This window comes from Streptomyces sp. V3I7 (assembly GCF_030817495.1).
Classification (GTDB): domain Bacteria; phylum Actinomycetota; class Actinomycetes; order Streptomycetales; family Streptomycetaceae; genus Streptomyces.
The window spans coordinates 505650-561311 of sequence record NZ_JAUSZK010000001.1; the positions used below are offsets into that span (position 1 = coordinate 505650).

General features: G+C 71.9%; 51 protein-coding genes and 6 pseudogenes (1 of these 57 cut by a window edge). 28 read left to right on the forward strand and 29 right to left on the reverse strand.

All coding sequences use genetic code 11. From position 1 onward, the window contains the following. The first annotated feature begins 219 nt into the window (after positions 1-219). Positions 220-948: a 1-acyl-sn-glycerol-3-phosphate acyltransferase gene (locus QFZ74_RS02380; protein ID WP_307619112.1), complete on the forward strand. Its 729-nt coding sequence runs from the start codon at positions 220-222 to the stop codon at positions 946-948. Between the two features lie 25 nt (positions 949-973). Here QFZ74_RS02380 and QFZ74_RS02385 read toward each other — a convergent pair whose 3' ends face one another. The 5 genes from QFZ74_RS02385 to QFZ74_RS02405 all read right to left on the reverse strand — a co-directional run bounded on the left by QFZ74_RS02385 (position 974) and on the right by QFZ74_RS02405 (position 5695). Next, positions 974-1681, reverse strand: a complete 708-nt coding sequence (locus QFZ74_RS02385; RefSeq protein WP_307619113.1) for a B3/4 domain-containing protein — start codon at positions 1679-1681, stop codon at positions 974-976. Between the two features lie 11 nt (positions 1682-1692). Continuing rightward, positions 1693-2286 (reverse strand): transglutaminase family protein, encoded by a 594-nt coding sequence (locus QFZ74_RS02390; RefSeq protein ID WP_307619114.1) that lies wholly within the window; start codon positions 2284-2286, stop codon positions 1693-1695. A 96-nt stretch (positions 2287-2382) separates the two neighbouring features. Further along, complete coding sequence (locus QFZ74_RS02395) at positions 2383-3453, reverse strand: low specificity L-threonine aldolase (protein ID WP_307619115.1); 1071 nt, start codon at positions 3451-3453, stop codon at positions 2383-2385. Beyond that, positions 3450-4211 carry an SDR family NAD(P)-dependent oxidoreductase gene (locus QFZ74_RS02400; protein ID WP_307624023.1) on the reverse strand — a complete coding sequence of 254 codons (762 nt, stop codon included), beginning with the start codon at positions 4209-4211 and terminating at the stop codon, positions 3450-3452. Before QFZ74_RS02400 ends, QFZ74_RS02395 begins: the two co-directional genes overlap by 4 nt. 86 nt (positions 4212-4297) lie before the next feature. Further along, positions 4298-5695: a DUF6421 family protein gene (locus QFZ74_RS02405; protein WP_307619116.1), complete on the reverse strand. Its 1398-nt coding sequence runs from the start codon at positions 5693-5695 to the stop codon at positions 4298-4300. Positions 5696-6120: 425 nt separating this feature from the next. Here QFZ74_RS02405 and QFZ74_RS02410 point away from each other — a divergent pair, with 425 nt between their 5' ends. Then, positions 6121-6804, forward strand: a complete 684-nt coding sequence (locus QFZ74_RS02410) for a glycerophosphodiester phosphodiesterase family protein (RefSeq protein WP_307619117.1) — start codon at positions 6121-6123, stop codon at positions 6802-6804. 30 nt (positions 6805-6834) lie between these two features. Here QFZ74_RS02410 and QFZ74_RS02415 read toward each other — a convergent pair whose 3' ends face one another. Continuing rightward, complete coding sequence (locus QFZ74_RS02415; RefSeq protein WP_307619118.1) at positions 6835-7395, reverse strand: GNAT family N-acetyltransferase; 561 nt, start codon at positions 7393-7395, stop codon at positions 6835-6837. A gap of 295 nt (positions 7396-7690) precedes the next feature. On the opposite strand from QFZ74_RS02415, the gene QFZ74_RS02420 reads away from it, so the two are divergent. Then, on the forward strand, positions 7691-8083 hold the full coding sequence (locus tag QFZ74_RS02420; protein ID WP_307619119.1) for a VOC family protein: 393 nt from the start codon (positions 7691-7693) through the stop codon (positions 8081-8083). Positions 8084-8098: 15 nt separating this feature from the next. On the opposite strand, the gene helR is transcribed toward QFZ74_RS02420, so the two are convergent. The 4 genes from helR to QFZ74_RS02440 all read right to left on the reverse strand — a co-directional run bounded on the left by helR (position 8099) and on the right by QFZ74_RS02440 (position 12620). Next, a complete protein-coding gene (helR, locus tag QFZ74_RS02425) occupies positions 8099-10249 on the reverse strand; it encodes an RNA polymerase recycling motor ATPase HelR (protein WP_307619120.1) in 2151 nt (716 codons plus the stop codon). A 117-nt stretch (positions 10250-10366) separates the two neighbouring features. After that, positions 10367-11596, reverse strand: a complete 1230-nt coding sequence (locus tag QFZ74_RS02430; RefSeq protein WP_307624024.1) for a glycosyltransferase — start codon at positions 11594-11596, stop codon at positions 10367-10369. A gap of 186 nt (positions 11597-11782) precedes the next feature. Next, complete coding sequence (locus QFZ74_RS02435; RefSeq protein WP_307619121.1) at positions 11783-12211, reverse strand: VOC family protein; 429 nt, start codon at positions 12209-12211, stop codon at positions 11783-11785. 88 nt (positions 12212-12299) lie between these two features. Then, positions 12300-12620, reverse strand: a complete 321-nt coding sequence (locus tag QFZ74_RS02440) for a GYD domain-containing protein (protein WP_307619122.1) — start codon at positions 12618-12620, stop codon at positions 12300-12302. 242 nt (positions 12621-12862) lie between these two features. On the opposite strand from QFZ74_RS02440, the gene QFZ74_RS02445 reads away from it, so the two are divergent. Both QFZ74_RS02445 and QFZ74_RS02450 read left to right on the forward strand, forming a co-directional pair. Further along, on the forward strand, positions 12863-13168 hold the full coding sequence (locus tag QFZ74_RS02445; RefSeq protein WP_307619123.1) for a hypothetical protein: 306 nt from the start codon (positions 12863-12865) through the stop codon (positions 13166-13168). A gap of 194 nt (positions 13169-13362) precedes the next feature. After that, the gene (locus tag QFZ74_RS02450) at positions 13363-14331 is read left to right on the forward strand and encodes an alpha/beta hydrolase (protein ID WP_307619124.1); all 969 of its coding nucleotides are present in this window, start codon (positions 13363-13365) and stop codon (positions 14329-14331) included. 35 nt (positions 14332-14366) lie between these two features. Here the strand turns inward: QFZ74_RS02450 and QFZ74_RS02455 are convergent, their stop codons facing one another. Then, positions 14367-14921: a MarR family winged helix-turn-helix transcriptional regulator gene (locus tag QFZ74_RS02455; RefSeq protein WP_307619125.1), complete on the reverse strand. Its 555-nt coding sequence runs from the start codon at positions 14919-14921 to the stop codon at positions 14367-14369. 297 nt (positions 14922-15218) lie between these two features. On the opposite strand from QFZ74_RS02455, the gene QFZ74_RS02460 reads away from it, so the two are divergent. The 7 genes and pseudogenes from QFZ74_RS02460 to QFZ74_RS02490 all read left to right on the forward strand — a co-directional run bounded on the left by QFZ74_RS02460 (position 15219) and on the right by QFZ74_RS02490 (position 22319). After that, on the forward strand, positions 15219-15773 hold the full coding sequence (locus QFZ74_RS02460) for a DUF5134 domain-containing protein (protein ID WP_307619126.1): 555 nt from the start codon (positions 15219-15221) through the stop codon (positions 15771-15773). A gap of 98 nt (positions 15774-15871) precedes the next feature. Beyond that, entirely contained in the window at positions 15872-16807 is a 936-nt protein-coding gene (locus QFZ74_RS02465) for a M56 family metallopeptidase (RefSeq protein ID WP_307619127.1), read from the forward strand. A 64-nt stretch (positions 16808-16871) separates the two neighbouring features. Then, positions 16872-17597, forward strand: a complete 726-nt coding sequence (locus QFZ74_RS02470; RefSeq protein WP_307619128.1) for a phosphatase PAP2 family protein — start codon at positions 16872-16874, stop codon at positions 17595-17597. Between the two features lie 77 nt (positions 17598-17674). Further along, positions 17675-18364 (forward strand): HAD family hydrolase, encoded by a 690-nt coding sequence (locus tag QFZ74_RS02475; RefSeq protein ID WP_307619129.1) that lies wholly within the window; start codon positions 17675-17677, stop codon positions 18362-18364. A 136-nt stretch (positions 18365-18500) separates the two neighbouring features. Then, positions 18501-19172: a TetR/AcrR family transcriptional regulator gene (locus QFZ74_RS02480; RefSeq protein ID WP_307619130.1), complete on the forward strand. Its 672-nt coding sequence runs from the start codon at positions 18501-18503 to the stop codon at positions 19170-19172. Positions 19173-19379: 207 nt separating this feature from the next. Continuing rightward, positions 19380-20731: pseudogene (locus QFZ74_RS02485) on the forward strand (FAD-dependent oxidoreductase). Between the two features lie 151 nt (positions 20732-20882). Beyond that, the gene (locus QFZ74_RS02490) at positions 20883-22319 is read left to right on the forward strand and encodes a nucleobase:cation symporter-2 family protein (protein WP_307619131.1); all 1437 of its coding nucleotides are present in this window, start codon (positions 20883-20885) and stop codon (positions 22317-22319) included. Here the strand turns inward: QFZ74_RS02490 and QFZ74_RS02495 are convergent. Further along, the gene (locus QFZ74_RS02495; RefSeq protein WP_307619132.1) at positions 22236-22592 is read right to left on the reverse strand and encodes a helix-turn-helix transcriptional regulator; all 357 of its coding nucleotides are present in this window, start codon (positions 22590-22592) and stop codon (positions 22236-22238) included. The two genes, QFZ74_RS02490 and QFZ74_RS02495, sit on opposite strands and share 84 nt — an antisense overlap. Positions 22593-22788: 196 nt before the next feature. On the opposite strand from QFZ74_RS02495, the gene QFZ74_RS02500 reads away from it, so the two are divergent. Further along, positions 22789-23868 (forward strand): NADH:flavin oxidoreductase/NADH oxidase, encoded by a 1080-nt coding sequence (locus QFZ74_RS02500; RefSeq protein ID WP_307619133.1) that lies wholly within the window; start codon positions 22789-22791, stop codon positions 23866-23868. Between the two features lie 47 nt (positions 23869-23915). On the opposite strand, the gene QFZ74_RS02505 is transcribed toward QFZ74_RS02500, so the two are convergent. Next, positions 23916-24698 (reverse strand): PaaX family transcriptional regulator C-terminal domain-containing protein, encoded by a 783-nt coding sequence (locus QFZ74_RS02505; protein ID WP_307619134.1) that lies wholly within the window; start codon positions 24696-24698, stop codon positions 23916-23918. An 82-nt stretch (positions 24699-24780) separates the two neighbouring features. Here QFZ74_RS02505 and QFZ74_RS02510 point away from each other — a divergent pair, with 82 nt between their 5' ends. The 5 genes and pseudogenes from QFZ74_RS02510 (at position 24781) to QFZ74_RS30375 (ending at position 30408) form a co-directional block, all read left to right on the forward strand. Continuing rightward, the gene (locus QFZ74_RS02510; protein WP_307619135.1) at positions 24781-26466 is read left to right on the forward strand and encodes an acyl-CoA dehydrogenase family protein; all 1686 of its coding nucleotides are present in this window, start codon (positions 24781-24783) and stop codon (positions 26464-26466) included. A gap of 569 nt (positions 26467-27035) precedes the next feature. Next, complete coding sequence (locus QFZ74_RS02515; RefSeq protein WP_307624025.1) at positions 27036-28121, forward strand: exo-alpha-sialidase; 1086 nt, start codon at positions 27036-27038, stop codon at positions 28119-28121. Between the two features lie 563 nt (positions 28122-28684). Beyond that, positions 28685-28909: pseudogene (locus QFZ74_RS02520) on the forward strand (DsbA family protein); the annotation flags it as partial. Between the two features lie 87 nt (positions 28910-28996). Next, a complete protein-coding gene (locus tag QFZ74_RS02525) occupies positions 28997-30019 on the forward strand; it encodes an LLM class flavin-dependent oxidoreductase (protein WP_307619136.1) in 1023 nt (340 codons plus the stop codon). A 164-nt stretch (positions 30020-30183) separates the two neighbouring features. Further along, positions 30184-30408, forward strand: a complete 225-nt coding sequence (locus tag QFZ74_RS30375) for a DsbA family protein (protein WP_373462460.1) — start codon at positions 30184-30186, stop codon at positions 30406-30408. Between the two features lie 33 nt (positions 30409-30441). Here QFZ74_RS30375 and QFZ74_RS02530 read toward each other — a convergent pair whose 3' ends face one another. The 6 genes from QFZ74_RS02530 to QFZ74_RS02560 form a co-directional block, all read right to left on the reverse strand. Next, positions 30442-31395 carry a DUF5996 family protein gene (locus QFZ74_RS02530; RefSeq protein ID WP_307619137.1) on the reverse strand — a complete coding sequence of 318 codons (954 nt, stop codon included), beginning with the start codon at positions 31393-31395 and terminating at the stop codon, positions 30442-30444. A gap of 249 nt (positions 31396-31644) precedes the next feature. Next, positions 31645-31977, reverse strand: a complete 333-nt coding sequence (trxA, locus tag QFZ74_RS02535) for a thioredoxin (protein ID WP_307619138.1) — start codon at positions 31975-31977, stop codon at positions 31645-31647. Between the two features lie 37 nt (positions 31978-32014). Beyond that, positions 32015-32983 (reverse strand): thioredoxin-disulfide reductase, encoded by a 969-nt coding sequence (trxB, locus tag QFZ74_RS02540; protein WP_307619139.1) that lies wholly within the window; start codon positions 32981-32983, stop codon positions 32015-32017. Positions 32984-33507: 524 nt separating this feature from the next. Continuing rightward, positions 33508-34587 carry an NAD(+)/NADH kinase gene (locus tag QFZ74_RS02545; protein ID WP_307619140.1) on the reverse strand — a complete coding sequence of 360 codons (1080 nt, stop codon included), beginning with the start codon at positions 34585-34587 and terminating at the stop codon, positions 33508-33510. 33 nt (positions 34588-34620) lie between these two features. After that, positions 34621-35235: a thiolase family protein gene (locus tag QFZ74_RS30380; RefSeq protein ID WP_373462461.1), complete on the reverse strand. Its 615-nt coding sequence runs from the start codon at positions 35233-35235 to the stop codon at positions 34621-34623. 97 nt (positions 35236-35332) lie between these two features. Next, a complete protein-coding gene (locus tag QFZ74_RS02560; RefSeq protein ID WP_307619141.1) occupies positions 35333-36313 on the reverse strand; it encodes an NAD(P)H-quinone oxidoreductase in 981 nt (326 codons plus the stop codon). Between the two features lie 190 nt (positions 36314-36503). On the opposite strand from QFZ74_RS02560, the gene QFZ74_RS02565 reads away from it, so the two are divergent. Further along, positions 36504-38456 (forward strand): FUSC family protein, encoded by a 1953-nt coding sequence (locus QFZ74_RS02565; protein ID WP_307619142.1) that lies wholly within the window; start codon positions 36504-36506, stop codon positions 38454-38456. 117 nt (positions 38457-38573) lie between these two features. Here the strand turns inward: QFZ74_RS02565 and QFZ74_RS02570 are convergent. The 3 genes and pseudogenes from QFZ74_RS02570 to QFZ74_RS02580 all read right to left on the reverse strand — a co-directional run. After that, positions 38574-38894 (reverse strand): annotated as a pseudogene (locus tag QFZ74_RS02570) (flavin reductase family protein); the annotation flags it as partial. Continuing rightward, positions 38887-39009, reverse strand: a pseudogene (locus tag QFZ74_RS02575) (hypothetical protein); the annotation flags it as partial. The pseudogenes QFZ74_RS02575 and QFZ74_RS02570, both read right to left, overlap by 8 nt. Positions 39010-39060: 51 nt before the next feature. Continuing rightward, entirely contained in the window at positions 39061-39738 is a 678-nt protein-coding gene (locus QFZ74_RS02580; RefSeq protein WP_307619143.1) for a uracil-DNA glycosylase, read from the reverse strand. Positions 39739-39928: 190 nt separating this feature from the next. Between QFZ74_RS02580 and QFZ74_RS02585 the strand changes: the two are divergent. The 3 genes and pseudogenes from QFZ74_RS02585 to QFZ74_RS02595 form a co-directional block, all read left to right on the forward strand. Then, positions 39929-40247, forward strand: a pseudogene (locus QFZ74_RS02585) (uracil-DNA glycosylase); the annotation flags it as partial. Further along, on the forward strand, positions 40244-41236 hold the full coding sequence (locus tag QFZ74_RS02590) for an N-acetylglucosamine kinase (protein ID WP_307619144.1): 993 nt from the start codon (positions 40244-40246) through the stop codon (positions 41234-41236). The pseudogene QFZ74_RS02585 and the gene QFZ74_RS02590, both read left to right, overlap by 4 nt. 165 nt (positions 41237-41401) lie before the next feature. Next, positions 41402-42325, forward strand: a complete 924-nt coding sequence (locus QFZ74_RS02595; protein WP_307619145.1) for a sirohydrochlorin chelatase — start codon at positions 41402-41404, stop codon at positions 42323-42325. A gap of 85 nt (positions 42326-42410) precedes the next feature. On the opposite strand, the gene QFZ74_RS02600 is transcribed toward QFZ74_RS02595, so the two are convergent. Next, a complete protein-coding gene (locus QFZ74_RS02600; RefSeq protein ID WP_307619146.1) occupies positions 42411-43454 on the reverse strand; it encodes a lactonase family protein in 1044 nt (347 codons plus the stop codon). Positions 43455-43556: 102 nt separating this feature from the next. Then, positions 43557-45050, reverse strand: a complete 1494-nt coding sequence (locus QFZ74_RS02605; RefSeq protein ID WP_307619147.1) for an FUSC family protein — start codon at positions 45048-45050, stop codon at positions 43557-43559. A gap of 288 nt (positions 45051-45338) precedes the next feature. Here QFZ74_RS02605 and QFZ74_RS02610 point away from each other — a divergent pair, with 288 nt between their 5' ends. Both QFZ74_RS02610 and QFZ74_RS02615 read left to right on the forward strand, forming a co-directional pair. Continuing rightward, complete coding sequence (locus QFZ74_RS02610) at positions 45339-45815, forward strand: Lrp/AsnC family transcriptional regulator (RefSeq protein WP_307619148.1); 477 nt, start codon at positions 45339-45341, stop codon at positions 45813-45815. Positions 45816-46067: 252 nt separating this feature from the next. Then, positions 46068-47495 (forward strand): MFS transporter, encoded by a 1428-nt coding sequence (locus QFZ74_RS02615; RefSeq protein WP_307619149.1) that lies wholly within the window; start codon positions 46068-46070, stop codon positions 47493-47495. Positions 47496-47539: 44 nt separating this feature from the next. Here QFZ74_RS02615 and QFZ74_RS02620 read toward each other — a convergent pair whose 3' ends face one another. Beyond that, the gene (locus QFZ74_RS02620) at positions 47540-48316 is read right to left on the reverse strand and encodes a LysR family substrate-binding domain-containing protein (RefSeq protein WP_307619150.1); all 777 of its coding nucleotides are present in this window, start codon (positions 48314-48316) and stop codon (positions 47540-47542) included. A gap of 205 nt (positions 48317-48521) precedes the next feature. Here QFZ74_RS02620 and QFZ74_RS02625 point away from each other — a divergent pair, with 205 nt between their 5' ends. Further along, entirely contained in the window at positions 48522-48914 is a 393-nt protein-coding gene (locus QFZ74_RS02625) for a DUF5997 family protein (RefSeq protein ID WP_307619151.1), read from the forward strand. A gap of 24 nt (positions 48915-48938) precedes the next feature. Here QFZ74_RS02625 and QFZ74_RS02630 read toward each other — a convergent pair whose 3' ends face one another. From QFZ74_RS02630 to QFZ74_RS02640, 3 genes and pseudogenes are all read right to left on the reverse strand, one after another. Beyond that, positions 48939-49829 (reverse strand): peptidoglycan-binding protein, encoded by an 891-nt coding sequence (locus QFZ74_RS02630; protein ID WP_307619152.1) that lies wholly within the window; start codon positions 49827-49829, stop codon positions 48939-48941. Next, on the reverse strand, positions 49829-51391 hold the full coding sequence (locus tag QFZ74_RS02635; protein ID WP_307619153.1) for a DUF6519 domain-containing protein: 1563 nt from the start codon (positions 51389-51391) through the stop codon (positions 49829-49831). The genes QFZ74_RS02630 and QFZ74_RS02635 overlap by 1 nt, the downstream gene beginning before the upstream one ends. Positions 51392-51457: 66 nt before the next feature. Then, positions 51458-51790: pseudogene (locus QFZ74_RS02640) on the reverse strand (hypothetical protein); the annotation flags it as partial. Positions 51791-51990: 200 nt separating this feature from the next. On the opposite strand from QFZ74_RS02640, the gene QFZ74_RS02645 reads away from it, so the two are divergent. Continuing rightward, on the forward strand, positions 51991-53304 hold the full coding sequence (locus QFZ74_RS02645) for a YhgE/Pip domain-containing protein (RefSeq protein WP_307619154.1): 1314 nt from the start codon (positions 51991-51993) through the stop codon (positions 53302-53304). Positions 53305-53449: 145 nt separating this feature from the next. Here QFZ74_RS02645 and QFZ74_RS02650 read toward each other — a convergent pair whose 3' ends face one another. Then, positions 53450-54430, reverse strand: coding sequence for a cation diffusion facilitator family transporter (locus tag QFZ74_RS02650; protein ID WP_307619155.1), 981 nt, complete (start codon positions 54428-54430; stop codon positions 53450-53452). A 573-nt stretch (positions 54431-55003) separates the two neighbouring features. On the opposite strand from QFZ74_RS02650, the gene QFZ74_RS02655 reads away from it, so the two are divergent. Both QFZ74_RS02655 and QFZ74_RS02660 read left to right on the forward strand, forming a co-directional pair. Beyond that, complete coding sequence (locus QFZ74_RS02655; protein WP_307619156.1) at positions 55004-55426, forward strand: hypothetical protein; 423 nt, start codon at positions 55004-55006, stop codon at positions 55424-55426. Positions 55427-55443: 17 nt separating this feature from the next. Further along, a protein-coding gene (locus tag QFZ74_RS02660; RefSeq protein WP_307619157.1) for a cell wall protein crosses the window boundary here: on the forward strand, positions 55444-55662 show its start. The gene runs 414 nt beyond the window's last position; only the first 219 of its 633 coding nucleotides appear in the window; it begins with the start codon at positions 55444-55446; its stop codon lies off the right edge, out of view.

Consider the following 55662-nt stretch of genomic DNA (forward strand, 5'->3'; position numbering starts at 1 on the left):
GATTCCCGATTGATTTCCGTCTTACCGGGCCTCGGGCACGATAGGCGGGGCCGAGGCTCCGATAGGCCGACGTGACGAGGATCTCGCCGCCGTGCGGCGTCAGGACTGGCTACCGGCCTGTTAATCCGGCACGATCTGCGAGAGTCGTAAACCTACGGCTGCGTAACTTTCCGGCCGGGAGTCATCTCCGCGGCGGAGCAGGAAGGGTTCAACCCGCCCATGGCAGAGCTGGTCTATCGTCCCGTCGTCGGCCTCGCCCTGACGATGTTCAAGGCCTGGGACCTCAAGATCGACGTCAAGGGATCGGAGAACATCCCGCGATCCGGCGGGGCGGTGCTGGTGAGCAATCACATCAGCTACCTGGACTTCATCTTCAACGGCCTGGCGGCGCTGCCGCAGAAGCGCCTGGTGCGCTTCATGGCGAAGGAGTCCGTCTTCCGCCACAAGATCTCGGGCCCGCTGATGCGCGGCATGAAGCACATCCCGGTGGACCGCAAGAACGGCGAGGCGGCGTACGCGCACGCCCTGGACTCCCTCAGGTCCGGTGAGATCATCGGGGTGTTCCCGGAGGCCACGATCTCGCAGTCGTTCACGCTGAAGAGCTTCAAGTCGGGCGCCGTGCGCCTGGCCCAGGAGGCGGGTGTGCCGCTCGTCCCGATGGCGGTGTGGGGCACGCAGCGGCTGTGGACCAAGGGCCAGCCGCGCAACTTCAAGCGCAGCCACACCCCGATCACGGTCCGCGTCGGCGAGGCGCTGGAGGCTTCCCGCGACCAGTACGCCGGCGCCCTCACCCGCCGTCTGCGCGAGACCGTCCAGGAACTGCTGGACGCCGCCCAGCGCGCCTACCCCGGCCGCCCCAAGGACGCAGGCGACTCCTGGTGGCTCCCGGCCCACCTGGGCGGCACGGCCCCGACGCAGGAGCAGCTGCGGGCGGCGGAGGCGCGCTGACGCACAGGGCGGCGGCCGCCTCGCCTCACGCCTGAGAGACGGAGACGGCGGCGCCGGCCTCGATCCGCGCACCCGGGCTGAACTTCTCCAGCAGCTCGGCCAGTTCGGCCCCCGCGGCCTCGGCCTCGGCGACCGGCATCGGGGCGAGGGTCTCCAGCAGGAACAGGCCTGAGGTCGTCTCCTCGGTGAGCCGGGTGCGCGGACCCTGGCGCCAGTTCCAGCGGCGGCAGGTGACACCCGCCTCGTCGCACCATACGACCTCGCCCGCGTCCGGGTGCTCGACGGTCTCCTCGCCTCCGGCGACGGTCACGAAGTCCTCGTCCCCCGTGGCCCGCAGAAGCCGCATCCCGCCCTGGATGCGGTCGGTGTCCTCGCCGCCGACGGGGACGAGGTGGGCGACGCTGATGGCGTTGTAGAGGTCGACGAGCAGGTTGATCCGTGGCAGCCCGGCCTCGGACAGCGCCCTCTTGGCCAGCGCCTCCGCCGAGTTGCGGGTCCGTGACGGCTTCGATCCGAACCCCGCGTACACCTCGCGCCAGGCCGCCATGTGCGGGTCCTCGTGCGGCGCACGCCCCGCCAGCCGTACGGCGAGACGCCGGGCCGCGTCGTCGAGAAGCGCCGAACTGGCCTCGGTGCTCGGCCCGTTGACGAGGTCGTGCGCCTCGATGGCAACGTAGGTGAATCCGGGCGCGAGCACGCGCACGTCGTCGGACACGGTCAGCTTGAGATCCATCTGCCTTCGCCTCACAGCGCGGTGGGGAGCGTCTTCCACAGGTACGGCCGGTCGGGCGCAGCCCGAAGGGCGCGGAGGACGGCCGGATGGGGTTCAGCATACAGGACCGGGTAGTCCATCTCATTGGACTCGGGGTCGGCCACCCAGGCCAGCCGCTCACCGTCGAGGGAGAACCGCGCGTCGACACCGGGCTTGTTGCCGCGCGGGTCCTGCCGGTGCCACGCTCCGCGGAAACGGACGGCGACCAGTCCGTGCACGACATGTCCGGAACCGTCGTCGTGCGCCAGACGCTGGTAGCACAGCCCCGCCGGGATGCCCTCGGCCCGCAGCAGCGCGGCCAGCGCGTGGACCTTGGCGTGACAGATGCCGGTGCCCTGCTCCAGCACGTCGGAGGCGCGCCAGGTGACGCGCGGGTCACCGCTGTCCGCGGAGTGCGGGATCTCGTCGCGCACGAAAGCGAACGCGGCACGCGCATAGTCATACGAGTCCGCCGCACCCTCGGCCAGACGGGAGGCAGTCGCCCTGACCAGCGAATGACGGTGATCGATGGCATCACCGGCGGCCAGATAGGCGGACAGGCCAGGGGTGTCCTGGATCAGCTCCATACCCGCGGAGCATAAGAACGCGACCACCGGATCGTCAATGACTTTCCTTGTGGCCGCATACCTATGCTAGCAATCAACCTGCCGCGCACGTGGGCGCTAGCGCGCCATTTCCTCCTTCAGCGCCGCCACGAACGCGTCCACGTCCTCCTCCGTCGTGTCGAAGGCGCACATCCAGCGGACGTCGCCCGCGGCCTCGTCCCAGAAGTAGAAGCGGAACCGCTTCTGCAGGCGCTCGCTCACGTCGTGCGGGAGGCGGGCGAAGACGCCGTTGGCCTGGACCGGGTAGAGGATCTCCACGCCGTGCACCGCGCGGACGCCCTCCGCGAGGCGCTGGGCCATCTCGTTGGCGTGGCGGGCGTTGCGCAGCCAGAGGTCCTTGGCGAGCAGGGCCTCCAACTGCACCGAAACGAAGCGCATCTTGGAGGCGAGCTGCATGGACATCTTGCGTATGTGCTTCATGCGCCGGACGGCGTCCTGGTTGAGGACGACGACCGCCTCGCCGAACATGGCGCCGTTCTTCGTCCCGCCCAGCGAGAGGATGTCGACGCCGACGGCGTTGGTGAACGTCCGCATGGGGACGTCCAGGGACGCGGCGGCGTTGGCGATCCGGGAGCCGTCCAGGTGCACGGCCATGCCGCGCGCGTGGGCGTGCTCGCAGACCGCACGGATCTCGTCGGGCGTGTAGAGCGTGCCGAGCTCCGTGCTCTGGGTGATCGACACGACCTGCGGCATCGCGCGGTGCTCGTCCTCCCAGCCCCAGGCCTGCCGGTCGATCAGCTCGGGCGTGAGCTTGCCGTCCGGCGTGGGCACGGTGAGCAGCTTGAGTCCGGCCATGCGCTCGGGGGCGCCGCCCTCGTCCACGTTGATGTGTGCGGACTCGGCGCAGACCACCGCACCCCAGCGGTCGGTGACCGCCTGGAGTGCCACGACGTTCGCACCGGTGCCGTTGAAGACCGGGAAGGCCTCCGCCGTGGCGCCGAAGTGGCTGCGGACGATCCGCTGGAGGTTCTCGGTGTACGCGTCCTCGCCGTAGGCGACCTGGTGGCCGCCGTTGGCCAGGGCCACGGCGGCGAGCACCTCGGGGTGCACGCCGGCGTAGTTGTCACTGGCGAAACCGCGGACCTCGGGGTCGTGGTGGCGACGCGCGTCGGTCTTGGGACGGTTCACGGCTTCTCGGTCAGCCACAGACGTTGTCCGTTCACTTCCGGGGCGGGCATGCTCCAGACGCCCTCGATGGCCTCGGCCAGATCCTTGACGTCCGTGAAGCCCGCGAACTTCGCGTTGGGCCGCTCGGCACGCATCGCGTCGTGGACCAACGCCTTCACCACCAGGATCGCAGCCGCCGACGTCGGCCCCTCGGCGCCCTCGGCCTTCCCGGCCTTGCGGAAGTAGTCGGCGAGCGCCAGCGTCCACGCCTCGGCGGCGGCCTTGGCGGCGGAGTACGCGGCGTTGCCCGCGGTGGGCTTGCTCGCGCCGGCCGCGCTGATCAGGACGTACCGGCCGCGCTCACTGCGCTGGAGCGCCTCGTGGAAGGCGAGGGAGGTGTGCTGGACGGTCTTGACGAGCAGCATCTCCAGCAGGTCCCAGTCGTCGAGACTGGTCTTGGTGAAGGTCTCGCTGCCGCGCCAGCCGCCCACCAGGTGCACGAGCCCGTCGACGCGCCCGAAGTCCTTCTCGATGTGGTCGGCCCAGTCCCGGGTGGACTGCAGGTCGAGCAGGTCGACCGTGTCACCGACGACCGTGGCACCGCCGTGCGCGTAGCGCGCCGCGTCCACTGCCTCCGAGAGTCGCTCGGGGTCGTTGTCCGCCGCGACGACGGTCGCCCCCGCCTCGGCGAGCCGGAGCAGGGTCGCCCGCCCCGCGGGGCCGCCCGCACCGGCCACCGCGATCACCGCACCGCTCAGCGGCCCGTTGCCGTTCTGCATGTTCTCCTCCTGAGCCGTGTGCGCGGTGAGCGCGGTGCACGCCGTCTCCGGCGCGTCGTCCTCGGTTCTGTTGTCGGTGCCGTGGGTCACGCGGCGGCCCGCGTGGTGCCGTCGGCGGTGATGCCCTTGGTGGAGGCAATCACGTTCTTCAGCTTCTTGGCCAGCGCCTCATAGAACATGCTCAGCGGAAACTCGTCCGGAAGCACGTCGTCCACGAGCTTGCGGGGCGGCAGCGAGACGTCCAGGGCGCCGGGGCCCTTGGCCCACTTGGAGCCGGGGTGCGGCGCGAGGTAGGTGGCGACGAGCTCGTACCCGGCGAACCAGTGCACCAGCTTGGGGCGGTCGATGCCGTCGCGGTAGAGCTGCTCGATCTCGCCGCAGAGCTGGTTGGTGACCTGCGGGGCGCGCTCCCAGTCGATGGCGAGCTTGTTGTCGGTCCAGCGGACGACGTCGTGCTTGTGCAGGTAGGCGAAGAGCAACTGGCCGCCGAGGCCGTCGTAGTTACGCACCCGCTCACCGCTGACCGGGAAGCGGAACATGCGGTCGAAGAGCACCGCATACTGCACGTCGCGCGCCTGCGGGACGCCGTCGGCCTCGAGCTGGACGGCCTCCTTGAAGGCGGTCAGGTCGCAGCGCAGCTCCTCCAGGCCGTACATCCAGAACGGCTGGCGCTGCTTGATCATGAACGGGTCGAACGGCAGGTCGCCGTGGCTGTGGGTGCGGTCGTGGACCATGTCCCACAGGACGAAGGCCTCCTCGCAGCGCTTCTGGTCGTGGACCATGGCGGCGACGTCCTCGGGCAGCTTCAGGCCCAGGATGTCGACGGCGGCCTCGGTGACCCGGCGGAAGCGCGCGGCCTCGCGGTCGCAGAAGATGCCACCCCAGGAGAAACGTTCCGGCGCCTCACGTACAGAGATGGTCTCCGGGAAGAGGACGGCCGAGTTGGTGTCGTAGCCGGCCGTGAAGTCCTCGAAGGTGATGCCGCAGAACAGCGGGTTGTCGTACCGCGTGCGCTCCAGCTCGGCCAGCCAGTCGGGCCAGACCATGCGCAGCACGACCGCCTCGAGGTTGCGGTCCGGGTTGCCGTTCTGCGTGTACATCGGGAAGACGACCAGGTGCTGGAGGCCGTCGGCGCGGCCCGCCGCGGGCTGGAAGGCCAGCAGCGAGTCGAGGAAGTCGGGTACCTGGAATCCGCCCACGGACCAGCGGCGCAGATCCGTGACGAGGGCCTCGTGATAGGCGGCGTCGTGCGGCAGCAGCGGGGCCAGTCGTCCGACGGCGTCGATCACCTGGCGTACGGCCTCCTCGGCGTCGGCCCGGTCCGGTGCGCCCTCGGCGTCGAAGTCGATCGCCCCGTCCTTGGACTGCCAGGGCCGGATCCGCTCCACCGCGTCCTTGAGCACGGGCCATGCAGGATGCTCGATCACCCTGACTCCGGAAGGAGCCTTCCCCTCCGCACTCACCTGCACAAGCATTTCCGTCATGTCCCATCCTCCACGGGAGAACCTCGCGTAGGAACACCGTATGCAGATGGGGTTTCACCCAGCAAGGGGGCAAGCAGGAAATTATCCTGCCCCTCCACTGAAGAACCGCTGTTTTTCCTGCCGGATCCGGGGAAGGCGCATGGTTCGGCCGCATCGACCCCCTCCGGGCCGACGGCGGGTACGGGGACGGTACGGTCCAGTGCGGCGGGTCAATCCCCGGCGGACTCGCCCACGCCAGGGTGACGGCCGACGGGGGTACGGGCCAGGTGCGGGCCCGGTGCGTCCGTCCCCGTCACCGCAATCCCGGCGCAGGCGCGGGTCCATCGGCACACCGGGCGATTAGGCTGCGAATCTGCCGCGCGGGCAGCGACGTCCGTCAGGTCCGCGCGGGTACCGAGCCGCCGTCGACGGAAGCGAGTTGAACGTTGAACTTCCTTACCATCGGTCACCGCGGAGTCATGGGCATCGAGCCCGAGAACACCCTCCGTTCCTTCGTCGCCGCCCAGCAGGCCGGCCTCGACATCATCGAACTCGATCTGCATCTGAGCAAGGACGGCGCCCTCGTCGTCATGCACGACGCGGAGGTGGACCGTACGACCGACGGCAGCGGGCCGATCGCCGAGAAGACCCTCGCGGAGCTGCGCGCGCTGGACGCCGGGCGCGGCGAGCGCATCCCGGTCTTCGAGGAGGTCCTGGACGCCGTGAAGGCCCCGCTCCAGGCCGAGATCAAGGACGTTGCGGCCGCCCAGGCGCTGGCCGAGGTGATGCACCGTCGGGACCTGGTGTCGCGCGTGGAGGTGATCTCGTTCCACGACGAGGCGATCGCGGAGATCGCCCGCCTGGTGCCGGGCGTGCGCACGGCGCTGGTGGCCAGCCGCTACGGCACCGATGTCGTGGACCGGGCCACCGCGGTCGGCGCCTCGACCCTGGTGCTCAACATCCGGCGGCTCACCCTCGAGGTCGTCGAGCGCGCCCGCAAGGCGGACCTGCGGATCATCGGCTGGGTGGTGAACACCCAGGACCATCTGCGGCTCGTACGGGCCCTGCAGCTGGACGGCGCCACGACCGACTACCCGGAGATCAAGCGGACGGGCCGCTTCACGGCGTGAGTCGCGGTGCCGCGGCTCACCGCATGAACGTCACTCCGCCGACGCGCGCCCGCACGCCAGCGGCTTGACCAGCAGCTCGAACCGCAGGTCGTCGCGCTGCGGGATGCCGAACCGCTCGTCGCCGTACGGGAACGGCGTCATCCGTCCCGTACGGCGGTAGCCGCGCCGCTCGTACCAGGCGATGAGGTCGTCACGCACGGAGATCACGGTCATGTGCATCTCGGTGACGCCCCAGTGCTCGCGGACCTGCCGCTCGGCCTCCGCGAGGACCGCCTTGCCCAGGCCGCCGCCCTGCTGCTCGGGGCTGACCGCGAACATGCCGAAGTAGGCGTGCTCGCCGCGGTGTTCGAGCTGGCAGCAGGCGACCACCCGGCCGTCTCGCTCCACCGTCAGCAGCCGGCTGCCCGGCGCCCTGACGACCTCCAGCACACCCTCGGGATCGGTCCGCTGACCCTCCAGGATGTCCGCCTCGGTCGTCCACCCGGCCCGGCTGGAATCTCCGCGGTACGCCGACTCGACCAGCGCGACGAGCACGTCCACGTCGGCGTCGGTGGCGTCCCGGAAGCTCAGCCCGGTGCTGGTGGTGTCCATGGGGGCGGTGTCCACGGGCGTGGCTCTCCGATCTGTGGCGCGGCTCGACACGCACGAGGGTAACCGGCCATGAGGGCCCGTCCGGCGGATCAGGTCGCAGAAAAGCTACGGCACCTGATCAACACAGGTGAGCGGGGTCTGGTGCGTGCAGCTGCAAGGCGGAGGAGGGCGTCGACGCGATGGGGGTCCCCCGCGCGAGCGGAGCCGAGCGTGTGCGACGACAACGCCGCAGATGGGCGTGCCAGACCCCGCGGCTGCGGCATGATCCGCCGGACAGGCCCTAAGGTGCGGACGCATGGTGCACGTACTCAGCAGCCGAACCCTGCTCCGCCCCACCGACCCGGAGCGCTCCCGTGCCTTCTACGGCGACCAGCTGGGCCTCGCCGTCCACCGCGAGTTCGGCACGGGCCCGGAGCGGGGCACCGTCTACTTCCTCGGCGGCGGCTTCCTGGAGGTCTCCGGCCGCTCCGACACCCCGCCGTCCCCGGCCCTGCGGCTGTGGCTCCAGGTCGAGGACGCGGCCGCCGCGCACAAGGAACTCCTGGCGAAGGGCGTCGAGATCGTACGGCCGCCGGTGAAGGAGCCGTGGGGCCTGATCGAGATGTGGATCGCGGACCCGGACGGAACGCAGATCGTTCTCGTGGAGGTCCCGGCCGACCACCCGCTGCGGTACCGGCCGGGAATCTAGGATCTTCCGTCTGGATCAGGCGGGGCTCGTGAGGACGACGAGCTGCCGGGTCGCGCGGGTCATCGCGACGTACCGGTCGACCGCTCCCTGGACTCCGTCGCCGAACTCCTGCGGGTCGACGAGGACGACCAGATCGAACTCCAGTCCCTTCGACAGCTCGGGTGTCAGCGAGCGGACGCGCGGCCTCGCCGCGAAGGAGGGGTCGCCGATGACACAGGCGGTCCCCTCGGCGTGGGCGGCGAGCCACGCGTCGAGGACCGGCTCCAGGTCCGACACCGAGCCGTGTGCGACGGGGACGCCGCTGCTGCGGATGGACGTCGGCACGTTGGCGTCCGGGAGCGCGGCCCGGACGACCGGCTCGGCCTCCGCCATGATCTCCTCCGGCGTCCGGTAGTTGATGCTCAGGGAGGCGAGGGTGATCCGGTCGAGGCCGACCCGCTCCAGCCGCTCCCGCCACGACTCCGTGAACCCGTGCCGGGCCTGGGCCCGGTCCCCGACGATGGTGAAGCTCCGGGACGGGCACCGCAGCAGCAGCATCTGCCACTCCGCGTCGGTCAGTTCCTGCGCCTCGTCCACGACGACGTGCGCGAACGGACCGGCGAGCAGGTCGGGTTCGACTCCTGGCAGCGCGGTGTCGTCGACCAGACTGTCCTGGAGATCCCGCCCGCGCAGCATCGTCACCGCGCCCTCCCCGTCGTCGTCGGCGGCGAGGATGGTGTCGATGACCCGGGCCATCCGCGCGCGTTCGGCCTCGGCGGACGCCGCGCGCCGACGCTCGCGCCGAGCCGCCTCGGGGTCGCCGAGCCGCTGCCGCGCCGCGTCCAGGAGCGGCAGGTCGGACACCGTCCAGGCCTGGGCGTCCGCGCGCTGGAGCCTGCGTACCTCGTCGGGGGCGAGCCAGGGGGCGCACATCCGCAGATAGGCGGGTACGCTCCACAGGTCGCCGACGAGATCGGCGGCTTCGAGCAGCGGCCACGCGCGGTCGAGGGCTCCGGCCAGCTCCCTGTCGCCGCGGAGCGCCCTGCGGAACGCCTCGGGCGAGGCGTCGCCGTCGTACTTGTCCCGCAGGATCGTGAACAGCGCCTCCCGGATCTGCTCGCGCGCCTCGTTGTGCGGTGTGCCCGGCTCGGCCGCTTCGAACGCCTCGGCCCAGTCGGCGGCGCTGAGGTGGAGGTCGGTCCAGCCGAGCGTGACCGTCATCGGCTCGGTGGGCGGTTCCTCGTAGAACCGGACGGCCGTCTCGATCGCCTTCACCATGTCCGCGGACGACTTGAGGCGGGCCACGGCCGGATCGGGCTCTTCCTTCGCCTCGGCCCCCTCGGCGACGAGGTCGCGCAGGATGCAGGTCTGTACGCCCTCCTCGCCGAGGCTGGGCAGGACGTCGGAGACGTAGCTCAGGTAGGGCCGGTGCGGGCCGACGAAGAGCACGCCGCCCCGGCGGTGTCCGAGGCGCGGGTCGGAGTAGAGGAGGTAGGCGGAACGGTGCAGGGCGACGACCGTCTTGCCGGTGCCCGGACCGCCGTCCACGACGAGGGCGCCGCGCGAACCGGCGCGGATGACGGCGTCCTGGTCGGCCTGGATGGTGCCGAGCACGTCACGCATCCGAGGCGACCGGTCGCCGCCGAGGCTGGCGATGAAGGCGGACTGGTCGTCGAGCGCGGCGTGGCCTTCGAGCCCGTCGCCGGTGAACACCTCGTCCCAGTAGTCGCTGATGCGGCCGCCGGTCCAGCGGTACCTGCGGCGGCTCGCCAGCCCCATCGGGTTGCCGTGGGTGGCCCCGAAGAACGGCTCGGCCGCGGGCGAGCGCCAGTCGACCAGCAGCCGGCGCCCGGTGCTGTCCGTCAGGCCGAGCCGTCCGACGTACACGGGCTCGGAGCCGTCGGCGCCGGCCATGTGCCCGAGGCACAGATCCAGACCGAAGCGGCGCAGGGCGCGCAGGCGGGAGGTCAGCCGGTGGATCTCCACGTCCCGGTCCATCGCCTGCCGGCCGAGGCCACCGGGCGCCCTGCGCTCGGCGTCGAGACGGTCGTTCAGTTCGGCGATCGACTGCTCCAGGCACTCGGCTATGGCCGCGAAGTGCTCCTCGTCACGGGCGATCAGCGCCGGGTCTGCCTTGGCCGCGAGCCGGTCGGGCAGGTCGAAGGCGCTGGTGGTGAGGGAGTTCATGTCATCAACTTTCTGAGTCCGCTCGCGATCGGGGCGCGGGAGGAGGGAGGGGGGAAGGGGGCCGGGGCTGCCCGCCCGGCGGTCGGTCGGTCGCGGAGGGCTACGGACCCTGGTTGTTCACGCGGACACAGGTGCCCGGTCCCGGCTGACCACGTCGAGCAGCAGCCGCGCGGCCACCGCCGCCCCGTCGGTGCCGACCGTGCCGGCCACGACGGCCGCCCGCGCGCGGGTCTCGGGCGCCAGGGCCGTGGCGAGCGCGGCCGACAGGGAGGAGTACGTCGGCGTCGGCCCGTCGTGTGCCACGCCGATGCCCAGGTCGGCCACCCGGCGGGCCCAGTACGGCTGGTCGGTCGCCTGGGGGACGACCACCTGCGGCACCCCGGCCCGGGCCGCGGTCGTCGTCGTACCCGCGCCGCCGTGGTGGACGACGGCGGCCACGCGGCGGAACAGCGCCTGATGGCTGACGTCGCCGACGACGAAGCAGTCCTCCCCGTCGTCGACCAGGACCAAGTCCGCCCAGCCGCGGGAGACGACCACGCGACGCCCCTGCGCGCGGACCGCCTCGACGGCCACCCGTGCGACGTCCCTCGCCGCGAGCATGGGCATGCTGCCGAAGCCGACGTACACCGGCGGTGTGCCGGCGTCCAGGAACGCCACGAGCTCGTCCGGGAGAGGGGTTCGGTCCGGCAGGATCCAGGCGCCGGTCTGGACGACGCCGAGGTCCGGCGTCTCGCGCCACGGGTCGAGGACGGGGTCCGTCGCCAGCCACGGCCGGTCGCCGACGACGTAGTCCCGGACGTGGGTGACGGGCGGCAGGCCGAGCGAGGCGCGGTTCGTGTTGAGCGCCGCCCCGAACAGCGCGTCGATGCTCCGCGCGTCCAGGTCCCACAGCGTCCGGTTGCCGGTCACCTCCGGCGGGAACGGACGGCCCGGGTACGCCAGCGGCGGATGGTGCGGCGACGGCAGGGTGAGCTGCTGGAAGGTCACGGACACGGAGGGGATGCCCAGTTTCTCGGCGACCGACCGTGCACCGGCCGCGGCCGGCATGACGCCGGTCGCCACCAGCACATCGCAGCCCTCGGCCGCCGCGACGAGCGTGGCGAACTGGTCGGCGATCAGCTCCGCCGCGCGCTCGGGCAGGGAGGACGGCGGCGGCGCGGCGGTCGTCAGCGCCCGTGCCGAACGGCCGACCGGAACCAGCGGTACGCCGACACCGGCCAGCCGCCGCGCGAAGTCCTCGTCCGGCGGTGCACAGACGCGTACCTCCGCGCCGAGTTCCCTCAACCGCACCGCGAGCCTGGCCAGCGGCTCGACGTCCCCGCGCGACCCATACGTAGACAACAGCACACGCACTTCGCGACTCCCCCCATGTCCACCGGTTTCTGGCTGCGACCGTCGATTGTGCACGACGACCGGGCCCTTGCCGCAAGGCCCCCCATGCGCTATACCTTGAGAGTGGCAAGGAGCGGCTGAGCTCCTTGCCTTCGTTGTTTTTGAGGGCTGTTGGTTTTGAGGGCTCGCAGGAGGCTCAGCTCAGTCGAGACAGAATTCGTTGCCCTCGACGTCCTGCATCACGATGCACGAATCGTTGCCGTCGTACAGGAGTCGCACGCGTACCGCGCCGAGCGGGATCAGCCGTGCGCACTCGGCTTCGAGCGCCGCGAGGCGCTCTTCACCCACGAGCCCGGTGCCGACCCGCACGTCGAGATGCACCCGGTTCTTGACGACCTTGCCTTCGGGAACGCGCTGAAAGAACAGTCGCGGGCCCACACCTGAGGGATCACTGCATGCGAACCATGAGCCCTGTTCCTCAGGAGACCGGGAGCGGTCGAAATCGTCCCACGTGGCGAACCCCTTCGGTGGCGGCGATACGACGTACCCGAGCACCTCGCACCAAAAGCGAGCGACGCGCTCGGGTTCCGCGCAGTCGAAGGTGACTTGGAACTGCTTGATCGATGACATCGGCGCACCATAACAGGGGGCTCCGCCGGTCATCTCCCGGTAGGAACCCGCCTGTTGACGACCACCGGTGGGCGCTGTGTCCGCCTCACTACGCGCCGGGAGCGCGGAAAGTGACGTCCCGGCGCGCGGCCTCGTCGATCTCCTCGACGGTGAGGAGCGGGGTGGCGCGGGTGTGGAGGGCGCCGCTGGCCTTGACCTTGAGGCTGACGGCCGCCATCGAGAGCGTGTCGGGGAAGTCGACGATGAGCACGACGTCGTCGGCCCCGAAGGCGAAGTACATGGTCTCGACCGTCCCGCCGAGCCCGCTGACGAGCTGCTCGACCGCGGCCCGGCGCCCGCTGCCGCCCTCCCCCAGCAGCCCCCTCGTGCCCTCGGTCGTGTAGGTGGCCTGGATCAGGAACTTCGGCATAGGGCTGCTCCCTGCCCGTCGTTTTCCGGTGTTCTGAGTGCCCTTCCCGGCCCGGGTGACCTGCCTCGCGCCGCACCGTCGGATTCACTCGTTGGAACCCGGGCCCCTCCTGATCGGGCGGGGGTTATTTGTGGGCTGGGTGAGTGAACTGGGTTGCCCTGCCCGAGAGTTGGGGGTTCACGCACGGTAGCCCTGGGGCGAGCCCGCAGCGAAGCGGGAGACGTATGCGTAGGAGGTCGAAGGTGCGAGGAATTCTGGTGTCCCTGGTCGCGGCGGGAGCGGTGCTGAGTTCCGCCGGAGCGGCTCCGGCGGCCGAGCGGGCGGCGGACGGAGACGTGGTGATCTTCTCCACGGAGGTGCAGCCGCTGGACGTGATCCACGATCCGGCGGGGTGCAAGACGCTGCCCCTCGCCGCACACGTCCTGGCGAACCGGACGGACGGGCCGGTGAAGGTGTACGGCAACCCGTTCTGCGTCGGACCCGCGTTGACGGTACAGCCGGGGTACGGAACGCACGTGCCGGGCGGCGCGGGGTCGTTCTCGTCGTAGCACCGGCGCCCTCCGGGCTCGGGCGCGGGCCCGGGCCGGCACTCCGCTCTCGCTCATCGGCACGTATCAGCCACGCCACGCGAACGGGCGGCGCCGGGTGGCCGGCGCCCGGGGGCGGTGGGTGAATGGTCGCGGAGTCCGGGTGCGGGCCCTCCTTCCGCGGTTTCCGCAGTGCAGACGGGGAGTGAATCGAGATGGCTGCCGACATGCCCGTCACGCCGGTGCTGGAGCAGGCCGCGGCGGACTTCGCCGCCGCTACCGCGAACCCGCCCTACCTGTTCGATCTGGGGCCCGTCGAGGGGCGCGACACGGTCAACGAGGTGCAGGCCGGTGAGGTCCACAAGCCCGCGGTGGACGAGGAGTGGGTCACCGTTCAGGGCGGCCCAATCGGGACGGTCCAGGCCCGTGTCGTCCGGCCGCCCGGCGCCGTCGGTCCGCTGCCGGTGATCATCTACATCCACGGCGCGGGCTGGGTGTTCGGCAACGCCCACACGCACGACCGCCTGGTGCGCGAGCTGGCCGTCGGCACGGGCGCGGCGGTCGTGTTCCCGGAGTACGACCTCTCCCCCGAGGCGCGCTACCCGGTCGCGATCGAGCAGAACTACGCCGTGGCCCGCTGGGTCGTGAGCGACGGTGCCGCGGGCGATCTGGACCCCACCCGTATCGCGGTCGCCGGCGACTCCGTCGGCGGCAACATGAGCATCGCGCTGACCCTCATGGCCAAGGAACGCGGCGACGTCCCGATCATCCAGCAGGTGCTCTTCTACCCGGTCACGGACGCGAACTTCGACACCGGCTCCTACGAGCAGTTCGCCACGGGCTACTTCCTGCGCCGCGACGCCATGCGGTGGTTCTGGGACCAGTACACCGACGACCCCGCGCAGCGTGCCGAGATCACCGCCTCGCCGCTGCGGGCCACGCCCGAGCAGCTGGCCGGCCTGCCTCCGGCGCTCGTCATCACCGCCGAGGCCGACGTCCTGCGGGACGAGGGCGAGGCCTACGCGAGCAAGCTCCGCGAGGCGGGCGTACCCGTCACGGCGGTCCGCTACGAGGGCATCATCCACGACTTCGTCATGCTCAACGCGCTGCGCGGCACGCACGCCGCCGAAGGCGCCATCAACCAGGCGATCGAGGTCCTGCGCACGGCGCTCGGTACCGCGTGAGGTTCGGGGTCGGCCTGTCGGGGCGGAACAGCACCTCAGGCATGCAGCACCGCGTCCGCCCGCCGTTCCAGGTGACTCAGCAACTCACCTAGCAGGGCGGCGAGTTCGGCTTGGCTCTTCGGGGTGAGGGCGGAGAGGACGGCTCTTTCGAAGGCGAGCTGCTCGGGCATCAGGGTGTCGACGAGTCCGCGGCCCGCGTCGGTCAGGCGGACGTGGGCCACGCGCCGGTCGCGTGCGTCGCCGTGGCGTTCGACCAGGCCGCGCTCGGTCAGGTGCTTCACGCGCTTGGTGACGGCGGCTCCGGAGGAGAAGGTCTCCCGTGCCAGCTCGCTCGGGGTCAGTTCGCGGCCGGTGCGGCGCAGCGCGCCGAGGAGGTCGAACTCGGGACGGCTGAGATCGGCACGGTGCAGCGGGGCGTCCTCGGCCTGCTGGAGGAGGGCGGCGCAACGGTTGATCCGGCCGACGATCTCCAGGGGGACGGTGTCCAGCTCGGGGTGCACGGTGTGCCACTGGCGCACGACCGCGGCGACGGTGTCCTCGCTCGCCCCGTCCCCCTCACCGGCCGCCCCCCGGTGGTTCCTCGCCGTCATGGCCGTACGCCCTCCGTTGTGCGGCCCGTGCCTTGGTCCACCAGCGCGAGCCGCTGACCTCGTACCTTTGCGGCGAGCGTACGTCGTCCGGGCCGTTCGGCGGGTGCGACCCGCTCCCGGGGCCGGGGTGCTGCCCCCACCTTGGTGACACCTCGCCCAGCCGCTTTCCGAGCCGCGCCGTCCACCACCGTGCTCCGCGGACGCTCCCCGCGTACACCCTTGCGCTCGCGTGCGCGCCGGATGTCCTGGGCATCGCACCCTCGACGGACGTCGAGCGGGGAAGGGGGAGGTGCGCGCGTGCACGGACCGGCGTCGCCCGGCTGGCTGCTCGTCGCGCTCTGCGCGGCCACCGGCGCCTACTGTCTGCTGCGGATGCGCAGCAGCGTCGAGGAACAGCGGAGCGCCGCCGGCGGCGATGCGCTCATGGGCTTCGGCATGGCCGCGATGGCCGTGCCCGCCGCGGCGTTCACGCCGCCGTCGTGGGCGTGGCCTGCGTACGCGGCCGTGTTCGGGGCGGCCGCGTTGCGCGCCCTGTGGGCGGTGCGCGGCAGCCGTCACCACCTGCACCACCTGATCGGAACCGCGGCGATGGTCTACATGGCGGTCGTCATGGCCGCCTCTCCCGGCTCCGGCCACCAGGGGCACGGGGGTGCGGGAGTCCCCTCGGTGACCGGGGCGCTGCTTCTCTACTTCACCGGCTACGTGCTGCTGACCGGGGTGCGCCTCGTGCCCGGTTCGGTCGCCGTCGCCGCCTCCGGGGGACAGCCGGGGTGGCGGGATCGGCCGGAGCTGGCGCGGGCGTGTCGGCTGTCCATGGGGATCGGGATGGTGGCGATGCTCCTCGGGCTCTGACACACCGAGCCGGAAGGCAGTACGCGCCGCGTTGCCTGCGTCACTTTGCCGAGGCCCCCCGTACCCCTGAACCGCCTCCCGCTCGTAGGGTGTTGGCCATGATGGTCCCCGCAGCACTGCTGCTGCTCGGCGCCCTGGCCGCCGTCGTCGCTCCCCGGCTGCTCGCGCGGGCCGACTGGCCGGACCGCGAACCCGTGGTCGCGCTGTGGGTGTGGCAGTGCGTCGTGGCCGCCGTACTTCTGTGCTGCGTGCTGTCGATGACCCTCAGTGCGGCCGCGGCCTGGCAGTCGGTGCGCGGGAACGTCTTCGCTCCGGCCCCGCCCGCGGTCGTGGACGCGTATGCCCTGGGGGCAACCAGTCCTTGGGCGGCGGCGACCGCGGTGGCTCTGGCGTGCGGCGGGCTGTGGAGTGGGGCGATGCTCGTCCGGGAGGTCGTACGCGCCCGCAGGCGGCGTCGGCTGCGACGGGCCGAACTCCTCGTGCGCGCGCCGAAGTTGCCGGGCGAGGAGTCGGGCAGTGACCGACTCGTCGTGCTGGAGGGCGAGCGGCCGGACGCCTGGTGGCTGGCCGGTGCCGCGCCGCGACTCGTCATCACCACGGCGGCGTTGCGGCGCCTTCAGGAGCGGCAGCTGGACGCGCTGCTCGCCCATGAGCAGGGGCACGCGCGGGCCCGGCACGACTGGTTGCTGCACTGTTCGGCCGCGCTGGCGGACGGCTTCCCGCAGGTTCCGGTGTTCGCGGCGTTCCGCGACGAGATGCACCGGCTGGTCGAACTGGCCGCCGACGACATGGCCTCGCGCCGCTTCGGCCGGCTGACCACGGCGCTGGCGCTCGTCGAACTCAACGAGGGCCGGGGCGTGTTCGGCCCGGGTCCCACCCCGCAGGCCCACGTCCCGCAGCGTGTGCACCGCCTGCTCACTCCCCCGGACCGCCTTCCGGCGATCCACCGCCTGCGTCTGACCGCGGCGGCCGCGCTCGTCCCCGCGATCCCGGTACTGGTGGCCTTCGTACCGGGGCTCCAGGCGCTCCACTAGCCGTTCTCACGAATCGCCGGGGCGGACCCGGACTGTGCGCCCGCACATCGGCGAGGATCACAGGATGGCTCAACCGCCCCACGACACACCGCCCGTTGCCACCTCGCCCCACCATCCGGTGCACCGCGCCGCCGTCAGCGTCGCCGCCGTTCTCACCGCGTGTTCCGCACTGCTCCTGACGCTGGTGGCGATCAGATGGCGCCCCCTGATGTCCGTCGACGGCGATGTCGCCGGCACCACCCACCGCTGGGCGGTCGACGACCGCGGCCTCACGCACGCCTTCCGCATCCTGACGGACTGGGTGTGGGACCCGCTGACGATGCGACTGGTGTGCGCGGCGGCCGTCGTGTGGCTGGTGTGGCGCCGGTCGGCCTGGTGGACGGCCCTGTGGCTGGCGGTGGTCTGTGCGCTGGCCGCACTGTTCCAGCAGTTGCTGAAGGCCGCCGTCGACCGCCCCCGCCCGGTCTGGCCGAACCCCGTCGACTCCGCCCACTACTCGGCCTTCCCCTCGGGGCACGCCATGACCGCCACGGTGGTCTGCGGACTGCTCCTGTGGCTCCTGCACCACCTGGGCGCCGGGCGCGCGCTGTGGCGTACGGCGCTGGTCGCGTCCGTGGTGTCCGTGGCCGGGGTCGGCCTGACCCGGGTGTGGCTGGGCGTCCACTGGCTCTCGGACGTGATCGGCGGCTGGCTGCTCGGCGCGCTGGTGGTGGCGCTGGCCGTGGTGGCGTACGAGTGGGGGCGGGGCCGCGCCGCGGCGCACCCGGACCGCCGGACTCTTCGTCACTGATGGCGAAGTGCCCTACGCCCGGCTCCCACCGCACCGGCGGCGACCATGCGGGGGCCCCGCGCCGCTACAGTCCCCGCATGACTGCCGTACTGCTCGACTTCTCCGGAACCCTCTTCCGCGCCGAGTCCGCCGAGTCCTGGCTGCGCGCCGTGCTGACCGAGGCCGGCATCGCTCTTCCCGAATCCGAACTGGTCCAGACAGCACGGACGTTGGAGAGCGTCGGGGCCCTGCCGGGCGGCGCGTACCCGGACGAGATACCGGAGGATCTCGCCGAGGTGTGGGCGGACCGCGACCGGAACTCCGAGGCGCACCGGGCCGCGTACACCGGCCTGGCCCGTCGCGTGCCGCTGCCCGATGCCGCGCTGTACGACGCGCTGTACGACCGGCACAAAACCCCGGCCGCCTGGTCCCCGTACCCCGACGCGGCGAAGGTGCTGAGCGTCCTCGGCCAGCGGGGTGTCCGTGTCGGTGTGGTCAGCAACATCGGGTGGGATCTGCGCCCGGTGTTCCGTGAGCACGGGCTCGACGCGTACGTGGACGCGTACGTGCTGTCGTACGAACACGGCGTCGAGAAGCCGCATCCGCGACTGTTCTCGCTGGCCTGCGAGGCGCTCGGCGCCGATCCGCGGGACGTGTTGATGGTCGGCGACAGCCGACCGGCGGACGGCGGGGCGGCCGCGCTCGGCTGCCGGGTGCACTTCGTGGACCCGCTGCCGGTGGCCGAGCGGCCGGACGCGCTGCTGCCGGTCCTGGACCTGGCGGGCTGACCGGACATGCCGTTCGTCTGAGGCGCTCCCCCGTGCCGCCCCAGACGAACGGCAGCCCTGAACAGGCCCGCACGAAGGCGTGACCTGACGCCCTGAGTATAGTTGGCTGACAGCCAGTCAACGCAGGAGTTCCAGCATGTCCCCGCGCAGCGCCTCGGTCAATGAAGAATTGCGGCGGCGCTCCCGCGAGCGGCTTCTGCAGGCGGCGGTCGAGGTGGTCGGCGAGCGCGGGTTCGAGGCCACGACGCTGAGCGCCATCGCCGACCGGGCGGGTTCGGCCCGCGGACTGGTCTCGTACTACTTCCCCGGCAAGCGCCAGCTGGTCCAGTCCGCCGTGCACCGGCTGATGCACCGCACGCTGGAAGAGGCGCTGGAGCGCGAGCCGCGCACCGAGGACGGCCGGGAGCGGCTGGCGCGGGCCATCGACGCGATCCTCGGTCTCGCCCGGGACCGGCCCGTGCTCATGCGCCAGCACATGGCCGGACTCCTCCAGGCCGAGGGGTTCGTGCAGTGCCCCGAGCAGCGGCGCCTGTCCGAGCTGCTGAGCGACACCGTCGCCCGGTACGGCTCGCAGGACGTCTCCGCCGACTACCTGATGCTGCGCTCCCTGCTCATGGGCGCGGCGTACTCGGCCCTCGTTCCGGGGGTGCCCATGCAGGTTCCGGTGCTGCGGGCCGAGCTGTTCCAGCGCTACCGGCTGGACTGGGACATGGGCGTGCCGCCGGAATCCGAGCCGGTCGGCGGGGCGTGCGAGCAGGACCTGTCGCGGTTCTTCGCCACGGACGAGCAGCGGGATCCGCAGGAGTAGGGCGCCGAGAGGAATAGGGCGCCGAGAAGGGCCGTGAGACAGGCGTCCTGCCGTCGGCCGCTCGTCGCGCACGGAACGTAACCCCATCATCACATTTACGACGACACGGACACGCCTCCGCGATACTCCGCCGGACCCTGTCAGCGGGGCCGTCGCGGTGCGATGCTGGAGCTACCAGCGCTCCCCCGCAGGGTTAGGAGCACCGCCGTGCTGCGTGTCGCTGTCGTCGGCTCCGGGCCGAGCGGGTGCTACACCGCCCAGAACCTGGTCCAGCAGGACCCCGACGTACGGGTCGATGTCCTGGACCGGCTGCCGTGCCCGTACGGTCTGGTGCGCTACGGCGTGGCGCCGGACCACGAGAAGATCAAGTCGCTCCAGGGGAATCTGCGGTCGGTGCTGGAGCACGACCGGGTGCGGTTCCTCGGCGGCGTCGAGGTGGGCGGCGGCAGTCCGCTGAGCGTGGAGGCGCTGCGGGACATGTACCACGCGGTCGTGTACTGCGTGGGGGCGGCGACCGACCGGCATCTCGGCATCCCGGGCGAGGATCTGCCGGGCAGCTGGTCGGCGACCGAGTTCGTGTCCTGGTACAGCGCGCACCCCGATGCCATCGACGAGGACTTCCTGAGCGGCGTCCGGTCCGCGGTGGTGATCGGCATGGGCAACGTCGCGGTGGACGTGACGCGCATGCTGGTGCGCGCGGTCCGACGGAGCTGAGCCCGACCGACATGCCGCAGGCGCCGCTGGACGCGCTGGCCGCGAGCGGCGTCGCCGAGGTCCACATGGTCGGCCGGCGCGGCCCCTCCCAGGCCCGCTTCACCACGAAGGAACTGCGCGAGCTGGGCAGCCTGCCCGACACCGAAGTCACCGTGGATCCGGCCGAGTTGGCGCTGGATCCAGCGTACGAGGACCCCTCCGCGCTGCCCGCGCCCCAGCGGCGGAACGTGGAGGTGCTGCGCGAGTGGGCGTCGCGCACGCCCGGGCAGGCGCCTCGGCAGATCCGGCTGGACTTCTACCTCCGGCCGGTCGAGATCCTCGCGGACGACGACAGGCGGGTGGGGGCGGTGCGGTTCGAGCGGACGGTGCCGGACGGGCGCGGCGGGGTGACGGGCACGGGTGAACACGTGGACATCGAGGCGCAGTTGGTGCTGCGGTCGGTGGGCTATCGCGGAGTGCCGCTGGACGGGCTGCCCTTCGACGCGGTGAACGGCACGGTGCCGAACTCCGCGGGCCGGGTCCTGCGGGACGGCTCGGCGTCGCCGGGCGAGTACGTGGCCGGGTGGATCAAACGCGGCCCGACGGGCGTCATCGGGAGCAACCGTCCCTGCGCCAAGGAGACGGTGACGTCCCTGCTCGAAGACGCTCCCGCGCTCGCGGGGAAGGACGTACCCGAGGATCCCGTCGCGGCGCTTCGGGCGGCGGGTGCCGAGCCGGTCGAGTGGGGTGGCTGGGTGGCGATCGAGCAGGCAGAGGCGGACCTCGGGGCCCGGCTCGGGCGCGGTGTGGTCAAACTCGCCGACTGGGACTCGCTGCTGGGCGCGGCGCGGTCGGCGGACGCGTAGCCGGGTCGGTCGGACGCGGACGGAACGACCGCGACACACAGCCGCAACATCGCGGAAATCAACGGACAGTTCAGGGCCCTTACGGTCTCGTGGCGTTCACCCTTACGGTCTCGTGCTGTTCGCATGACGCCCTGCTCGCTCTGGAGTTCCCATGGCCTCGTCCGCCCCGGACCGGATAGCCGGTCCCGCCGGTCCCCCCGGCTCCACCGATCCCGTCCATCCCGTCGACCAGGTGCCGCCCGTACGGCAGTTGGCCGCCTTCGGGCTCCAGCATGTGCTCGCGATGTACGCGGGCGCGGTCGCGGTTCCGCTGATCGTGGGCAGCGCGATGAAGCTGCCGCCGGCGGATCTGGCGTATCTCATCACCGCCGATCTGCTGGTGTGCGGCATCGCGACGCTCATCCAGTGCGTGGGCTTCTGGCGGTTCGGCGTACGGCTGCCGATCATGCAGGGCTGTACGTTCGCCGCGGTGTCGCCGATGGTGCTCATCGGCACGACGGGCGGCGGACTGCCCGCGATCTACGGCTCGGTGATCGTCGCGGGGCTGGCGATCGTGCTGCTCGCGCCGGTCTTCGGGCGGCTGCTGCGCTTCTTCCCGCCCCTCGTCACCGGCACCGTGATCCTGATCATCGGCATCTCGCTGCTCCCCGTCGCGGCCAACTGGGCCGCGGGCGGCGTCGGTTCGCCGGACTTCGGGGAGCCGAGGAACCTGGCGCTCGCGGCGTTCGTGCTCGCGGTGGTCGTCGGGGTGCAGCGGTTCGCACCCGCGTTCCTGAGCCGCGTCGCGGTGCTCGCCGGCATCGCCGTCGGGCTCGCGGTGGCCGTTCCTTTCGGGTTCACGGACTTCGGCCCGGTCGGCGAAGCGGACTGGGTCGGGATCAGCACGCCGTTCCACTTCGGCGCGCCTGAATTCCGCGCCTCGGCGATCGCGTCGATGCTGGTCGTGGCGCTGGTGACGATGACCGAGACGACCGGTGACCTGATCGCGGTCGGTGAGCTGACCGGGCGGAAGGTCGAGCCGCGCCCCCTGGCAGACGGGCTGCGCGCCGACGGGCTGTCGACCGTCCTCGGCGGGGTGTTCAACACCTTCCCATACACGGCGTACGCGCAGAACGTGGGCCTGGTCGGGATGACGCGGGTACGCAGCCGCTGGGTGGTCGCCGCCGCCGGCGGCATCCTCGTGCTGCTCGGTCTGCTGCCCAAGCTGGGCGCGGTGGTGGCGGCGGTTCCCGCCCCCGTCCTGGGCGGTGCGGGTCTGGTGATGTTCGGGACGGTCGCGGCGAGCGGGCTGCGGACGCTGGCCCAGGTCGACTTCAAGGGCAACAACAACCTGACGGTGGTGGCCGTTTCGGTGGCCGTCGGCATGCTGCCGGTCGGGGTGCCGACGGTGTACGAGAAGTTCCCGGACTGGTTCCAGACGGTGATGAACAGCGGCATCAGCGCGGGCTGTCTGACGGCGGTCGTACTGAACCTGCTGTTCAACCCGCCGGAATCGAAGGCCCGTTCAGCCGCCGTCACCGAGGCCGACGGCCTGCCGCTCGGCGGCGGCGAGGACGCTGTCGAGCAGCCCGGGAAAGAGGTCCTCTAGGTCGTCCCTGCGCAGGCCGTTCAGCTTGGCCGTGCCCCGGTAGACCTGCCGGATCACTCCGCTCTCGCGCAGCACCCGGAAGTGGTGCGTGGTGGTCGACTTGGTGACCGGGAGATCGAAGGCGGAGCAGGAGAGCTCGTCACCGTCGGTGGCGAGCTCTCGCACGATCTGCAGTCGCAGCGGGTCGGACAGCGCGTGCAGCACGCCTTCGAGGCGGATCTCGTCGCGCTCGGGGTGCGGGAGCTCGCGGCTGGTCGCGGCGGTACTGGTCACGGCGGCTCACCTTCGTCGTCGGCACCCCATTGTACGAGATCCTTCGTAGTTCGGCATGTCTCGTAGTTTGACATCTCCCATAGTTCGACAGCCCTCGTAGTTTGACATCTCCCGTACTACGATGCCTATCGTACGAGGGACCACCGACCCCGCGTGCCGCCGGTCGGCGAATGGCGAACGACGAATGGAGTCAGCCGTGAGCGCGCTCTTCGAGCCGTACACCCTGCGTGACGTGACCATCCCCAACCGGGTCTGGATGCCACCGATGTGCCAGTACTCGGCGGCCCCCGAGGGTCCGCTGGCCGGCGCTCCGAACGACTGGCACTTCGCCCACTACGCGGCGCGCGCCACCGGCGGCACCGGCCTGATCATCGTCGAGGCCACCGCTGTCTCGCCCGAGGGCCGGATCTCGCCGTACGACCTGGGCATCTGGAACGACACCCAGGTGGAGGCGTTCCGGCGGATCACGCGCTTCCTGTCCGAGCAGGGCACGGTGCCCGGCATCCAGATCGCGCACAGCGGCCGCAAGGCCTCGACGGACCAGCCCTGGAAGGGCGGCGAGCCGGTGGGCCCCGAGGCGCACGGCTGGCAGCCGCTGGGCCCGAGCCCGGTGGCATTCGCCGACGGCCACCCCGTCCCGGACGAACTGACCGTGGAGCAGATCAAGGAGATCGTCGGCCAGTTCGTGGCCGCGGCCCGCCGCGCGCTCGACGCCGGTTTCGAGGTCGCCGAGCTGCACGGCGCCCACGGCTACCTGATCCACTCGTTCCTCTCTCCGCACTCCAACCACCGCACCGACGCCTACGGCGGCTCGTACGAGAACCGCACGCGCTTTGCGCTCGAGGTCGTCGACGCCGTACGGGAAGTGTGGCCAAAGGACAAGCCGCTGTTCTTCCGTATCTCCGCGACCGACTGGCTGGAGGAGAACGGCTGGACCCCGGACGACACCGTGCGCTTCGCGAGCGAGCTGCACGCGCATGGCGTCGACCTCCTGGACGTCTCCACCGGCGGAAACGCCTCCGGCGTCCGCATCCCGACCGGCCCGGGCTATCAGGTCCCGTTCGCCGCGCGGGTGAAGGCCGGGACGCCGATGCCGGTCGCCGCGGTCGGCCTGATCACGGAGGTCGAGCAGGCGGAGAAGATCGTGGCCAACGGCGAGGCCGACGCGGTACTGCTGGGCCGTGAGCTGCTGCGCAGCCCGTCCTGGGCGCGGCAGGCGGCGCGGGAGCTCGGGGCCGATGTGCGGGTGCCGGAGCAGTATCACCGGTCCGTGTGAGTCCGGTTCGACGGAAGCTGACACGTACGGCCGTCAGCCGTGGGCCGTCAGCCGTGGGCCGTCAATGGTGCCACTCCCCGCCGGGCCACCGATCCGGTGAGCTCTCGCTGGTAGTCCGCGTAGGCGGTGCGCAGGGCGGTGCCCGGCCAGTCGGCGGGCAGGAGTTCGGCGGGAAGCACGGGGTCCGTGAGCAGGTGCCGTACGACCGCCGCGAATCCGGTGAGGCGGTCGGCCGGGAGGTCGGCCGCCGTCACATGGGTGTGCAGGGCGCGGGCGGTGGTGGCCCAGCCGTCCAGCAGCCACAGGCCGGCCGCCAGCTCCCGCGGGGAACCCTCCGGGCGGGCGGTGTACGACTGCGCCACCCGCCCCAGATCGTCCGGCAGGGGCCGGCTCAGATTGGCGGGACGCAGCCAGACGCCCTCGCGGAGTTCGGCCAGCCGCAGGGCGGCCAACCTCGCGCGCAGCTCGGCGCGTTCGGCGGGGACGCGGCCGGTCGCCGTGATCACGACCATCTCCCAGTCGCCGTCCCACGCGCGCGTGCGCGGGTGCAGAGCGTCGTCCTGGCGGCGCTGGCGGGCGAGCAGCCGCTCGCTGAGGCCGTAGACGGCGTCGGTGCGCCGCAGGTCGCCGGAGGCCACCATGCGGCTGAGCGCGGCCCGGAGTGTCGAGCCGCCGACGCCGAACGGCTCGACCAGCCGGACGAGTTCCTTCACCGGCAGCTCCGGCGGGTGGCTGCCCAGCAGCAGGCTCAGGACGACCGACCGCGCGGACAGCGGTCGCAGGTCGAGCTCACCGGATTCCCCGGGCTGCACTGTCACGTTCATCCGCATGGGCCCGTACTGTACGTGCGCTTTCCACCTCGTTTCATATTGCAGCATTGCTACGGCCGCACAGCAGGTGCAACATAGCCTTATGGTCTCGACACCCGCGCCCGCTCAGCCTCAGACGCCGGCCCAGCCGCAGTCTCCGTACGCCACGCACGACGTCACCAACCAGGCTCCTCCTCTGCCGCCGTACGACGCCTCGCAGGACGCGGCCCTGTTGGAGGGCCTGCGCCGGGAGGGCGCGGGCTGGGCCGAGGCGGGCATCCGGGAGCTGGGCCTGCGGGCCGGCAGCGCCGAGGCTCAGGAGTGGGGCGAGCAGGCCAACCGGCACGAGCCGGAGCTGCGCACCCACGACCGGTACGGCATCCGGATCGACGAGGTCGACTTCCACCCCAGCTGGCACCGGCTGATGCGGGTCGCGGTCGCCGAGGGACTGGCGGGCGCGCCGTGGGCGGAGGACCGGTCCGGCGCCCATGTCGCCCGTACCGCGGGCGGGTTGGTGTGGGGGCACACGGAGGCCGGCCACGGCTGTCCGACGTCGATGACGTACGCCGCCGTCCCCGCGCTGCGTGCCCAGCCGGAGCTCGCGAAGGTCTACGAACCGCTGCTGACCAGCCGGGAGTACGACCCCGGGCTGCGTGTGCCCACCCAGAAGCGCGGTCTGCTGGCCGGGATGGGCATGACCGAGAAGCAGGGCGGCTCCGACGTCCGCACGAACACCACGACGGCCACGCCCACCGCCGAGCCCGGGGTGTACACGCTGCGCGGGCACAAGTGGTTCACGTCGGCGCCGATGTGCGACGTGTTCCTCGTCCTGGCCCAGGCCCCGGACGGGCTGTCGTGCTTCCTGGTGCCGCGGGTCCTGCCCGACGGCACCCGCAACACCTTCCGCGTCCAGCGCCTGAAGGACAAGCTGGGCAACCGGTCCAACGCGTCCTCCGAGCCGGAGTTCGACGGGACGGTGGCGTGGCTGGTCGGGCCCGAGGGGCGCGGCGTGAAGACCATCATCGAGATGGTCAACTGCACGCGGCTGGACTGCGTGATGTCGTCCGCGACTCTCATGCGCAAGACGCTCGTCGAAGCCGGTCACCATGTGCGGTACCGCAGCGCGTTCGGGGCGCGGCTCATCGAACAGCCGTTGATGCGCAACGTCTTGGCGGATCTGGCGCTGGAGTCGGAGGCGGCCACGACGCTCACGCTGCGGCTGGCGGGGGCGGCGGACCGGGCGGTGCGCGGGGACGCCGGGGAGCAGGTCTTCCGGCGCATCGCCACCGCCGTCGGCAAGTACTGGGTCACCAAGCGCGGTCCGGCCTTCACCGCGGAGGCTCTGGAGTGCCTCGGCGGCAACGGGTACGTGGAGGACTCCGGCATGCCCCGGCACTACCGGGAGGCCCCCCTGCTGTCGATCTGGGAGGGCTCGGGGAACGTCAACGCCCTCGACGTGCTGCGGGCGCTCGGCCGTGAACCCGCCACCGCGGAGGCCCTGTTCGCCGAACTCGCCCTGGCGCGGGGGGCGGACACCCGGCTGGACGCCGCCGTGAACCGGCTGAAGGACCGGCTGGGCGACGCCGACCAGATGGGCGCCCGCAGGCTGGTGGAACTGATGGCCCTGACCCTGCAGGCCTCCCTGCTGGTCCGGTACGCGCCGTCCGCCGTCGCCGACGCCTTCTGCGCGAGCCGACTGGGCGGGGACTGGGGGTACGCGTTCGGAACTCTGCCCGGTGGAACGGACCTTGACGCGATTCTCGGCCGCGCACTGCCGGATCGGGACTGAACTCACGCGTTCCAGGGCGTGGTTCGGTCACCGCGTCTCACCCCGTCGTCCGGCCGCCCCGCGGTCCCAGCCGCGCCCACTCGGCGTCCCACTCCGGTGCCGGCCCGGCTGCCAGGGGCGACGCGGCCTGACCGGTGTGCGGGCTGCCGTCGGCGACGCTCCAGCGCACCGGCGCCCACACCGGTTCGCCCGTGGTGGCGCCGTGGGCACCGGGTTTCGCGCCGAGGGTCCCGGCGCCACGGTGGTGAGCCGGGCGGTGACCGAGCGCCGGTCCGTACGTTCCTGGGGCAGGGCGTGCTCGACCGCCGCGTCCTCCTCACGCACGGGCGGACGGACGGGCCCGGGCCGCCGTCCTCCCCCACCTGAGTTGTTTTCGCGTTGCTCAGCTTCCGGTCGGCGGCCTTGCTCACACTCGGGCCCCGGAGCCACACGACAGGCCGACAAGACGGCTCTGACCTGCACAGACGCCGCCGCTCTGGGGCACTGTCAGTGGTGGGGTGCAGACTGGCCGGTGTCGTGAGAACTACGTGAGACCTATCTGTGACGACGACGTCCCGGAGGCGATCGGCATGACCGAGGTACTGCTCGCGGTGGGCACCCGCAAAGGCCTGTTCATCGGGCGACGACGAGGTGGCACCTGGGAGTTCGACGAACGCCCCTGCTTCAACGCCGAGGCGATCTACTCGGTCGCCATCGACACCCGCGGCGACAGCACACGGCTGCTGGCCGGCGGGGACAGCGCCCACTGGGGCCCGTCGGTGTTCCACTCCGACGACCTGGGCCACACCTGGACCGAACCGGCCCGGCCCGCCGTCAAGTTCCCGCAGGACACCGGCGCCTCGCTGGAACGGGTCTGGCAGCTGCACCCGGCGGCGGCCGAGCCGGATGTGGTGTACGCGGGTACCGAGCCGGCCGCCCTGTACCGCTCGACGGACCGCGGAGAGAGCTTCGAGCTGGTCCGGCCGCTGTGGGAGCACCCGACGCGCTCCAAGTGGGTGCCGGGCGGCGGCGGTGAGGGGCTGCACACGATCGTCAGCGACCAGCGCGATCCGCGGGCGGTGACCGTCGCCGTCTCGACGGCGGGCGTGTTCCGCACCACCGACGGCGGGGCGAGCTGGGCTCCGTCCAACTCCGGTGTGCAGGCGGTGTTCCTGCCGGACCCGAACCCGGAGTTCGGCCAGTGCGTGCACAAGGTGGCCCAGGACGCGGTCGATCCGGACCGGCTGTACCTCCAGAACCACTGGGGTGTGTACCGCAGCGACGACGCGGGCGCGCACTGGACGGACATCGGCGACAGCCTGCCGTCCACGTTCGGCTTCGCGATGGCCGCGCATCCGCGCCGCGGTGACACGGCGTACGTCTTCCCGATCAACGCGGACAGCGACCGGGTACCGGCCGGCCACCGCTGCCGGGTCTACCGCACGTACGACGCGGGCAAGTCCTGGGAGCCGCTGACGTCCGGGCTGCCGACCGGCGACCACTACGGCACGGTGCTGCGCGACGCCCTGTGCACGGACGACGCGGATCCGGCGGGCGTGTACTTCGGCAACCGCAACGGCGAGGTGTTCGCCTCGGCCGACGACGGCGACACGTGGCGGCAGTTGGCCGCGCATCTGCCGGACGTACTGTGCGTGCGCGCGGCCGTCATCGGCTGAGCGTGCCCGCCGGTGCCTGCCGCTCCCGCTCTGGACGAGGACGCCCTCCGCCCCGCCGCGCAGGGCTTCCAGCGGGGGCTGCCCCTCGAACGGGTCCGTGCGCGCCGTCGAACTGGGCATTCGCGGTGTGCCCCACTTCGTGATCAACGGGCACACGGCGATCTCGGGTGCCCGGGACGTCGAGGAGTTCGTACGGGTCCTCATCGAACAACCGGACGGCCGCAGGCCGTGGCCGCGGTTCTCGCGTACGTCTCTGAGGATGTCTCTCGGGTCCGAGCTATGCGGCGTTGCCGGGGCCGGGGCACCCGACGGTTGTCCGGCTCACCCAGAACCTCACACATGGGTCCCGTCGGCAGCGCACCGACCGACTCCAGTCTGCGACGATCGCCTCCAGCTCGGCGGTGACCGTCTTCGGCGGGCCCGGCTCGGCAGGCGCGATGCCCGTGTCTGGCGGAGTCCGGAGGGGCCCGCGTATTGCCTCCGTGTGACCTGCGAGCACCGAACATGATCACCGATATGACCGGCGCCACCCCGTCGGAGACCGGGCAGACCGCCTGTTCCGAGTGCCCGTGGACCGGGACCGCGACCATGTCCGCGGCCCGCGTGACGCCTCGGTCACCGTGGTCGAGTACGGCGACTTCGAGTGCCCGTACTGCGGCCAGGCCGAGCCCGCCCTGCGCGACCTGCTCGCGGGCGTCGACGACGTCAGCTACGTCTGGCGCCATCTGCCGCTCCACGACGTGCACCCCCACGCCCAGCTGGCCGCCGAGGCCACGGAGGCGGCGGCCCGACATTTAGCCGCATAGCGGTGGCGGGCTGGTCAGGTGTGTGGGAGTCTCATGATCACCTGTGTCTCATTCGAAAGACCAGCTGACATGACACCATCGCGCGTTCCCCTGTCGATCCTCGACCTCGTACCGGTCGCCTCCGGCACCGATACACCCACCGCGCTCAACCAGTCCGTGGAGCTGGCGCAGCTAGCCGATTCGCTCGGCTATCACCGGTACTGGTACGCCGAGCACCACAACGTCGTCACGTTCGCCTCCTCGGCGACGTCGCTGCTCATCTGCAGGGCGGCCGAGAACACCAGGCGTATCCGGCTGGGGTCGGGCGGCGTCATGCTGCCCAACCACAGCCCGCTGATGGTGGCGGAGTACTACGGCACGCTCGCCGAGATGTTCGGTGACCGCATCGACCTCGGGCTGGGCCGTGCCCCGGGAACGGACCCGGTGACGGCCGCCGCGCTGCGCCGTGGCACCGCGGCGCAGGACACGTTCGTCGAAGACGTCGTCGAGCTGCACAGCTACCTCAGTTCCCGCGACGCGGGACCGGCATCGGTGAAGGCGCTGCCGGGGCAGGGGACCGAAGTCCCGCTGTGGATGCTCGGATCGAGCCTCGACGGCGCCGCGGTCGCCGCCTACCTGGGGCTGCCGTACGCGTTCGCCTCGCACTTCGCCCCTCAGCTGCGGCACGAGGCGCTCGCCCTGTACCGCTCACGCTTCTCGACAGAGTTCATCACCGCCGAGATCAAGCGGCCCTACGCCATGGCAGGCGTCAACGTCCTCGTGGCACCGACCGACGACGAGGCGCACTATCTGTTCACCACGGCCCAGCAGATGGCCGCAGGCATCCGCACCGGCCGGCGCGGCCCGCTGCCACCGCCGGTCAAGGACCTGGCGGCCGCGCTCAGCCCTGAGGTCGCACGGTTCGTGGACGACTTCCAGCAAGTGCGCGCGGTCGGGTCCCCGGAAACGGTCGTCGACGAGCTCAAGGCGATCGTCGCCGACCTGGAGGTCGACGAACTCATCATCACGACCTACACCCATGACCCAGCGCACCGGTTGCGTTCGTTCGCGCTGCTCGCCGAGGCATGGGGCCTCCCCGGCCACGTCGATTGAGGCGTACCGCCGACGGGACGTATGCGTGATGTCCTGGATGAGCCGGACATCCGTGGGATGCCCCGGTCCGGCAATGCCGCAGCAGCGATGGCAAGGATCTTGATGGTGCTGTCGGGCGTCGACTACTGGACGCTCGCCAACGGCACCAAGCACCCGAGCGGGTAATCGTCGAAAAGCTCGGTCTGGACGTCGAGGGCCTACACCGGGCTTTCAGCACCCACGAGTTCGCGCAGCGCATTCAGGACGACATCGACGGAGGCATCCGTAGCGGTGTCAACGGCACTCCGTCGTTCTTCATCAACGGTCAGATGTATCAGGTGAAGGGCAGCTTCCACGAACTCGCCGACCCGATCGGCCGGCTCATCGCCCAGTCGCGTGCTTCTTCGTGAATGAGAAAACGGAGGCACGCGAGGCGGGTCGGTTCAGTGGTGTTGGGCCCGCACGACCTCCGGTGGGGTCTGGCTCATGTACCAGCCGTCGACGCGGGGACCGACGAGGTCGGACGGCCAGCCCGCCAGGTCGACGGCGGCGGCGTACACGGCGTCACCGAACGCCACGATGGCCTGTAGCGGGTCGGCCGTCTCTCCCAGTTTGTCCCATGGCAGCAACACCAGACCGGCATCGGGGTGCCAGGCGGCGCCGTCGACGCCCCAGGAGCGGTTTTCGAGTCCGTCCGGCTGGGGCCAGATGTAGGCGTACATCCCGGCGCTCGGGGCGCTGGCGTCTCCGAAGGCGAATCCCACCGCCACATACGCGTCGAGCTCGCCGTTCTGCTGGAACGGCGGACGGTGGGGCGACGGCTCGGCGGGCTTCGCACTGTGCCGCGTCGCCGACAGGTCGAAGCCACCCCACATCACACCGACCCGAGGATGGTTCCCGAGAAAGGGCGCCTGCCACGCCTCGAGCCCCCTGGACGCGAGGCTCCACGCCTCCCACATCAGCCGAGCCGCCTGAGGATCCCAGGTGTGTTCGACGTGATCGTCCTGGAAGGTCGGCGCGGACCCCGGAATCTCGCAGATCAGCGTGGTGCGCGGCCGGTGTATGCCCAGCTCGGCCGCCGCATCGCAGAACGCCTCGTAGAACGAGGCGACGGACCCCTTGGCCAGTGAAACGGTCCGCGAGCCCGTATCGGCCTCGATGACCACGTCGCCGTCGAGCAGACGGTAGTGCACCGAGAAGGTCGCCCCCGGCTGCCAGAACGTCGGCGTCCGAAGCCCGCGGGGGGTGACGTCGAGCACGATGTTCCCCCAGCCGACTTCGAAGGGCGCGTCGAGGGTGTATTTGCCCGCGACCTGTACGACTCGGTTGACGTATCCGATCGTGGGCGCCAGATCGTCGTAGATCAACGCGGGCCATACATGGTGACGTTCGCTCATGCTGAGCCCTCCCAGGTGCCGCGCTGCGGATGGAACGCCCTCGGATACGCCATTTTCGCCCGCAGCGCGGCGCGTGGCGAACGGAGCCGTGGCGAACGGAGCCGTTCCGGGGGCCGTGGCGGAGCACGACGCACGAAGCGACGGTCTGCCCACCAGCCCGCACCGGCCGCAAACCCCTTCGTACGCGCAAGCGCCGGTCGGTCTGCGGCCTTGACGTAGCGTGTGGCGTCGGCTCGACGGCGCCGCCGGTTACTCGGTGATGAACGGCTCGAGGTCGCGGACGAGCGCGGCCTTCGGCTTCGCGCCGACGATGGTCTTGGCGACCTTGCCGCCCTGGTAGACGTTCAGGGTCGGGATCGACATGACGCCGTACTTGGCGGCCGTAGTCGGGTTCTGGTCGATGTTGAGCTTGACGACCTCGATCTTGTCGCCGTACTCGGCCGCGATCGCTTCGAGCGACGGGGCGATCTGGCGGCACGGACCGCACCACTCGGCCCAGAAGTCCACCAGGACGGGCTTGTCGCTCTTGAGGACGTCCTCGTCGAAGGAGGCGTCGGTCACGTTCTTCACGGTGCCGGCCACGGCGGGCTCCGTGACTTGATCTTGCGGGCGGAGTAGGTCAGGCAGGGATCTTCTCGGGCTCGGGCCTCTCCACGTCCGCGCGTGCGGCGAGGAAACGCTCGGCGTCGAGAGCGGCGGCGGCGCCGGTGCCGGCGGCGGTGATCGCCTGGCGGTAGGTGTGGTCCACGACGTCACCGGCGCCGAAGACACCGGGAACGTTGGTCCGGGTGGAGGGAGCGTCGACTTCGAGGTAGCCCTCGGGGTCGAGGTCGAGCTGGCCCTTGAACAGTTCGGTGCGCGGGTCGTGGCCGATCGCGATGAACAGTCCCGTCACCGCCAGGTCCGAGGTCTCGCCGGTCTTGAGGTTGCGCAGCTTGAGGCCGGTGAGCTTCGGATCGCCCAGGATCTCGACCACTTCGCTGTCCCAGATGAACTTGATCTTCGGGTCGGCGAAGGCGCGCTCCTGCATCGCCTTGGAGGCGCGCAGGGTGTTCCGGCGGTGGATGACCGTCACAGACCTGGCGAATCGGGAGAGGAAGGTGGCCTCCTCCAAGGCAGTGTCACCGCCACCGACCACGGCGATGTCCTGGTCCCTGAAGAAGAACCCGTCACAGGTGGCGCAATAGGAGACGCCGCGGCCCGAAAGCGCGTCCTCATTCGGAAGCCCCAGCTTGCGGTACTGCGAGCCGGTGGCCACGATGACGGACTTCGCCTTGTACACGTTGCCCGCGGAGTCGGTGACGGTCTTGATGTCACCCGTCAGGTCGACCGAGACGACGTCGTCCGGGTTGAGCTCAGCACCGAAACGCTCGGCCTGCGCGCGCATCTTGTCCATGAGCTCGGGGCCCATGATGCCGTCGGGGAAGCCCGGGTAGTTCTCCACCTCGGTGGTGTTCATCAGCGCACCGCCCGCGGTGACGGCACCCTCGAACACGAGGGGCTTCAGCGACGCGCGCGCGGTGTAGAGCGCCGCCGCGTAACCGGCGGGCCCGGAGCCGATGATGATCACGTTACGGACGTCGCTCACGGCTTGATTCCTCGTCTCTGGACTGCGTCGATCCGACCGGCGGGAGTCCCTCAGAGCATGCCGTGCGGAGCCCATGCGTCGGTGTCCTCGACCGGTGCCGCCGCGCCACCTCAGCAAGTTCTCCAGCAGCCAGGGGGCAGCGTCCGCGGTGCCGTTGAGCCGCTCTTCCTCGTTGCTGAACGCGGCCATGAGATCGGGGTCGTTGGTGCCGTCGGCGTCCAACCGGTAGTCGACGCCCGGCGGCAACCATCAGGAACCTTGCCATCGCTCTGCTCGCTTCCTTCCCCGGGGGTTGGCCGCCGTCACGGATGGGTGGGTTCGGCCTTGCCCGAGTACTGCAGTGACAGCCGATTCATCCAGAACACTACCGATATGATCGGCTGGGCGGCATGCTGGCGCCGACCACTGGCCAGCGGCCCAGCAGACGCGCCATAGGAGGAGGTTGGGCCCGCCTCCCTCGGGTGCTACTCATCGCCGTCGACCCCACCGTGATCACAGGCAGTTGATCGGCAGGATCGGCAGGATCAGGCCAGCGGGTGCCCGTTGCTCTTCCTGGGACCGGTGGGCAGCGCGAGGTGGGCGACATCGTCCGGCGGAGGCGTGGTCGCCGGCCAGAGCGGGGCGGCTCCGCCGTCGGCCACGGCGGCGGGCGCGTCGGTGAGGTTCATGCGCTCGCGCAGCCGCGTGTAGAAGTTCATGGGGCCGAGCCGTACCACCCGCAGCCTGCGGGACGCGGCGTACACCCCGATCCAGTCGCCGGGATTGAGCAGACCGCGTACCTGGCCGTCGATGCTGACGGCGGCCGGGCCCGAGCGCTTGAGGACCCGCAGCGCGATCGGCTCGTCGGGGGCTGCCAGCACTGAGCGGTTGAACGCCATGTGCGGCGCGACCGGCGTGAACAACAGCCCTTCCGCGCGCGGGGAGACGACCGGGCCCCCGGCGGCGAAGCTGTACGCCGTCGAGCCCGTGGGCGTGGCCACCATCAGCGCGTCGGCGGAGTAACAGGCGAGCAACTGCCCGGCGATGTAGACGCCCACCGACACCTGACGCTCCCGCGTCAGCCGCTCCACGACCACGTCGTTCAGCGCGGTGACGTTCATCGCGATGCCCCAGTCGTCACTGGCCTCGCAGTCCATGCGCACTCTCGGCGGCGGCAGCAGCGGACCGCGCCCGTAGCGCACCAGCGGCTCCATGTGCTTGGGCACCTCCAGACGGCACGAGGTCCGCAGGGTCAGCAGCATCCGGCTCTCCACGTCGAACCGGCCTTCGAGCACGGTGTCCAGGGCCGTACCCACTGCCGGTGCGGGCACCTCGGTCAGGAACCCGACGCGCCCGAGATTGACTCCGAGGATCAGGGCGTCGCTCTCGGCCGCCAGCCGTGCACCGCGCAGGAAGGTGCCGTCGCCGCCGAGAGTGACGATCAGGTCCGGATCGTGCGCAGCGTCGACCTCCGTACGGGCGTGGTGCCGCTCGCCTTCGCGCCATACGTCGATGTCAGTGCATGCCACCGCGTGCTCGGCGCACCATTGGCGTACGGCCTCGGCCGCGGCCACGGCCGCCGGCCGTCCGGTGTGGACGACCAAGCCGATACGGTTCACCGTCATACCCGCTGCCTCCCGGCCCGCTCGCACAGAAGGTCATCGTCGCGGGGAGCCGGACGGGCAGGCGGCCCGCCACGCCGCCCGCCCGGCGATCCGGCCGTACGGGTGCCCGATGGCGATCGCGCCGCCGTTGACGTTGTACTTCGCGGGGTCGAGGCCCAACTTGTCCCGGCAGTACACCGCCTGCGACGCGAAGGCCTCGTTCAACTCCCACAGGTCGATGTCGTCGATCCCCAGGCCGTGGCGCTCCAGCAGTCGTGGGATCACGTACACCGGGCTTATCCCCATCTCATCGGGTTCGCATCCCGAAACCGCGATCCCACGGTAGGTGCCGAGCGGCTCGAGCCCGCGTCGCGACGCCTCGGCCGCCTCCATGAGCACGACGGCCGCGGCGCCGTCCGACAACTGCGACGCGTTCCCCGCGGAGACCGTCGCGCGGTGTCCGGCCCGGTCGGGCAGGACGGAACGAAGCCCGCCTAGCCCCTCGGCGGGGGTCGACGGACGGTTCCCCTCGTCCAGGGCGACGGTGAACGGTTCGGCGACCGGATCCGCGTCTTCCGCCGCGACCAGCCTCGTCCCCTCGTACGGCACGATCTCGTCCGCGAAGAGGCCCGCTTCCTGGGCTGCGGCGGTGCGGCGCTGGGACTCCAGGACGTACTCGTCCTGCGTCTCACTGCTGACGCCGTACCGCTCGGCGACAGGCGGCCTCTCTCAAGGCCCCCCCTGGCCCCCTTTGCGACCGACGCCGCTACAGTGCGATCAGCAGCACCTTGCCGATGTGGCTGCTGTCCATCAGGCGGTGTGCCTCGGCGGCGTCGGTCATGGGCAGTTCGCGGTCGATGACGGGGCGGATCTTCCCTGAGGCGATCAGCGGCCAGACGTGCTCGCGCACGCCGGCGACGATGGCGGCCTTCTCCTTCAGTGGCCGGGCCCGCAGCGAGGTCGCGGTGATGGCCCCCTCCTTCATCAGCAGGGCGGCGATGTTCAACTCGCCCTTGGTGCCGCCCTGGAGGCCGATGATCGCGAGACGGCCGTTGACGGCGAGGGCTGCGACGTTGCGGTCGAGGTACTCGCCGCCGCCCATGTTGTCGAGGATGACGTCGGCGCCCTTGCCGTCGGTGGCCTGCTTGAGCGCGGTGACGAAGTCCTGCTCGTGGTAGTTGATCAGGATGTCTGCGCCCAGCTCGGCGCAGAACTCCAGCTTCGCCTTCGAGCCGGCGGTCACCGCGACGCGGGCGCCGATGGCCTTGGCCAGTTGGATCGCCATGGTGCCGATGCCGCCGGCGCCGCCCTGTACCAGGAGGAGCTCGCCGGGGCGCAGGTGGGCGACCATGAAGACGTTGGACCAGACGGTGCAGGCGACCTCGGGCAGCCCGGCCGCCTGGTCGAGGGTGACGTCCTTGGGTACGGGCAGCAGCAGGACGGCCGGGACGGCGACCTTCTCGGCGTAGCCGCCGCCCGAAAGCAGTGCGCACACCTCGTCGCCGACGGACCAGCCGCAGACGCCGGGGCCGAGCGCGGCGATCGTGCCGGAGCACTCCAGTCCGAGGTAGGGAGAGGCGCCGGGCGGCGGGGCGTAGTTGCCCTCTCGCTGCATGATGTCGGCGCGGTTGACGGCGGCAGCCGCCACGTCGACCAGCACCTCGCCCTCGCCGGGCACCGGATCGGGCACCTCGCTCCAGGTCAGCTTCTCGGGCCCACCAGGTTCGGGAACTGTGATCGCGTGCATGCCTGCGACGCTACCCCCGCGAAAGCCGCCTCCCCGGGCAGGCTCGACCGCGACGCGGATCGTTGCGGCGCCCCGTCCACCCCTCAGCACCCCGGACTGAAGACTGCACCAACATCAGCCGCGAGCAACCCCATGCTCATGCTGGCCTACCGAGGAGGCGGTCAGCCGGTTCGCGACGATAATGACCGGTATGTTCCGCAAGTCTTCGGTCGACCTCACCCCTCCTGATTGGCTCGTGCGGAACCTGCGCCCCCACCCCGCGCCGCCCGTCAACTGGGCGGTGGCTGCTCGGGCCGCTGTCGCCGTGGCGCTGCCCCTGGCGATCGGGCTCGTCACCGGGCACCTGGCCTATGGCGCCCTCGCCTCCATGGGCGCCATGAACGGCGTCATCGGGGACACCGTCGACGCCTACCGCATGCGGATCATCCACATCGCCGTCCCCCAGCTCGTCGGAGCCGTCGGCATCGTCCTGGGCCTGCAGGCCTACGGCCAGGGTTGGTACGCCGTCGGCATCGTCATCGGGGTCGCCCTGCTGTCCGGGATGATCTCCACGATCGGCGCGGTCGCCTCAGTCTCCGGCCTGCTGTTCCTGCTCTACTGCATCATCGGTGCGGGCCTGCCGCTGCCCCGACCGTGGTGGCTGGCGCCTGTTCTGATGACCGGCGGCGGTCTGCTGGTCCTGCTCCTGACCTTGCTCGGCTGGCCGCTGCGGGCCGGAGTGCCCGAGCGAGTGTCGGTCGCGCGCGCCTACCGCGTGGCGGCGAACCTGCTCGCTGCCTGCGGCGACCCGGACCGGTACATCAGTCTCCGCTTCGACGTCACCCGCGCCCTGTACCAGGCGTACGACCTGCTCACGTCCCACCGCGTCCGCCACCACGGCCACACCCGCGAACTGACCCGACTGCTGGCCCAGTTGAACGCACTCACCCCGGTCATCGACGCGGCCTCGGCCGTCCACCACGCCGGCCATCCGCTGGCGCCCGAGGTCCCCGAGGCGGTCCGCCGCATGGCCGACGCCGTGGAAACCGGCGAAACAGGCACCCTCGAACTCCCCGCCCTGCCCCCACCCGCCACCGAGGCGGCCCGCGCGGTCGACCACGCCCTGCGGCACGCAGCCGAGGTCGTCACCTCCCCCGACGTCGACCCCCGCAGCATCGACGACCGCCTCGGCAGCCAGGCCGCGCTCGGCACCCGTACCGCCCGCGCCGTCCGCAACGTCGTCCTGTGCGCCTGTTCCTGGCGCTACGGCCTGCGCCTGGCCCTCAGCATCGCCCTCGCCCAGATCCTGGTCTCCGTCATCCAGATCCCCCGCTCCTACTGGGTCCCCCTCACCGTCGCCTTCGTCCTCAAGCCCGACTTCGGCTCCGTCTTCTCCCGAGCCCTGACGCGCGCGCTCGGCACGGTCGCGGGACTGGTGCTGGCGGCAGCGGTGCTGGCGGAAGTGCCGATCGGCTGGTGGGACGTACTGGTGCTGGCCCTCCTGGCACCGCTCATCCCGATCCTCACCCCGCGCGGCTACGGCTACCAGACCGCGGTGATCACCCCACTGATCCTCCTCCTCATCGACATCCTCACCCACCAGGGCACGGGACTGCTGCTCCCGCGCCTCATCGACTCCCTCATGGGCTGCGCGATCGCCCTGGTCGCCGGCTATCTCCTCTGGCCGGAGAGCTGGCGCACCCGCCTCGGCCGCCGCCTCGCGGACGCGGTGGCGCACACGGCGACGTACGTCGAGACGGCGTTCGCCCCCGACGCCGACGCCGACCCCGTCGCGCGCGCCCGCATGCGCCACCGCCTCTACCGCGATCTGTCCACCCTCCGCACCGAGTTCCAGCGAGCCCTGACCGAACCCCCGCCCACCGGTCGCCGCGCCGCCGCATGGTGGCCCGTGGTCGTGGCCGTCGAACGCGTCATCGACGCCACGACCGCGGCCCGCGTCCGCGTCAGCCACGGCGCACCACCCCCGCCGCAGGCCGAGGTCCACCACCTGGCCGGGCAACTGCGCGAACTCGCCGAGGGCATCCGCGAGGCCGGCACCCTCACGGCCGGCCCCACCACCCACCCGACAAGACCGCCGCGCAGTGTCCTGGAACCGCTCCGCCAAGAGGTGGCAGCGGCCAGAGCGGTCATGGCACCCCACTGACCGAGAACTCCTCAGGAAAAGACCTTGGACATGTGGGGGGCTCCAGGCGGCCGCCTGGGACCTCGCCTCGGTGTGAAGTCGCCGATCGCGTGCCGTAGAACCAAGCATCGGCAGTGCTCAGCTGCGCTTGCCCGTCTGCCAGTCGCTCCAGCGGATCCGTGGCTTGCCCAGCACCTCGCCGAGCGTCCCCCACTCGTTTCGGCCCAGCCGCGCCAGCGGCCTCAGCCGCCCGATGTCCGGCAGCCCGTCCTCGGCGAGCACCTCCTCGCTCACCACGGCGTGCACCACCCGACCGAACACCACCGTGGAGTCGCCCAGCGTGAGCATGCTGTGCAGCACGCACTCCAGCGCCGCCGGCGAGGCGGCGACCCGCGGCGGTTTCACCCGCAGCGAGGGCTCACGCTCCAGTCCGACCGCCTCGAACTCGCTCGTCCGGCGTCGCGGCGGAGCCGTGCCGCGTCGACTCCCCGCGCACGGGCAAGTTGTCCTTGACGGCCACGGGCACGCCAGCGAGGGGGAGTTCGGCGGGATCGGCACGGTCCGCCACCGCGTCGAGCTGCTGGTGGTTCGCCGAAGCGATCAGGGCGCTGCGACAGCCGTGGCGTTACGGCAGGCGCCAGTCCACCGGCTGTCCGCCCTGCTGGATCAGCAGGTCGTTGGCCCGGCTGAAGGGACGCGAGCCGAAGAAGCCGCGGTCGGCCGACATCGGCGACGGGTGGGCCGACTCGATCGCCGGGAGCTCTCCGAGCAACGGCCGCAGATTACGGGCATCGCGGCCCCAGAGGATCGACACCAGCGGCTTGCCACGCGCCACCAGCGCCCGGATCGCCTGCTCGGTGACCTCCTCCCACCCCTTGCCGCGGTGTGCCGCCGGCTTGCGGGGCGCCGTCGTCAGCGCCCTGTTGAGCAGCAGCACACCCTGCTCCGTCCACGGTGTCAGGTCCCCATTGGACGGCCTGGGCAACGCCAAGTCGGTGTGCATCTCCCGGAAGATGTTCTCCAGGCTCCCCGGCAACGAACGCACCTCAGGCGCCACCGCGAAACTCAACCCGATCGCCATGCCCGGCGTGGGGTAGGGGTCCTGGCCGACGATCAGGACGCGAACGTCGTCGAAGGGCTGCTGGAAGGCCCGCAGGACATTCGCCCCGGACGGAAGGTATGTCCGGCCGGCCGCTACCTCGGCCCGGAGGAAGTCCCCCATCGCGGCGATACGTTCGGCCGCAGGTTCAAGAGCCTTCGCCCAGCCTGCTTCAACAAGTTCATGCAAGGGTCGTCGTGCCACAACGCGTCACCCTACTGGCACACACCAAAGTTCCGCACAGATGCAGAAGCCCCACGCACGAACGCCCGCCTTCGACGCTACTCTTCCTTCTCATCAAGGTCATCGAGCCGGTCCAGCAACTCACGCAGTCGGTCACCGGGAAGGAGGGGAGCCTGTTGCAACCAATGATCAAGCCACTCCGCCCTGGTCATCCCGCCGTGCTGCTGCTCGACAGGGCGCTGACGACGCCTCCGCGCAGTCCGGCCGCGCACCGCGGCAAGGGCTGGGAGCAGCTCACCGAGCAGGCCGTACGCGCGCTCGCCGCACGCGGCAGGCCGCTGGTGTCCATCCTCCGGGGCCGCGACGCCCGCGATCTGCGGCCGCTGCCGGGCAGTCTGCCGGCCGTGCGGTCGGCCCGCCCGTCGCCGATGCCGGCCGACCGCGGCTTCTTCGGCTCGCGTCCCTTCAGCCGGGCCAACGACCTGCTGATCCAGCAGGGCGGACAGCCGGTGGACTGGCGCCTGCCGTGACCGGCTTAACTCCGCGGGGTTTCCTCGCCGTCGACTCGGGTGGCTCCGGCCTCCGGGTCGCCGTCGGCGTGCCCGGGAGCGAACGGCCGCCGGTCCAGCGGGAGTCGAGGGTGCCGGTGCGTACGGGTGCCCGGGGGATCGACCCCGGGCATCTGCTGGAGCAACTCCTGCCGCTCGCCCGTGACTTGGTCACCGAGGCCGGGGTGAGCGGGCTGGACACGGTCGTCGTCGGGGCCGCCGGGTTCGCCAGCCTGGGCGAGGGCCTGCGGGCCGAACTGCCGGGCGCCCTGCGCCGGGAGCTCGGCGTACGGACGGTCGGGCTCGCCGCGGACGCGGTCACCGCGTACGCGGGCGCGCTCGGTCCGCATCCCGGCGCCGTGGTCGCCGCCGGTACGGGGATGATCGCGATCGGCACCGATCTCACCGGCTGGCGGCGGGCGGACGGCTGGGGGCACCTGCTGGGCGACTGCGGCGGCGGGGCGTGGATCGGGCGGGCCGGGCTGGAGGCGGCTCTGCGTGCCCACGACGGGCGCGACGGCGGCTCGGCCGCGCTGCTGGCCTGCGCCGAGGAGCGGTTCGGCCCGGTCACGGGGCTGCCGGGACACCTCTACCCGCGCTCCGACCGCGCCGCCGTCCTCGCCTCCTTCGCACCCGAGGTCGCGGCGTGCGCGACGCGGGACGCCGTCGCGGCCGACGTCCTGCGGACGGCCGCCCGCCACATCGCCGAGTCCGCCGCCGCGGTGTGCCCGGCCGGCGGGGACCCCCGGATCGCCGTCACCGGTGGGCTGTTCAAGATGGGCGCCCCTCTTCTCGTACCGCTGGCAGAGGAGTTGGCGCGCCGGCTGCCGCACGCACGGCAGGAACCGGCCGAGGGCGACCCGCTGCACGGGGCGGTGCGGATCGCGACCGACCTGGCGGCGGGGCGGCTCGCGCTGCCGGGGAGCGAGACGATGTTGTACGTGGGGGCCATAGCCACACAAGGGACTTGACCCATGAAATTCCGGACGTGTCCGGCAAGTGCCGTGCGGCGAGCCGGACAAGCGCACCGGTCAGCCCTTATCCGCACGTAACTCATCAGACAAAACCGGACGGATACCGCTCACCTGCACCCTCCCCGAACAGGGGAGCACCGGAAACCAGTAACATGCGGCGCCATGAGCTCCCCCACTGGGCCCGCCGGCCTGCCAGTACGAATGCCGCGCCCCCGCCAGCCTGGACGGCACCGCCGCCCCGAACCGCTGGTGGCTCCCGAGGGCGCGCCCGCGCTCGTCCTCGCGGTGCCGGGCACGCCCAGCGCCGCCACGCGCAGCCTCGCCGAGGAGGTCGTGAGCATCGCCCGCTCCGAGCTGCCCGGCCTGGACGCCAGGATCGGCTACCTGGACGGGGACGACGCGGAGTTCGCCAGCCTGAAGTCCGTGCTCGCGCACGCCGCCGAAGAGCGCACCGCCCGTTATGAGCAGGCCGTCGCCGCCGGTTCCGACGCCAAGAAGCCCGACGGCCCGGTCGCCGTCGTCGTGCCGCTGCTCGCCGGTCCGGACAGCGCGCTGCTGCGCCAGTTCCGCCAGGCCGTCATGGACAGCCGGGTCGCCGCCGAGCTGACCGACGTCCTCGGCCCGCACCCGCTGCTCGCCGAGGGGCTGCACGTGCGCCTGTCCGAGGCGGGCCTGGCCCGCGCGGACCGCGCGCGTCTGTTCACCGTGGCGACCGCCGCCGACGGCATCATCCTCGCCTCCGTGGGCGGCGACGAGGCCGTGCAGGCGGCCGGCATCACCGGCATGCTGCTGGCCGCGCGCCTGGCCGTCCCGGTGATGGCGGCGGCGCTGGACGAGGACGGTGCGATCGCCTCCGTCGCCGAGCAGCTGCGTGACTCTGGTTCGCAGCAGCTGGCGCTGGCGCCGTACCTGATCGGCCCCGAGATCGACCCGGCGCTGCTGGAGGCGGCCGCGGCGGAGGTGGACTGCACCACCGCCGAGGCCCTCGGCGCGTACCCGGCGGTCGGCAAGCTGGCGCTCGCCAAGTACACGACGGCGCTCGGTATCGCCCCGCAGCAGCCGCAGGGCGCGTCCGCCGCCCACTGATCCACCACGGCACCCGTACGCCCCAGGGCCCGCTCCGGCAACCGGAGCGGGCCCTTCGGCTTGGCCTGCCCCGCGGTACGAGGGCTCAGTCGTCGAAGACGATGCAGGAGGCGGCGGGGACCGCGACGGAGCCCTCGTAGCGGGGCAGGCCCGTCGTCGGGTCGATCGCGAACCAGGCCACGTCACCGGAGCGCTCGTTGGCCACGTAGAGGAAGCCGCCGGACTCGGCCAGCGCGCGCGGCCAGTGTCCGCCGCAGGGCACCGTGCCGACGAGCCGCAGCTGGTCCCCCTCGACGGCGAACGTGGACAGGACGTCCTCGCCCCGGGTGGCGATCCACACGAAGCGGCCGTCGGGCGAGACGACGATGCCGGAGGGGTAGGCGTCTCCGGCGGGGGCGCCCGGCAGGATCGGCGTCTCGGTCAGCGGCTTGAGGGTGCCGGTGGCGGGGTCCCAGCGGCAGACGGTGACGGTCGGGGTGAGCTCGTTGACGACGTAGGCGTACGTGCCGTCCGGGCCCTCCGGGCCGAAGGCGAGGTGGCGGGGGCCGGAGCCGGGGCGCAGGGCGATCTCACGGCGCAGGACGGGCTCGCCGTCCTCCAGCTCGCACACGCGCACGGAGTCCGTGCCGAGGTCGACGCTCACGATCCAGCGGCCGTTCGGGTCAGGCTGCACCTGGTGGGCGTGGGGGCCGCGCTGGCGCCTCTCGTGCGGGCCGGCGCCGGAGTGCTGGAGGACGCCGGAGGGGGCGGCCTCGAGGGTGCCGTCCACGGACAGGGGCACGGCGGTGACGCTGCCGGAGCCGTAGTTGGCGGTCAGGACGTGTCCGGCGTGCAGGCTGAGGTGGGTGGGTCCGCTGCCGTCGACGGGCACGGGCGCCCCGGCGGGCTCCAGCTTGTCGCCGCGCACGTGGTACGCGGCGACCGCGCCGTCGGCCGTCTCGCTGACCGCGTACAGCATGTCGCCGTCGGGCGACAGCACCAGGTACGACGGGTCGGCGAGGCCCTGGACCCGGCCGAGCAGGGTCAGCGCCCCGGTGTGCGGGTGCACGGCGGCCGTCAGCAGACCGGGGCCGCCGGCCGCGGTGAACGACCCGATGAACGCCTTGCGCCGTCTGCCGCCGTCCGCCACTGCCGTCCCCTCTCGCTCCGAGCCGTTCCGAGCCGCTCGGGGCCGACGGTAGCAGTCGATCAGCGGCGGTCTAGACCAAGACGCAGCTCGGCCGGACGGTCCTCAGGCTCCGACCCGGGGTGCCGCCGCCGGGGTCCGCAGGGGCTCGGCGAGGTCGGCGAGGGCGCGTTCGAGGCCGTGGAGGTGGGCCAGGACCGGTTCGGCGGGCGGCTCGGCCGGGGCGGTGATGTGCTCGGAGCCGCCCTCGGTGAGCGCCTCGACCGCGGCTTCCACACGCCAGCAGGCGGCGGCCAGTCGGGCGTCGTGGGAGGCCTCCGGGTCGGTGGCGACGGCCACCAGGCCGCGGATCTCGCGGGCGCAGTCGTCGAGGAGGGCGAGGACCCGGCGGGCGCGGCGCTTGCGGCCGAGCAGCGGGTTCAGCGGATGGACCAGCGGGGCGACCGAGAGCCGTACGCGGCCGAGGAGCTGTTCGAGTTCGGCCGCGCGGACGGCGGGGTTGGCCGTCGTCGAGCCGGCCAGCCGGGCGGCGGCCTCCTCGGTGCAGGCGTGGACGCAGCGCAGGGCGCGCTGGATCCAGGCGTCGGTGGTGGCGTGGGTGGTGACGGGCAGGACCAGCAGCACGGCCAGGAGGGCGCCTACGGCACCGATGCCGGTCTCGACGAGACGCAGGGCGAGCAGGCCGGGAGTGAGGTGGCCGAGGAGGCCGTAGAGCAGCTCGATCAGCAGGGTCACGCAGAGCATCATCCAGGTGTAGGACACGGCGGCCGTGTAGAAGATGCCGAAGACGGACGCGGCGACCAGGAGCGCGGTGACGACGGGCTGCCCGCCGACCGGGATGGCGATCAGGAAGCCGAGGCCGATACCGACGAGGGTGCCGAGCATCCGGCGGGCGCCGCGGACCAGGGTCTCGCCGCGCGACGCGACGTTGACGAAGATCCACCAGGCGGAGCCGACGGCCCAGTACCAGCGCTGTCCCGACACCAGCTGGCCGACGACGAGGGCGATTCCCGCGGCGGCGGCCGCCTGGACCGCCAGCCGGGTGGTCACGCGGGCCAGGCCGGTGCCGCCGGGCGGGGCCGGGGGCGCGGCGGGAACCGGCAGGCGGCGCTCGTAGCACCACACGCCGAAGCGCACCGCCGCCGCGGTGAGCACGGCCAGCCCGACGGCGGCGTCCAGCTCGGGCAGCTGCGCCGGGGCGGCGTGCAGGAACTGGGCGACGAAGAAGGTCATGAAGGCGAACACGCCGAGGCTGTGGCCGCGCGGCCCCCATCGGCGCGCGTACACGCCCGCTCCGACGACGGCGACGAACGCCAGGTCGCGGGCCACGGAATGGTCGTGCAGCTCGGCGGCCGCGGCGAGCACGGGCAGGCCGACGACGGGCAGCAGCGCGGTGGTGACCGCCTGCCCGCGAATCGTGGCGTCGGTGACGGTGAACAGGGCGAGCAGCGCGGTGATTCCGCCGATGATCGCGCCCACGAGGGAGTAGCCGGCGAGGCCGCACATGACGACCGCCGCCGCGATGCCGAGCACGGCCCGTGCGGCGAACCGCAGTCGCATCAGCCCCGGGTCCGGAGCCGTGAACACCCTCTTGAGCACCAAATTCCCGCCCCCTCCGGACGACAAAGGACAAAAGCCCTCTTACCGACACACAAAAGGCGCCGCGGGATCCGCAGCGCCATCGACATGCCCATCACAGCATCTGAACGGCCTCTGGCTCAAGTGAGCCCCGCGTCACTGGACCAATGGCACAGAACGCAGACCCCCCAGACGCCGCCCGTCGGGCCAACGGACCAGGTCAGACGGCACGACCGCGTCGCGTACCGCTGAGCCATTGGTACAGTCGGCGATGATCGGCGGACCGACGCGAGGGGAGGCCGCAGCACGATGGCCGTGGACGAGCTCGACACCCGCATTCTGCGGCTGCTGCTGGAGCAGCCGCGCACCAGCGTCCGCGAGTACGCCCGCATCCTCGGCGTCGCCCGAGGCACCCTCCAGGCCCGCCTCGACCGCCTCGAACGCGACGGCGTCATCACCGGCACGGGCCCCTCGCTCTCCCCCGCCGCCCTCGGCCACCCGGTGCTCGCCTTCGTCCACATCGAGGTCACCCAGGGCCACCTCGACGACGTCGGGGACGCGCTGGCGGGCGTACCGGAGATCGTGGAGGCCTTCTCCATCACGGGCGGCGGGGATCTGCTGACCCGGGTCGTGGCGCGGGACAACGCCCACCTGGAGGACGTGATCCAGAAGCTGATCAGCCTGCCGGGCGTCGTGCGCACCCGCACGGAGGTGGCCCTGCGCGAGCGGGTGCCGCACCGGCTGCTGCCGCTGGTGGAGTCGGTCGGCCGGTCGGCGCGCGGCTAGCGCCTCTCGTTCGGATCATGCCGGGCTCGCGGGCCCCGGCGCCGTTCCCGCGTCGCCACCCGGAAGCACCAACGCCGGCCGCCGGGGCAGGATCCGGGCCCCGCACCGGCCAGGCGACCGTTTGGCCGCTCCCCCGTCCCTGTCGCGCCGCGCGCGGGGCGGCGGCCGTTCCTACGGTGAGCGCAGGACGCACGAGAAGGCGAGTCGCATGCCCACCTCCCGCATGATCGAGATCGTGAACCTCGAGGCACCATGACGACGGTCCAGGTACGGCAGTCGGACCCCGTCGCGGACGAGCGGCGGCGCTGGAAGGCGCTCGCGGTCTGTCTGACGGCGGGCTTCATGACCCTGCTCGACACGTCGATCGTGATCGTGGCGCTGCCCTCGATGGAGCGCGGCCTGCACGCCGCCACGGCCGACCTGTCCTGGGTGGTGTCCGGTTACGCCCTCACGTACGGCCTGGTCCTCGTCCCGGCGGGACGGCTGGGTGACCTGCGGGGCCGCAGGGAGACCTTCATCACCGGGGTCGCGCTGTTCACGCTGGCCTCGGCGGCCTGCGGACTGGCACCGACCGGCACGTGGCTCGTGGTGTTCCGGCTGCTCCAGGGCATGGCCGGGGGCCTGATCGCGCCTCAGGGGTCGGGCCTGATCCAGCAGATGTTCAAGGGCGCCGAGCGTGCGCGCGCCTTCGCCGCGTTCGGCAGCGTCGTCGCCGTCTCCACCGCGGTCGGCCCGCTGGCGGGCGGTCTGCTGATCGAGGCCTCCGGCAGCTGGCGCTGGGTGTTCTACGTCAATCTGCCGATCGGCGCGGCGGTGATCATCGCAGCCCTGCGCCTGCTCCCCCGGCATGCCCCGCGCAGGGATCCACGGGAGGGGTTCGACGTGCCGGGGGTGCTGCTTCTCGGTGCCGGTGCGCTCGCGCTCATGCTGCCCCTGGTGCAGGAGCAGGCCTGGTCCGGGCGGGGCAAATGGGCGTTGGTCCCCCTGGCCGTCCTGCTGCTGGCGACGTTCTGGGCGTGGGAGGGGCGGCAGTTGAGGCGCCGCCGGGGGCCACTGCTAGACCTGCGGCTTTTCCGCGTGCGGGCGTTCAGACTGGGCGCACTGCTGAGTTTGGCGTACTTCGCGGGCTTCACCTCGGTCCTCTTCGTGTACACGCTGTTCCTGCAGATCACCATGGGCTACAGCGCGCTCGCCGCGGGGACGGCCGCCATGCCGTTCGCGGTGGGATCGGCGCTCGCCGCCCTGGCCGGGGGACGCCTGGTCGGCCGCTACGGCCGGGGGCTGGTGGTCCGAGGGTTGAGCTGTGTGGCGCTGGGACTCGTGGGCGTCATCGTGTCCGTACAACTCGTGCCGGGCCGGTACGTGGGGTGGGCCGCGGCGCTGCCCCTGCTCGTCGCCGGGATCGGCTCGGGCCTGACCGTGGCGCCCAACACGACGCTCACGCTGGCCCGGGTGCCGGTACGGCGTGCGGGAGCGGCGGGCGGGGTGCTCCAGACCGGCCAGCGGATCGGGTCGGCGGCGGGGATCGCCGCGGTGGGCGCGGTGTACTTCGCCCGTCTGGCCAACCACGGCCGCGCCTCCGGCGCCCTCCAACTGGGCTTCCTGACCTCGCTGCTGTTCATCCTGGCCGCGCTGACGCTGGCCGTCGCGGACATGCGGGACGGTTCTGGGACGGGCTGAGCGGCCACCGGCCCGGGTCCGGGTTCCCCTACTCCCTACGTTCCCTACGACCGCCGGCGCGGGTTGCCCCGCTTGGCCCCCTTCGGAGCACCCGCGCGGCCTCGCTGCGGCCGGCTCCCGGACTTGGCGCCGCCCGCCGCGGGGTTCTTCCGGGCGGGTGCCTTCTCCGTGCTCTTGCGCTTCGCCGGCTCGGTGGACGGCGGCGCTTCCGCACGGCCGCGGCTGCTGTTGACGGTGCGGCCGCGGACGATGCCGATGAAGTCCTCGACCAGCTCGGTCGTGGCCTCCTCGGGCCAGGACAGGGCCACGCTCGACTGCGGAGCGTCCGTGACCGGGCGGTAGGTCAGGTCCTTGCGGTGGTAGAGGCGGGCCAGGGACTGAGGGACGACCAGGAGGCCGACGCTCGCCGCCACCAGCTCGATGGCGTCCTCCGTCGTCGCCGGGCGCTCGAACGCGGGCTCGCCGGGCGGGCTGTCCCAGTCGAGGACGTCGTCGAGGGGGTGGAAGAGGACCTCGTCGGCCAGGTCGTCGAGGGTCACCTCGTCGGCGGCCGTGATCACGTGGTCCTTCGGCACCACGACCACGGTGGTCTCGGTGTAGAGGGGGATCGCGCTGAAGACCGTACGGTCGACGGGCAGCCGTACGAACGCCGCGTCGGCCTCGCCGCCGCGCAGCAGACCGTCCGTCTCGGCCGCGGGGACCTGGGCGAGGGTGAGCGGGATGTCCGGCAGACGCTCGTTCCAGATCCGCGCCCACTTGGCGGGCGTCACTCCGGGAACGTATGCGAGCCGGAACGACGGTGATTCCTCCGAGCCTGTCACCAGGCCAGGTTACCGGCCGTGGCGGGATGCCCCGTAGTCGGCCGTGACCGGACGCCCGTGGCCGACCGCAGCCGGACGCCCGTAGTCGGACCGTGACCGGCCGCCCGTGATCGGCCGTGACCGGCCGCCCGTGATCGACCGCGGCCGGACGCCCGTGGTCGGCCGTGGTCGGAAGGCCCGGCGGGCGGCCGATACCCTTGACCGCATGAAGTCCCACCAGAGCGCCCAGACGATGAAGCCCGCCACCGCGGCGAAGAAGCTGGGTGTGTACCTCCCCGCCACCCCCGCCGAGTTCCAGGAGGGTGTCGTCACGCGCGCCGAGCTGGGCGAGCTCCAGGCCGATCCGCCCCAGTGGCTGCGGGAGCTGCGTGCCAACGGCCCGCACCCGCGTCCGGTGGTCGCGGAGAAGCTGGGCGTGTCCATCTCGGGTCTGGCGCGCGGCGGGGTCACCGACGCGCTCACCACCGAGCAGATCGAGGCGCTGAAGCAGGAGCAGCCGGAGTGGCTCCAGCAGGAGCGCGCCACCCAGGCCGACGTCCGCAAGGAAGGCGCCCGGCTCAAGAAGGCCCAGCGCGAGAAGGACGCCGAGCAGGGCTGACGGCCCCGCCCGGCGCGCTCCCGCTCAGTCGACGGCCGGCACCTTGAGCCTGTCCCAGCTGGTCTTCCCCGGGATGCCGTCGGCGTCCTGACCTCGGAAGCCCAGGTGGTGCTGCCAGGCGGCGTACGATGTGCGATCGGCCTCGGTCCACTCAGGGCCGGGGCCGCGCTCGTAGCGGCCGCAGCCCTCGGCGACGAGGCGGCGGCCCATGGCGGTGATGAGCGGCGACCGCTGTCCGGTGTGGAAGAAGCCGCTTCCGGGGAACGGGGCGTGTGCCGGCCTGGGCGCGGGCTTGTGGTCGCCCGAGTCCGTCCCGCCGCCCTTTCCGGCCAGCCGCTTCGCGATCCGCGCGCGCATGCCGTCCATGGTGAAGCCGCGCGGATCCTGCTTGCCCGGCTGCCACTCCTTGTGCCCGATGACGGAGCGCTCGGACCAGCCGTAGTGGCGGCAGATGGCGGCGGCGACCTTCTCGATGGCCTCCTTCTGTGCCTCGGGCCAGGGGTCCTTGCCGTCGCCGAGGTTGATGCACTCGAAGCCGTAGAAGTGGCGGTTGCCGTCGGTGTCGGCCTCGTTGTCGTGCGGGAGTCCCGACTCGTCGACCACGGCCCGCAGGACGTCGCTGTCGCCGAGGCCCGCGTGGTTGGCGCGGCCGTTGCCGACGAGGTGGACGTGGCCCTTCTTGTCGATGACGCCGTGGCAGAGCGGGCCGGGCAGCCCGGAGTAGTCGTCGTAGCAGATGTCGACGGAGGCGGCGGTGCCGGAGGTGACGGTGTGGTGGATCATCACGCCGTTGATGGGGCCCCACGGGCCCTTGGTGTTGCGGTTGTGGTGGCGCCAGTCCCGCACCTCGTGGACGGTCACGCCCTCCGCGCGCAGGATCTCCACCAGCTTGGACGCGCTCATCGGCTGGGCCATCACTCGTCTCCTTCCACGGCCGCCTCCACGGCCGCTGTGGTCTGCGAACGGCCGTGGGAGGGGTCGTTCTCCGTCCGCTTCTCCTCGGCGGCGGCCCGGGCCTCGGCCTCCAGAGCGGCCTCGTCCGCCGCCGGGATGCTCGCGGCCAGCGGGCCGAAGGCGAGACGCAGGTCGACGTTGCCGCCCTCGCCCTTGATCAGGGCCAGCGGCGCGAAGTGCCGGGCGATCCCGGCCGGCGCCTGGAGCAGCGGGCGGCGGGCCGGGTCGGTGGGCCACTCGACGCTGCCGGTGGCGGTGCGGGCCGGGATCAGCCAGTGGTCGCCGGTGCGGTAGTCGCCGCCCTTGGCGAAGTAGACCTCGACGCCGTCCTCCAGGGGCAGCCACTCCCCCTCCGTGACGGGCACGGCGCCGCCCTTGAGCGCGGCGGTACGGCCCTTGCGCCTCGGCCCCTCGTGGTGGTCCCAGCGGCGCAGGAACGGGTGCAGATGCGGCAACCGCCCGATGCTCGGGTCGGGTTCGGCGGACAGCCGGACGCGGCGGCCGGGCAGGTCCAGCTCCTCGACGCGCAGCAGGGGCAGCGGTTCGAGACGGGAGGCGTAGGCGGTGTCGGTGACCTCGACGAGGTCGCCGACGTCCAGGTCCAGCTTGTCGTCGAGGCCGAGGGTCGCCAACTGCACCCAGGTGCCGTCGAGTTCGTCGACGGGGAAGACGACGGAGCCGTTCTCGCGGGACCACTTGAAGGTGGCGTCCTTCGCCGCGCCCCCCGCGGGGACCTCCACCCGGTACAGCTGGTTCTCCGGGCCGCGGTAGCGCGCGTCGGGCCGGACCAGGCACGGGTCCTCGTCGGCGTGCTCGGGCCGCTCGCTGCGGGCGGCGAGGTGGGCGGAGGGCGCGGACCGGCGCTGCGCCCAGCGGGTGAAGGCGGCGCGGACGACCTCCTTGGACGGGTCGGCGTCCTCGATCTCCAGCGCGCTCAGGGACAGGGCGAGCACCTGCCATACGATCTTGGCGCGGACCGCGGTGTCGGGCAGCGCCGCGCCCAGGGCGACCTCGCGCAGCGCCGGGTCCTCGGCCGCGGAGACGGCCCGCTCCCACACCTTGAGGTAGACCAGGAACGGCGACTGGGCGGGCGAGGGCAGCCGGTCGGCGGCCTTCTCCGGGTCGCGGAAGCCGTCGGGCTGGTCCCAGTAGTCCCAGTACGCCGCCGCGGCCGGCGTCTCGTGCTCGTCGTCGTGGCTCTCCCCGTCCTCGTCCGGTACGGGTGTGCCGGCCACCGGGCGGTCGGCGTCGCACAGGATGCCGTCGACGTAGTAGCGGCCGCCGTGGATGTACAGGGTGTCGATGTCGTGCTTGCCGCCGACGTACTCGATGCGGAAGCCGGTGGCGTCGCGCGGGCCGCCGTGCTGTCCGATCAAGTCGGCGGTGAGGGTGCGGGCCTGGTGGAGCTGGATGGCGGCCTGCTCGTTGAGGTCGGCGTCGAGCTGCACGCGGCCCTGCTGGGCGACGACGGCGGAGTAGTGCCGCTCCGGCCGGAAGGTGGAGCGGGAGAGATCAGCGTGCATGGATGGGGTCCCCCTGGTTCGGGAAGTTCAGGTCGGGCGTAGGGGCGTGGGCGTACGCGGGGCGGCTCATGTCACGAAGAAGATCCCGGCGTCCGTGCCGGCCGGGGTGTACTCGGCGAGCCGGGCGCGCAGGCCGTCCTCGCGCTGCGGCCGGTACAGGTCGTGGAAGGCGCCGAGTTCGCCGCCGTCGTCCGCGCCGCGCCGGATTTCCTCGGCGCAGGGGTCGGCCAACTGCCCGTACCAGGGCGTCCCGTAGCGCTCGGAGGCGAACAACGGCCTTACGCGCGCCGCCTGTTCGGAGCCTGCCAGGTCCGGCTGGCAGCGGTGGCGGCGCGGGGTGCGCGAGCCGGGCGGGACGTAGGAGTACCGCAGGCAGCCGATACCGCGCCGGGCCACGTGCCGCGCACAGCATCCGCCCCCCTGTACCCGGTTCCGCGCCGACGAGCTGCTCGGCCGCACGTTCGGAGATCGAAGACGTTCTCGGCGTGGTGGCCTGAAGTCCCCTTCACCGGAGTGACGATGGATGGCTTACTCCGGCCGTGGGAGGTTCGGCGAGGCGCAAAATGCCTCCGCCGTACCGGCACGCATGCTGGACAACCATGACCGCCGAGAGAAGTAACCCTGAGCGATCGCCCGCAGGTCCCGGCCCCGGCCCCGTCCCGCAGGCGGCCGCCCTCGCGCTGCTGCGCCGGCCCAAGCTGTGGCTGATGCCCACGATCCTCACCGGGCTGCTGGCCCTGCTGCTGTCCCTGCTCTACATGGGCGGCATCGTCAGCCCGACCCGCTATCTGCACCACATGCCGATCGGCCTGGTGAACGAGGACAAGGGCTCTCCCCTGCCAGGCCAGCGGCAGAACCTCGGCACCCAGCTCACCGAGGCCGTCGTCACGAACAAGTCGGACGACTCGGCCCAGTGGCGCCGGCTGCCCCGCGCCCAGGCGCGGAATCAGCTCGCCTCCGACCAGATCTACGGCGCCCTGGTCGTCCCGGCGAACTTCACCGACTCCGTCGCGGCGCTCACCACGACCCGCGCCGACACGGCGCCGACCCTCACGGTGCTCACCAACCCCGGCAAGGGCAGCCTCGGTTCGTCGTTCGCCAGCCAGATCATGACGACCGTCTCCCACCAGGCCTCGCTGAAGGTCGGGCAGCAGCTCACGGCCTCCGCCGGCCGCGCCGGCGCCGACTCCACGACCCGCGTGCTCCTCTCCGACCCGGTGCGGACGGTCACCAAGGTGGGCCATCCCATCGGCAACAACAGCGGGCTCGGGCTGTCCGCCTTCTACTACACGCTGCTGCTCGTCCTGGCCGGCTTCCTCGGCGGCAACCTGCTCCACAGCAGCGTCGACGGCGCGCTCGGCTACGCGGACATCGAGTTGGGTCCCTGGCACAGCCGCCGGCCCACGATCCGCGTCAGCCGCACGCAGACCCTGCTGCTGAAGCTGCTGATGACCGCGGGCATCAGCGTCATCAGCGCGTCACTGATCATGCTGGGCTGTGTGGGGATCTGGCACATGGACGCGAGTCATCTGCCGCTGCTGTGGATCTTCTCGTACTGCGCCGTCCTCGCCGTGGGTATCGCCGTGCAGGCCATCAACGCCGCGTTCGGCGGCATCGGGCAGCTCGTCTCGATGTTCGCGTTCATCGCCCTGGGGCTGCCGTCCTCGGGCGCCACGGTCCCGCTCCAGGCACTCCCCGGCTTCTACCGCTTCCTCTCGGTCTTCGAGCCGATGCGCCAGCTCGGGGACGGCGTCCGCGCGATCCTGTACTTCGACGCCCGTGGCGACGCCGGCCTCGACCGCGCCTGGCTCATGATGGTGATCGGCGTGGCGGTCTCCCTGCTCTTCGGCTTCGCCATGACGACGTACTACGACCGCAAGGGGCTCAAGCGCAGCATTCCGCGGCCCGGTTGAGGCACCTTTGCGGATCGCTCTCGCCCTCGGCGACCGTGGGATCCGCGTGCAACCAGCACCGCCGCCAGCTTCGGCACGGCGTGGCCTCGACCGCGACACGGTGAGCCCGTACGGCCAACAACCCCGATGAGGCACCCTCCCGCCGTCAGGCAGCCGCGTGGTGCGCCAGCGCGAGATGCGGATCGCCCTCACCCTCGGCAACCGTGGGATCCGCGTGCACCAGCGCCGCGGCCAGCTTCGGCACGGCGTGCAGCAGGGCATGCTCGGCCCCGACCGCGACACGGTGAGCCTCCCGTACGGTCAACTCCGCGTCCACGACGACCGCGACCTCGGCGCGCAGCCGGTGCCCGATCCAGCGCAGTCGCAACTCACCGACGCCCTGGACGCCTTCGACGTCCGCCAGGGCCCGCTCGGCGGCGTCCACCAGGGCGGGGTCGACGGCGTCCATCAGCCGCCGCAGGACCTCGCGGGCGGCGTCCCGCAGCACCAGCAGGATCGCGCCGGTGATCGCCAACCCGACGAGTGGATCGGCGAGTTGCCATCCGAGGGCGGCACCGCCCGCGCCGAGCAGCACGGCGAGGGAGGTGAACCCGTCCGTACGGGCGTGCAGTCCGTCGGCGACCAGTGCGGCGGAGCCGATGTCGCGGCCGACGCGGATGCGGTAGCGGGCCACCCACTCGTTGCCGAGGAAGCCGAGCACGGCCGCGGCGGCGACGGCCGGGACGTGGTGCAGGTCCCGGGGATCGAGCAGCCGGTCGACGGCCGACCACGCGGTGAACGCGGCGGAGGCGGCGATCGTCAGCAGGACGACGACGCCGGCCAGGTCCTCGGCGCGCCCGTAGCCGTAGGTGAACCGGCGCGTGGCCGCCCGGCGGCCGAGGACGAAGGCGATGCCGAGAGGGACGGCGGTCAGCGCGTCGGCGGAGTTGTGCACGGTGTCGCCGAGCAGGGCGACCGATCCGGAGACCAGCACGATCCCCGCCTGTGCGAGAGCCGTCCCGCCCAGGGCGGCCAGCGAGACCCACAGCGCCCGCATGCCGCGCGCGGAGGACTCCAGGGCCGTGTCGACGCGGTCGGCCGCCTCGTGCGTGTGGGGCTTGATGAGATGACGGAGCTGGTGACGCACAGGGGACTCCTTCCGGCCGCGGGAACGCCCGCGTCACATGGGGACCAACGCGCGGGACGCCGAAGACACCGTCGTCCATTATCTGCGGATAAGCCCCTGATTTCACCTCTCACCTGCACTCGATGCGCAGCCGCGCACAGGCGGCGAACGGCGCCCCGCGAGGCCCACGGCGCCGCGGTGCGACCGATGCCCCGCTGTGCCACCTCTCGCAACTCCCGCAACGATGGCGGATTCTGTGCGCTCCCACCCTCTGGCGGACGCGCGTAGAACGCGCCATCATGGCTCCGTTCGTCTCTCTCGCACCACCGCTCCATGCACGGCTCGGCGCACCACCGCTCCATGCACGGCTCGGCGCACCACCGCACCGTCAAGTGCGGCGCACGGCAAGCGGTTCCACGGCCCGGGATTCCGGGCCCCGGCGAGCACTCGTACACGCGTCCCTGGACCAGCTCTGGCGACTCGGCATCTCCGCGCGGCATGGCACCGCGCACGGCCACGCGCTGTTTTGTCATGCACGCATCACACATGTACCGCGCTCGCCCCACCGTTTTTGATGACGAAGGGAGCGTCACCATGGCATGCGGATCGACCTATCTCTGGAGAGGGGAGACCTCGTGGTTCTGCTGCGGCAGCGCCTGGGGTCCCTGTAGCAGCGCGGGCGGCGGCGCCTGCGGCGGCTGTCAGTCCAGCAGCAACCACGGCGCGTGGCCCAACGCCTCCGCGAACTGCTGGGACATCACCCGGCCCGACCTGTGCGGCGAGAACATCCCGCGGCGCGGCTGCGGCGCCGTGATGAACGTGAAGCACCAGTGCACCGGCGCCACCGTGTGCATCACCATCAAGGACTGCGGTCCGCGCACCAAGGACTGGTGCGGCGAGCTGACCTGCTGCAACGGCACGTGCCGGTCGAACCGCGTGCTGGACCTGACCCCCGCGGCGTTCTCGAAGATCGGCAGCCTCAGCTCCGGCAAGCTGCCGGTCTGGATCTACGAGTGAGAGGGAGGGAAGAAGCCATGAGCCGTCACGGCAGACCCCAGCCGGAGGACGCCCCGGGCCTCGGCCGCCGGCGCTTCCTCACCACCGCCGCGCTCGGCGGCGCCACCATCGTGGGCGCGTCCGCGCTCGGCGGGCTCGACGCCGACGCCGCCTTCGCCGCCCCGATGAAGCCGCTGGACCCCGCGATCGCGGACTCGTCCTTCGCCGAGGGCCGGATCACCGCCATCACCGGCGGC

Excerpts from the sequence above, each read along its gene's own strand:
- QFZ74_RS02380 (WP_307619112.1), top strand. The coding sequence starts at position 220 with ATGGCAGAGCTGGTCTATCGTCCCGTCGTCGGCCTCGCCCTGACGATG.
- QFZ74_RS02385 (WP_307619113.1), bottom strand. The coding sequence starts at position 1,681 with ATGGATCTCAAGCTGACCGTGTCCGACGACGTGCGCGTGCTCGCGCCC.
- QFZ74_RS02390 (WP_307619114.1), bottom strand. The coding sequence starts at position 2,286 with ATGGAGCTGATCCAGGACACCCCTGGCCTGTCCGCCTATCTGGCCGCC.
- QFZ74_RS02400 (WP_307624023.1), bottom strand. The coding sequence starts at position 4,211 with ATGCAGAACGGCAACGGGCCGCTGAGCGGTGCGGTGATCGCGGTGGCC.
- QFZ74_RS02405 (WP_307619116.1), bottom strand. The coding sequence starts at position 5,695 with ATGACGGAAATGCTTGTGCAGGTGAGTGCGGAGGGGAAGGCTCCTTCC.
- QFZ74_RS02415 (WP_307619118.1), bottom strand. The coding sequence starts at position 7,395 with ATGGACACCACCAGCACCGGGCTGAGCTTCCGGGACGCCACCGACGCC.
- QFZ74_RS02420 (WP_307619119.1), top strand. The coding sequence starts at position 7,691 with ATGGTGCACGTACTCAGCAGCCGAACCCTGCTCCGCCCCACCGACCCG.
- helR (WP_307619120.1), bottom strand. The coding sequence starts at position 10,249 with ATGAACTCCCTCACCACCAGCGCCTTCGACCTGCCCGACCGGCTCGCG.
- QFZ74_RS02435 (WP_307619121.1), bottom strand. The coding sequence starts at position 12,211 with ATGTCATCGATCAAGCAGTTCCAAGTCACCTTCGACTGCGCGGAACCC.
- QFZ74_RS02440 (WP_307619122.1), bottom strand. The coding sequence starts at position 12,620 with ATGCCGAAGTTCCTGATCCAGGCCACCTACACGACCGAGGGCACGAGG.
- QFZ74_RS02450 (WP_307619124.1), top strand. The coding sequence starts at position 13,363 with ATGGCTGCCGACATGCCCGTCACGCCGGTGCTGGAGCAGGCCGCGGCG.
- QFZ74_RS02455 (WP_307619125.1), bottom strand. The coding sequence starts at position 14,921 with ATGACGGCGAGGAACCACCGGGGGGCGGCCGGTGAGGGGGACGGGGCG.
- QFZ74_RS02465 (WP_307619127.1), top strand. The coding sequence starts at position 15,872 with ATGATGGTCCCCGCAGCACTGCTGCTGCTCGGCGCCCTGGCCGCCGTC.
- QFZ74_RS02470 (WP_307619128.1), top strand. The coding sequence starts at position 16,872 with ATGGCTCAACCGCCCCACGACACACCGCCCGTTGCCACCTCGCCCCAC.
- QFZ74_RS02475 (WP_307619129.1), top strand. The coding sequence starts at position 17,675 with ATGACTGCCGTACTGCTCGACTTCTCCGGAACCCTCTTCCGCGCCGAG.
- QFZ74_RS02480 (WP_307619130.1), top strand. The coding sequence starts at position 18,501 with ATGTCCCCGCGCAGCGCCTCGGTCAATGAAGAATTGCGGCGGCGCTCC.
- QFZ74_RS02490 (WP_307619131.1), top strand. The coding sequence starts at position 20,883 with ATGGCCTCGTCCGCCCCGGACCGGATAGCCGGTCCCGCCGGTCCCCCC.
- QFZ74_RS02505 (WP_307619134.1), bottom strand. The coding sequence starts at position 24,698 with ATGCGGATGAACGTGACAGTGCAGCCCGGGGAATCCGGTGAGCTCGAC.
- QFZ74_RS02510 (WP_307619135.1), top strand. The coding sequence starts at position 24,781 with ATGGTCTCGACACCCGCGCCCGCTCAGCCTCAGACGCCGGCCCAGCCG.
- QFZ74_RS02515 (WP_307624025.1), top strand. The coding sequence starts at position 27,036 with ATGACCGAGGTACTGCTCGCGGTGGGCACCCGCAAAGGCCTGTTCATC.
- QFZ74_RS02525 (WP_307619136.1), top strand. The coding sequence starts at position 28,997 with ATGACACCATCGCGCGTTCCCCTGTCGATCCTCGACCTCGTACCGGTC.
- QFZ74_RS02530 (WP_307619137.1), bottom strand. The coding sequence starts at position 31,395 with ATGAGCGAACGTCACCATGTATGGCCCGCGTTGATCTACGACGATCTG.
- QFZ74_RS02545 (WP_307619140.1), bottom strand. The coding sequence starts at position 34,587 with ATGACGGTGAACCGTATCGGCTTGGTCGTCCACACCGGACGGCCGGCG.
- QFZ74_RS02560 (WP_307619141.1), bottom strand. The coding sequence starts at position 36,313 with ATGCACGCGATCACAGTTCCCGAACCTGGTGGGCCCGAGAAGCTGACC.
- QFZ74_RS02565 (WP_307619142.1), top strand. The coding sequence starts at position 36,504 with ATGTTCCGCAAGTCTTCGGTCGACCTCACCCCTCCTGATTGGCTCGTG.
- QFZ74_RS02595 (WP_307619145.1), top strand. The coding sequence starts at position 41,402 with ATGAGCTCCCCCACTGGGCCCGCCGGCCTGCCAGTACGAATGCCGCGC.
- QFZ74_RS02610 (WP_307619148.1), top strand. The coding sequence starts at position 45,339 with ATGGCCGTGGACGAGCTCGACACCCGCATTCTGCGGCTGCTGCTGGAG.
- QFZ74_RS02615 (WP_307619149.1), top strand. The coding sequence starts at position 46,068 with ATGACGACGGTCCAGGTACGGCAGTCGGACCCCGTCGCGGACGAGCGG.
- QFZ74_RS02625 (WP_307619151.1), top strand. The coding sequence starts at position 48,522 with ATGAAGTCCCACCAGAGCGCCCAGACGATGAAGCCCGCCACCGCGGCG.
- QFZ74_RS02630 (WP_307619152.1), bottom strand. The coding sequence starts at position 49,829 with ATGGCCCAGCCGATGAGCGCGTCCAAGCTGGTGGAGATCCTGCGCGCG.
- QFZ74_RS02635 (WP_307619153.1), bottom strand. The coding sequence starts at position 51,391 with ATGCACGCTGATCTCTCCCGCTCCACCTTCCGGCCGGAGCGGCACTAC.
- QFZ74_RS02645 (WP_307619154.1), top strand. The coding sequence starts at position 51,991 with ATGACCGCCGAGAGAAGTAACCCTGAGCGATCGCCCGCAGGTCCCGGC.
- QFZ74_RS02655 (WP_307619156.1), top strand. The coding sequence starts at position 55,004 with ATGGCATGCGGATCGACCTATCTCTGGAGAGGGGAGACCTCGTGGTTC.